Source organism: Roseivirga pacifica, assembly GCF_900111145.1.
Lineage (GTDB): Bacteria > Bacteroidota > Bacteroidia > Cytophagales > Cyclobacteriaceae > Roseivirga > Roseivirga pacifica.
In genome coordinates this window covers 1,909,930-1,967,600 of the sequence record NZ_FOIR01000001.1, presented here as the reverse complement: position 1 = coordinate 1,967,600, position 57,671 = coordinate 1,909,930, and the positions used below count along the sequence as shown (strand labels likewise).

Annotated in this window: 56 protein-coding genes (1 of these 56 running past the window's edge); 36 read left to right on the top strand and 20 right to left on the bottom strand. The window is 41.8% G+C overall.

Features of this window, described 5'->3' with window-relative positions; translation table 11 throughout:
• Window positions 1–57: 57 nt before the first annotated feature.
• The 5 genes from BMW98_RS08980 to BMW98_RS08960 all read right to left on the bottom strand — a co-directional run bounded on the left by BMW98_RS08980 (window position 58) and on the right by BMW98_RS08960 (window position 4,186).
• Window positions 58–666, bottom strand: coding sequence for a phage tail protein (locus tag BMW98_RS08980; protein WP_222843610.1), 609 nt, complete (start codon window positions 664–666; stop codon window positions 58–60).
• A gap of 24 nt (window positions 667–690) precedes the next feature.
• A complete protein-coding gene (locus tag BMW98_RS08975; protein WP_090258158.1) occupies window positions 691–1,296 on the bottom strand; it encodes a phage tail protein in 606 nt (201 codons plus the stop codon).
• Between the two features lie 140 nt (window positions 1,297–1,436).
• Window positions 1,437–2,366, bottom strand: a complete 930-nt coding sequence (locus BMW98_RS08970) for a methionyl-tRNA formyltransferase (protein WP_162844707.1) — start codon at window positions 2,364–2,366, stop codon at window positions 1,437–1,439.
• 2 nt (window positions 2,367–2,368) lie between these two features.
• On the bottom strand, window positions 2,369–3,466 hold the full coding sequence (locus BMW98_RS08965; protein ID WP_139177466.1) for a type 1 periplasmic-binding domain-containing protein: 1,098 nt from the start codon (window positions 3,464–3,466) through the stop codon (window positions 2,369–2,371).
• A gap of 30 nt (window positions 3,467–3,496) precedes the next feature.
• Window positions 3,497–4,186, bottom strand: coding sequence for a Fe2+-dependent dioxygenase (locus BMW98_RS08960; protein ID WP_090258155.1), 690 nt, complete (start codon window positions 4,184–4,186; stop codon window positions 3,497–3,499).
• A 164-nt stretch (window positions 4,187–4,350) separates the two neighbouring features.
• On the opposite strand from BMW98_RS08960, the gene BMW98_RS08955 reads away from it, so the two are divergent.
• Window positions 4,351–6,108: a tetratricopeptide repeat protein gene (locus tag BMW98_RS08955; protein WP_090258154.1), complete on the top strand. Its 1,758-nt coding sequence runs from the start codon at window positions 4,351–4,353 to the stop codon at window positions 6,106–6,108.
• 2 nt (window positions 6,109–6,110) lie between these two features.
• Entirely contained in the window at window positions 6,111–6,701 is a 591-nt protein-coding gene (locus BMW98_RS08950; RefSeq protein ID WP_090258153.1) for a 2OG-Fe(II) oxygenase, read from the top strand.
• A 66-nt stretch (window positions 6,702–6,767) separates the two neighbouring features.
• Here BMW98_RS08950 and BMW98_RS08945 read toward each other — a convergent pair whose 3' ends face one another.
• Window positions 6,768–10,025, bottom strand: coding sequence for a S41 family peptidase (locus BMW98_RS08945; RefSeq protein ID WP_090258152.1), 3,258 nt, complete (start codon window positions 10,023–10,025; stop codon window positions 6,768–6,770).
• A gap of 536 nt (window positions 10,026–10,561) precedes the next feature.
• Between BMW98_RS08945 and BMW98_RS08940 the strand changes: the two genes are divergently transcribed.
• From BMW98_RS08940 to BMW98_RS08925, 4 genes are all read left to right on the top strand, one after another.
• Window positions 10,562–11,062 (top strand): DUF4494 domain-containing protein, encoded by a 501-nt coding sequence (locus BMW98_RS08940; RefSeq protein ID WP_090258151.1) that lies wholly within the window; start codon window positions 10,562–10,564, stop codon window positions 11,060–11,062.
• Window positions 11,049–11,306: a hypothetical protein gene (locus BMW98_RS08935; RefSeq protein ID WP_090258150.1), complete on the top strand. Its 258-nt coding sequence runs from the start codon at window positions 11,049–11,051 to the stop codon at window positions 11,304–11,306. Before BMW98_RS08940 ends, BMW98_RS08935 begins: the two co-directional genes overlap by 14 nt.
• Before the next feature lie 123 nt (window positions 11,307–11,429).
• On the top strand, window positions 11,430–12,857 hold the full coding sequence (locus tag BMW98_RS08930) for an amidohydrolase (RefSeq protein ID WP_090258149.1): 1,428 nt from the start codon (window positions 11,430–11,432) through the stop codon (window positions 12,855–12,857).
• A 238-nt stretch (window positions 12,858–13,095) separates the two neighbouring features.
• Window positions 13,096–14,499: an HTTM domain-containing protein gene (locus tag BMW98_RS08925; RefSeq protein ID WP_090258148.1), complete on the top strand. Its 1,404-nt coding sequence runs from the start codon at window positions 13,096–13,098 to the stop codon at window positions 14,497–14,499.
• A 159-nt stretch (window positions 14,500–14,658) separates the two neighbouring features.
• Here the strand turns inward: BMW98_RS08925 and BMW98_RS08920 are convergent, their stop codons facing one another.
• The 3 genes from BMW98_RS08920 to BMW98_RS08910 all read right to left on the bottom strand — a co-directional run bounded on the left by BMW98_RS08920 (window position 14,659) and on the right by BMW98_RS08910 (window position 18,899).
• Window positions 14,659–15,513, bottom strand: a complete 855-nt coding sequence (locus BMW98_RS08920; protein WP_090258147.1) for a sterol desaturase family protein — start codon at window positions 15,511–15,513, stop codon at window positions 14,659–14,661.
• A 38-nt stretch (window positions 15,514–15,551) separates the two neighbouring features.
• Window positions 15,552–17,738, bottom strand: a complete 2,187-nt coding sequence (locus BMW98_RS08915; protein WP_090258146.1) for a DUF6851 domain-containing protein — start codon at window positions 17,736–17,738, stop codon at window positions 15,552–15,554.
• Window positions 17,739–17,810: 72 nt separating this feature from the next.
• A complete protein-coding gene (locus BMW98_RS08910) occupies window positions 17,811–18,899 on the bottom strand; it encodes an aromatic ring-hydroxylating oxygenase subunit alpha (protein WP_090258145.1) in 1,089 nt (362 codons plus the stop codon).
• A gap of 68 nt (window positions 18,900–18,967) precedes the next feature.
• On the opposite strand from BMW98_RS08910, the gene BMW98_RS08905 reads away from it, so the two are divergent.
• The 10 genes from BMW98_RS08905 to BMW98_RS08860 all read left to right on the top strand — a co-directional run bounded on the left by BMW98_RS08905 (window position 18,968) and on the right by BMW98_RS08860 (window position 28,945).
• Entirely contained in the window at window positions 18,968–20,272 is a 1,305-nt protein-coding gene (locus BMW98_RS08905) for an APC family permease (RefSeq protein ID WP_090258144.1), read from the top strand.
• Window positions 20,269–21,144: a dimethylarginine dimethylaminohydrolase family protein gene (locus BMW98_RS08900; protein WP_090258143.1), complete on the top strand. Its 876-nt coding sequence runs from the start codon at window positions 20,269–20,271 to the stop codon at window positions 21,142–21,144. The genes BMW98_RS08905 and BMW98_RS08900 overlap by 4 nt, the downstream gene beginning before the upstream one ends.
• Before the next feature lie 102 nt (window positions 21,145–21,246).
• Entirely contained in the window at window positions 21,247–22,824 is a 1,578-nt protein-coding gene (locus BMW98_RS08895) for a M1 family metallopeptidase (protein ID WP_090258142.1), read from the top strand.
• A gap of 52 nt (window positions 22,825–22,876) precedes the next feature.
• Complete coding sequence (locus BMW98_RS08890) at window positions 22,877–23,056, top strand: hypothetical protein (RefSeq protein ID WP_090258141.1); 180 nt, start codon at window positions 22,877–22,879, stop codon at window positions 23,054–23,056.
• A 121-nt stretch (window positions 23,057–23,177) separates the two neighbouring features.
• Window positions 23,178–23,492, top strand: a complete 315-nt coding sequence (locus BMW98_RS08885; protein ID WP_090258140.1) for a hypothetical protein — start codon at window positions 23,178–23,180, stop codon at window positions 23,490–23,492.
• A 79-nt stretch (window positions 23,493–23,571) separates the two neighbouring features.
• On the top strand, window positions 23,572–23,793 hold the full coding sequence (locus BMW98_RS08880) for a hypothetical protein (RefSeq protein ID WP_139177464.1): 222 nt from the start codon (window positions 23,572–23,574) through the stop codon (window positions 23,791–23,793).
• Window positions 23,794–23,962: 169 nt separating this feature from the next.
• Window positions 23,963–25,534: a phage tail sheath family protein gene (locus BMW98_RS08875; protein WP_090258138.1), complete on the top strand. Its 1,572-nt coding sequence runs from the start codon at window positions 23,963–23,965 to the stop codon at window positions 25,532–25,534.
• Window positions 25,535–25,746: 212 nt separating this feature from the next.
• Window positions 25,747–26,574 (top strand): hypothetical protein, encoded by an 828-nt coding sequence (locus tag BMW98_RS08870; RefSeq protein ID WP_090258137.1) that lies wholly within the window; start codon window positions 25,747–25,749, stop codon window positions 26,572–26,574.
• Window positions 26,575–26,775: 201 nt separating this feature from the next.
• The gene (locus BMW98_RS08865) at window positions 26,776–27,720 is read left to right on the top strand and encodes a hypothetical protein (protein ID WP_090258136.1); all 945 of its coding nucleotides are present in this window, start codon (window positions 26,776–26,778) and stop codon (window positions 27,718–27,720) included.
• 172 nt (window positions 27,721–27,892) lie between these two features.
• Window positions 27,893–28,945: an endonuclease/exonuclease/phosphatase family protein gene (locus BMW98_RS08860; protein ID WP_090258135.1), complete on the top strand. Its 1,053-nt coding sequence runs from the start codon at window positions 27,893–27,895 to the stop codon at window positions 28,943–28,945.
• 358 nt (window positions 28,946–29,303) lie between these two features.
• Here BMW98_RS08860 and BMW98_RS08855 read toward each other — a convergent pair whose 3' ends face one another.
• Window positions 29,304–29,771, bottom strand: coding sequence for a hypothetical protein (locus BMW98_RS08855; protein WP_090258134.1), 468 nt, complete (start codon window positions 29,769–29,771; stop codon window positions 29,304–29,306).
• A 31-nt stretch (window positions 29,772–29,802) separates the two neighbouring features.
• On the opposite strand from BMW98_RS08855, the gene BMW98_RS08850 reads away from it, so the two are divergent.
• Window positions 29,803–30,456 carry a hypothetical protein gene (locus tag BMW98_RS08850; RefSeq protein ID WP_090258133.1) on the top strand — a complete coding sequence of 218 codons (654 nt, stop codon included), beginning with the start codon at window positions 29,803–29,805 and terminating at the stop codon, window positions 30,454–30,456.
• A 55-nt stretch (window positions 30,457–30,511) separates the two neighbouring features.
• Window positions 30,512–30,931, top strand: a complete 420-nt coding sequence (locus tag BMW98_RS08845; RefSeq protein ID WP_090258132.1) for a BLUF domain-containing protein — start codon at window positions 30,512–30,514, stop codon at window positions 30,929–30,931.
• Window positions 30,932–31,067: 136 nt separating this feature from the next.
• Here BMW98_RS08845 and BMW98_RS08840 read toward each other — a convergent pair whose 3' ends face one another.
• The 3 genes from BMW98_RS08840 to porX are packed head-to-tail and all read right to left on the bottom strand — an operon-like array spanning window position 31,068 to window position 34,280.
• Window positions 31,068–32,294, bottom strand: a complete 1,227-nt coding sequence (locus tag BMW98_RS08840; RefSeq protein WP_090258131.1) for an alanine dehydrogenase — start codon at window positions 32,292–32,294, stop codon at window positions 31,068–31,070.
• On the bottom strand, window positions 32,287–32,721 hold the full coding sequence (tsaE, locus tag BMW98_RS08835; RefSeq protein ID WP_090258130.1) for a tRNA (adenosine(37)-N6)-threonylcarbamoyltransferase complex ATPase subunit type 1 TsaE: 435 nt from the start codon (window positions 32,719–32,721) through the stop codon (window positions 32,287–32,289). The genes BMW98_RS08840 and tsaE overlap by 8 nt, the downstream gene beginning before the upstream one ends.
• Window positions 32,721–34,280, bottom strand: coding sequence for a T9SS response regulator signal transducer PorX (gene porX / locus BMW98_RS08830; RefSeq protein ID WP_090258129.1), 1,560 nt, complete (start codon window positions 34,278–34,280; stop codon window positions 32,721–32,723). Before porX ends, tsaE begins: the two co-directional genes overlap by 1 nt.
• A gap of 50 nt (window positions 34,281–34,330) precedes the next feature.
• Here porX and BMW98_RS08825 point away from each other — a divergent pair, with 50 nt between their 5' ends.
• The 6 genes from BMW98_RS08825 (at window position 34,331) to BMW98_RS08800 (ending at window position 39,985) form a co-directional block, all read left to right on the top strand.
• On the top strand, window positions 34,331–35,560 hold the full coding sequence (locus BMW98_RS08825) for an HD domain-containing protein (protein WP_090258257.1): 1,230 nt from the start codon (window positions 34,331–34,333) through the stop codon (window positions 35,558–35,560).
• Window positions 35,561–35,578: 18 nt separating this feature from the next.
• Complete coding sequence (gene lpxD / locus BMW98_RS08820; protein ID WP_090258128.1) at window positions 35,579–36,601, top strand: UDP-3-O-(3-hydroxymyristoyl)glucosamine N-acyltransferase; 1,023 nt, start codon at window positions 35,579–35,581, stop codon at window positions 36,599–36,601.
• A 25-nt stretch (window positions 36,602–36,626) separates the two neighbouring features.
• Complete coding sequence (locus BMW98_RS08815; RefSeq protein WP_090258127.1) at window positions 36,627–38,015, top strand: bifunctional UDP-3-O-[3-hydroxymyristoyl] N-acetylglucosamine deacetylase/3-hydroxyacyl-ACP dehydratase; 1,389 nt, start codon at window positions 36,627–36,629, stop codon at window positions 38,013–38,015.
• Window positions 38,012–38,794 (top strand): acyl-ACP--UDP-N-acetylglucosamine O-acyltransferase, encoded by a 783-nt coding sequence (gene lpxA / locus BMW98_RS08810; protein WP_090258126.1) that lies wholly within the window; start codon window positions 38,012–38,014, stop codon window positions 38,792–38,794. Before BMW98_RS08815 ends, lpxA begins: the two co-directional genes overlap by 4 nt.
• Window position 38,795: 1 nt before the next feature.
• The gene (locus BMW98_RS08805; protein WP_090258125.1) at window positions 38,796–39,416 is read left to right on the top strand and encodes an ABC transporter ATP-binding protein; all 621 of its coding nucleotides are present in this window, start codon (window positions 38,796–38,798) and stop codon (window positions 39,414–39,416) included.
• A gap of 62 nt (window positions 39,417–39,478) precedes the next feature.
• A complete protein-coding gene (locus BMW98_RS08800) occupies window positions 39,479–39,985 on the top strand; it encodes a hypothetical protein (protein ID WP_139177462.1) in 507 nt (168 codons plus the stop codon).
• Window positions 39,986–40,072: 87 nt separating this feature from the next.
• On the opposite strand, the gene BMW98_RS08795 is transcribed toward BMW98_RS08800, so the two are convergent.
• Window positions 40,073–42,448 carry an endonuclease MutS2 gene (locus BMW98_RS08795; protein ID WP_090258123.1) on the bottom strand — a complete coding sequence of 792 codons (2,376 nt, stop codon included), beginning with the start codon at window positions 42,446–42,448 and terminating at the stop codon, window positions 40,073–40,075.
• A gap of 20 nt (window positions 42,449–42,468) precedes the next feature.
• Window positions 42,469–42,804 carry a DUF4296 domain-containing protein gene (locus BMW98_RS08790; protein WP_090258122.1) on the bottom strand — a complete coding sequence of 112 codons (336 nt, stop codon included), beginning with the start codon at window positions 42,802–42,804 and terminating at the stop codon, window positions 42,469–42,471.
• Window positions 42,805–42,946: 142 nt separating this feature from the next.
• Here BMW98_RS08790 and BMW98_RS08785 point away from each other — a divergent pair, with 142 nt between their 5' ends.
• The 6 genes from BMW98_RS08785 to BMW98_RS08760 all read left to right on the top strand — a co-directional run bounded on the left by BMW98_RS08785 (window position 42,947) and on the right by BMW98_RS08760 (window position 48,531).
• Window positions 42,947–43,825: a DUF58 domain-containing protein gene (locus tag BMW98_RS08785; RefSeq protein ID WP_090258121.1), complete on the top strand. Its 879-nt coding sequence runs from the start codon at window positions 42,947–42,949 to the stop codon at window positions 43,823–43,825.
• The gene (locus BMW98_RS08780) at window positions 43,818–44,711 is read left to right on the top strand and encodes a hypothetical protein (RefSeq protein WP_090258120.1); all 894 of its coding nucleotides are present in this window, start codon (window positions 43,818–43,820) and stop codon (window positions 44,709–44,711) included. The genes BMW98_RS08785 and BMW98_RS08780 overlap by 8 nt, the downstream gene beginning before the upstream one ends.
• Window positions 44,704–45,753, top strand: coding sequence for a vWA domain-containing protein (locus tag BMW98_RS08775; protein ID WP_090258119.1), 1,050 nt, complete (start codon window positions 44,704–44,706; stop codon window positions 45,751–45,753). The genes BMW98_RS08780 and BMW98_RS08775 overlap by 8 nt, the downstream gene beginning before the upstream one ends.
• A gap of 380 nt (window positions 45,754–46,133) precedes the next feature.
• Entirely contained in the window at window positions 46,134–46,637 is a 504-nt protein-coding gene (locus tag BMW98_RS08770) for a TIR domain-containing protein (RefSeq protein WP_090258118.1), read from the top strand.
• A complete protein-coding gene (locus BMW98_RS08765; protein WP_090258117.1) occupies window positions 46,634–47,563 on the top strand; it encodes a macro domain-containing protein in 930 nt (309 codons plus the stop codon). Before BMW98_RS08770 ends, BMW98_RS08765 begins: the two co-directional genes overlap by 4 nt.
• An 86-nt stretch (window positions 47,564–47,649) precedes the next feature.
• A complete protein-coding gene (locus BMW98_RS08760) occupies window positions 47,650–48,531 on the top strand; it encodes a HEPN domain-containing protein (RefSeq protein ID WP_090258116.1) in 882 nt (293 codons plus the stop codon).
• A gap of 165 nt (window positions 48,532–48,696) precedes the next feature.
• On the opposite strand, the gene BMW98_RS08755 is transcribed toward BMW98_RS08760, so the two are convergent.
• From BMW98_RS08755 to BMW98_RS08745, 3 genes are all read right to left on the bottom strand, one after another.
• Window positions 48,697–49,293, bottom strand: coding sequence for a DUF6992 family protein (locus BMW98_RS08755; protein ID WP_090258115.1), 597 nt, complete (start codon window positions 49,291–49,293; stop codon window positions 48,697–48,699).
• Window positions 49,294–49,411: 118 nt separating this feature from the next.
• Window positions 49,412–50,032, bottom strand: a complete 621-nt coding sequence (locus tag BMW98_RS08750; protein ID WP_090258114.1) for a LysE family translocator — start codon at window positions 50,030–50,032, stop codon at window positions 49,412–49,414.
• Complete coding sequence (locus tag BMW98_RS08745; RefSeq protein ID WP_090258113.1) at window positions 50,032–51,588, bottom strand: GH3 family acyl-acid amido synthetase; 1,557 nt, start codon at window positions 51,586–51,588, stop codon at window positions 50,032–50,034. Before BMW98_RS08745 ends, BMW98_RS08750 begins: the two co-directional genes overlap by 1 nt.
• A gap of 114 nt (window positions 51,589–51,702) precedes the next feature.
• Here BMW98_RS08745 and BMW98_RS08740 point away from each other — a divergent pair, with 114 nt between their 5' ends.
• Window positions 51,703–52,380: a YggS family pyridoxal phosphate-dependent enzyme gene (locus BMW98_RS08740; RefSeq protein WP_090258112.1), complete on the top strand. Its 678-nt coding sequence runs from the start codon at window positions 51,703–51,705 to the stop codon at window positions 52,378–52,380.
• Between the two features lie 74 nt (window positions 52,381–52,454).
• Entirely contained in the window at window positions 52,455–52,832 is a 378-nt protein-coding gene (locus BMW98_RS08735; RefSeq protein WP_090258111.1) for a DUF423 domain-containing protein, read from the top strand.
• Window positions 52,833–53,321: 489 nt separating this feature from the next.
• On the opposite strand, the gene BMW98_RS08730 is transcribed toward BMW98_RS08735, so the two are convergent.
• Window positions 53,322–54,722 carry an ATP-dependent DNA helicase gene (locus tag BMW98_RS08730; protein ID WP_090258110.1) on the bottom strand — a complete coding sequence of 467 codons (1,401 nt, stop codon included), beginning with the start codon at window positions 54,720–54,722 and terminating at the stop codon, window positions 53,322–53,324.
• A gap of 93 nt (window positions 54,723–54,815) precedes the next feature.
• Between BMW98_RS08730 and BMW98_RS08725 the strand changes: the two genes are divergently transcribed.
• From BMW98_RS08725 to coaD, 4 genes are all read left to right on the top strand, one after another.
• Window positions 54,816–55,310 (top strand): NUDIX domain-containing protein, encoded by a 495-nt coding sequence (locus BMW98_RS08725; protein WP_090258109.1) that lies wholly within the window; start codon window positions 54,816–54,818, stop codon window positions 55,308–55,310.
• A 75-nt stretch (window positions 55,311–55,385) separates the two neighbouring features.
• A complete protein-coding gene (locus BMW98_RS08720) occupies window positions 55,386–55,964 on the top strand; it encodes a hypothetical protein (RefSeq protein WP_090258108.1) in 579 nt (192 codons plus the stop codon).
• Window positions 55,965–55,967: 3 nt separating this feature from the next.
• Entirely contained in the window at window positions 55,968–56,831 is an 864-nt protein-coding gene (locus tag BMW98_RS08715) for a DUF3822 family protein (RefSeq protein WP_090258107.1), read from the top strand.
• 9 nt (window positions 56,832–56,840) lie between these two features.
• A complete protein-coding gene (coaD, locus tag BMW98_RS08710) occupies window positions 56,841–57,296 on the top strand; it encodes a pantetheine-phosphate adenylyltransferase (RefSeq protein ID WP_090258106.1) in 456 nt (151 codons plus the stop codon).
• On the opposite strand, the gene BMW98_RS08705 is transcribed toward coaD, so the two are convergent.
• Window positions 57,284–57,671 carry the 3' portion of an NUDIX hydrolase gene (locus tag BMW98_RS08705; RefSeq protein ID WP_090258105.1) on the bottom strand. 302 nt of this gene lie beyond the right edge of the window, so only the last 388 of its 690 coding nucleotides appear in the window; its start codon lies off the right edge, out of view; the stop codon is at window positions 57,284–57,286. The two genes, coaD and BMW98_RS08705, sit on opposite strands and share 13 nt — an antisense overlap.

Below are 57,671 nucleotides of genomic sequence, written 5' to 3'. Positions count from 1 at the left end.
TAAAAAGGCCATCAGTAAAAGATGGCCTTTTCTTGTTCTATGTCAAGCTAGATCAGATCAATTCCTCGAAGGGTAGATTCCAAACATACAAATTACCCAATGAATAGTAAGATAAGGTTGCATATTGTTATGAGACTGATTACCTCCTGTATTACCAACTGTTACACCCTGACCAGCAGGAATCGTAGCAACACCTGTACTTAAGGTCACATCGTTTCCTGCACTTCCATACATATTAGAAGGGGTAGCAGCAAAATTTACTTCTGTATTTCCCTTTGCAAGAAACAGTCCATCATCAGGAGTGTCTTCAGTTGCTTCTCCATCCTTTGCAGTTAAAGAAACAGACACCGGCATTTCATGAGTTGTAGCCGCTGAATGAAAATGATTCGGCAAATTCAAGATATTCAAAGTCACATCCTCAATACCACTTCTTGATCCCAGTTTGTGTGTACTTAACCCTGGTCCGGTACCGGCACTTATGGGTATTCTACCCCTTAAATCGGGTAACCCAAAAGTTGTCCTACCATCTCCGCCATAGGTTGTTCCCAAAATTGAAAACAGGGCTGTGTTCTGAGCAATAGCGATTAATTGACCCTCACAAAAAGCCCAAGCTCTCGGAGCAAAATTACCAGCAAACCCTCTTATTTCTCCAATAGTTCCTTCCATAATATTTAAAGTTATATTGAGAAATCAATTTCTAGATGGGAATAATCCGGCCATACAGATAATCCAATAAATTGTAAGGTAAGGCTGCATGTTTGTATGAGACTGACTACCTCCTGTATTTCCAACAGTTACACCCTGACCAGCAGGAATTTGACTGATTCCAGAACCTAGAACTACATTATTACCTACATCTCCATACATTTTAGTAGGAGTAGGAGCAAAGTTAACTTCTGTATTTCCCTTAGCAAGAGACAAACCTGCTGCTGGGGTCTCAGAAGTTGCATCTCCATCTTTAGCCATAACAGTTACTTGTGCTGTTATGGCCTGCGTTTGAGCCACATGATTGTGAGAAGGTATCTGAGTCTGCGTCAAAACCACGTACTCCTGACCAGACCTTTGCCCAAGCGGTCGAGGTGTTAGTCCCGGCCCCGTACCAGCACTAATTGGGGCACGCCCTCTTAAATCGGGTAAGGCAAAAGTGGTACGCCCATCTCCGCCATAAGTCGTTCCCAATAGGGAAAATAATGCTTGATTTTGAGCAATAGAGAGCAATTGCCCATTGCAAAACGCCCAGTTTCTAGGCGCAAAGTTTCCTCCGAAACCTCTTATTTCGGCTAAATATCCTTCCATGATGTTGTGAATGATTTGTTGTGTAAAATTAGATTTGTGTGTTTCATTTTATTGTGTGTGAGTAGTGTGATTTATCGAAATCGTTTTAAGTTAAGAAAAATATTCAAACGATTTCAACTTCCGTAAACTTATGTACTGATTTAAGAAGTAAACCGCTGCCCAGGCAAAAAGCCAAGGTTAAACAACTTGACACCAGACATATACCCCTCTGCAGTGTTAACCACCGTAATTCTTAAGTACTCATTATTTATACAGGCTACAACCACACCATAAACTACATCTGCATGTATTATTTGCCCTGGCCCAGATTCGATTCTTTGTTCTAGGCTAACCGGTGTAACTTCCAAAATTCGCATTTCTACTCCTGCTACAACTGTAAACGCACCACCATATTTCGGATTAGTAGCATTTATAAGATATTCTATTTCAGTTGCAGATTGTTCCCCCCATTTAATGGTCAAATCATCTTCAGTTGGCTTTTGATCAAAAGCTTTGTCTACACTTTTTAAAGTCAGAAACTCATTAGGTTGACTTTTTAGCAAGCTCAAAATCTTTTCAACCATAGAAGGAACCATCTCTCCCAAGCGCCTACTGTGCAAACCGTAGTTTTCCCCGGGGATTACTCGGAGTTCTTCTTTCAACAACACTGGCCCTTCATCTACTTGGTCACTCATTAAGTGTATGGTTACTCCACCAAGTTCTTCACTATTCTTAAGCTGCCAAAAAATAGGATCCGCTCCTTTATACTTGGGCAAAAGCCCGAAATGGAAATTGACAAACCTATTTGGTAGTACGCTAAGAAGAGATTCCGGTATTACCCATGGAAATGTAAGCACCCAAACAGTTTCAACATGATGCTCCTTTATAAACAAGGACAGTTCTTCAACCCAACTACTCCTTTCTAGTTGTAATATTTCCTCATGGGCTACACCTGCAGCATGTATTGAAGAAGCTAAAAGGTTTACGTGCTTTTTTAGCACTCCTACCCCAACCAAAAGGCCATCATCCTTTATTTTTTTTATGGCTGGAATTGAAAGTGTATTTGAATTAGTAAGTAATAGTACCTTCATTCTTAAACGGCCAAATAAGAGTTCATCCATACACTAGCTAGTGCATCTCTAGACTGTACAATATGTTCATTTTCGCTGATTGGCCCATCTATCTGCGCCAACTCCTTTGTCTCAACATTGTTTCCACTCACAACTTTATGACTAAGAATTGTAATTGCACTATTCAATTTAGGGACCTGAGTTGAATCATAACTTACAGAAGAATCTAGCCATTCAAGGTTCTTCTTTAACTCCTCAACGTTTAGTTTACCATTATTTTCTACTAAAACTCTCCCAATTGCTTTGCCGCACTTATCCCCCATTGAGACAAACGTATTCTTCCATAAGGCATCGTTACTTAGTGCATTTTGAGTTGAAATCATTTCAAGCCCTGCCAAGTCATACTTTTCTGGTGCAAACAGAAATGGAAGTGCCACAATTTTAGTTTTACTGTTTAATCCTCTGGCATGAAACTCATCAATAAAAAGAGTAGCTTCTTCTCCACAAAATAGCGGAAACACAAAATCATAAGCTCCTATATCTATACTATCAAAAGCTTCTTTTACTTCAGACAACTTGCCTGGCTGAGGCAGCTGAAGGAGCTTAAGGTCGTGATCAAAATTTTGATCGACCGACATTAAACCTAGTTGAAAGCAGTTTAAAAAAGCATATCCTGAGTCGAACATGGCTCCTAAAACAAGCCCTTTCTTACCCAGGTTTTGAGCTGCATATTGCCCCATGGCAAAGCAGTGCTGCCATAGGTGGGTTGAGTTAACCAATACGTTATCACCATAACCTTTGGTAGGTATTAAGTGCTCTCCAAGGTTATTCATAATGAAAGGGATATTTCGCTTTTCGAACCGATCTACCAAGCCTTCAATAGCTTTTGGAGTTACTAATCCAGCAACAAGGTCAACATCGTGGTACCCAAAAAAATCGTCCAGCGCTTTTTCTATCAACACTGGGCTTCCTTGTCCAACAGTTTCGGTTAATATTTCAGGTTCAAATTCAGTTTCGGCCAGTTCTGCTTTAAGTGCTTTTTTAAGCGCTCTATCAAACTGTTTGCCCATTGGCATAATACCAGAGTTAGGGATCAGTATCCCAATTGTAATTTCTTCCATAATCATTTTAGGTGTGATTTGCTGGTTCTACTAAAGTTCGGCCCACATACGAATTAAGTTGCTGTAAACCTGCTGAAGCACCAGCCTAGTTTCCTTATGCTCCGCTTGCCCCATTTGATCAAGTACTTGGTTGATCTGGTCTATGATTTCACGTTGACCCGGATTGCGAATAGCGCACTGCATCCAAGTAACAACGGCCATCCTTTTACCATTGGTAACCGGCAATACCTGATGCAGCCTAGTTGTTGGATAGATAACAGCCGAGCCAGCAGCAGGCTTAAATAGCTTTATACCCGCCTCTGTAATCACTTCCAATTCGCCTCCTTCATAACTCTCTGGAGGCGAAAGAAAAAGCGTCATCCCCACATCCGTTCTAATCGTAAACTGTGTGCCCATCAATGGACTATCCACATGAGTTCCGTAGTGCATTCCAGGTTCATAAAGACTGACCAAGGGTGGCAGTATTACTTTAGGGAGTATGGCCGACTGAATTCTTTTATTGCGAGAAATGGCCTGAGATACAATTTGCGCAATTTGCTGTGCCTGAAAATTGCTTTCTGCACTTATCTGCTTGTTTTGCTTAACTCCTGCCGCGGCATCCGAAGCCGTTGACTTACCATCTGAAAAACCAGCTTGATTAATGAGATTTAATATGGCAGACAATTCTTGAGCATTTAATAGCTCATCTATCTGCAGATAGTTTCCAGAATTTAATTGCATTGTATGTGTGCGTTGAGATTTCTGTTGTGAGTTTAAGCATTGTTAATCGATTTGAAAAACTTAGCACCAATAATTGCTTAAGAATTATAAATATTGATTATGCTACAATTAAGGCTTGCTGCTTAAAGCTAAAATAAATAGTTTGCCACAAGACTGTTAAAAAAATGGACACTACACACAAAGAATCTCTTGTTGAGAAAGCTAAAGCTTATCAACAAAAAGGCGACCTTGCCAATGCAGAAATATTTTTTAGCGAAGCATTAAGTAATGACCCAAATTCAGTAGAAGCACTTTCCAACCTTGGCATGCTTTACCTAATGAAGGGCAATGCCCAACAAGCAATAGATAGTTGGCAAAAAGCACTTAGCTTAGATCCTGAAAACCTTGAAAGCTTAAGTAATCTTGGCTTTATATGCACACAAATTCAAGACTTTCAGAACGCCCTTATCTATTTAGAAAAAGCAAGTAAAGTAGCTCCTGAAAGAGACGACATAGGTCTTCAAATTGCGCAGATCAAAACACATTTTGGTCAATACGATGAGGCTAAAGGTATATTAAAGCCCTTTTTATATAGTGAACCTCTGAGTCAGAACAGCTACCTTATGATGGCACAGTTAGAGCTTTTGACGAACAATTCAGCCGGGGCCAAATCAACTTTAGAGCAACTCTTAAAAAAAGACCCCAATCTGGTAGAAGCAATGATCAACCTAGCTTCAATTCTAGAAACAGAAGGCAAAGCAGAAGACGCTCATAACTACTTAACACAAGCAGCCCAAAAAGCCCCTTTTCATTTTCAAGCCAACCTAGAATTAGGACGTTTTTTGGGGCAAAATGGACAAGCAGAGGAAGGCTTGACTTATTTAAAAAAGGCCGTTCAAATCCAACCAGGCGACTGGGGAATTCATGTTCACCTTGGAAACACGTATCAAGAAATTGGTGATTTCGATAACACTGTTAATTCATATAAAAAAGCACTAAGCATAAACCCTAATGATTTAGGCACTAGGCAAAACCTTAGCCGCGTCATGTCTCGTTTTGTACCACCATGGCATTTAAAAATGTTGGCTGATCACGAACGAAACGATGCGTTTGAGCAAGCCATTGAAAAAGCTATTAAAGCAGAATCAGTAGCGTTAGACATTGGAACAGGTTCTGGATTATTGGCCATGATGGCTGCCAAGCATGGAGCGCAAAAAGTATATGCCTGTGAACAGTCAAAATATATTGCTGAAGCTGCAAAGGAAAATATAGGCAAAAATGGGTACACTGAAAAAATTCAACTATTTCAAGCAAAATCCACACAACTCACAGCCAACGAGCTTGATTCAAAACCAAATATTATTGTAGCCGAAATATTTGACTCTGGCCTGCTGGGTGAACATGCCGTTCCATCATTCCGCCATGCATTGGAAAGCCTATGTGAGGAAGGAACAAAGGTAATACCTAAGGCTGCTGAGGTAAAAGGTAAACTTTTACATGCCCCAAAGTCAAGCTCAGTAAATCCTATCACTAAAATCTCAGGGTTCGATCTTTCAGGGTTCGACCAGTTTAGAGTGCCAGAAGAATATATCACTCAAAATCTTTCGGAAGTAACCCATGAATTCTGTTCAGATGAATTTAAAATTCTTGATGTAGACTTCGAAAATCTTTGGCCTGCCATGGCACCTAACCAATGCCGTAGGTTTGATATTTCAGTTGAAATAAACTCTTCAGACCCAATTCATGGTGTCGCATTTTGGTTTACGCTTTTTATGGATGATAGCATTACGCTAAGCAGTGCTCCTGGGCGAAAAGACAACCATTGGGGGCAAGCAGTATCCTTCTTTAATCAGCCTATAATTGGAAGTTCGGGCAAAAAACTGAAAGTAACAGTAAATTACACTGATACAAAAATTTGGTTTGAAGACCCGCAACTCGTTTAGTCATGAGCGGTAAACTACCTTTTAATCCACCGCAGCTAAGTCAGTTTATGGATGCTTGTTGGGTAGAAAGCTACTTCACGAAAGATGAAGTAGAACTAATACTTAAGGCCTATGAGAGTAAAGTAAAGTCCGCTGCTCAAGTGGCCGATGAGGGATTAGACATGCCTGATTTAAGAAAATCCACTGTGACTTTTTTAGAACCCGATGACGCTGAATATGCTCCTTTTATTCATAAGCTTGCTCAGTTAGCCATTCAGGTGAATCAGCAACGATATGCCTTTGATTTATCAGGCATATATGAGCCACTGCAAATAGCCCAATACGATTCGGATGACTTCTTTGATTGGCACACAGACTTCAGTAATGGCCAAGCTTCAACAAGAAAACTTAGTTTGAGCGTTCAATTGTCTGAGCCTTCATCATATGAAGGTGGAGATTTACAATTCAAGGTAAATACAAATGAAATAAACGCTCCAAAGAGTCTGGGTACCGTGGTAATTTTCCCTTCATTCATTCAACACAGAGTTACCCCAATTACTTCAGGAATTAGGAAGTCATTGGTTGCATGGATAACAGGCCCTCATTTTAAATAGAAAAGTTAAACAAAAGGGCTACCTATTCGATAGCCCTTTTTATTATGTTCTATGCAAAACAATTCCCTAATTCCCCGTCTCGCTCATTAGTTGCTGAATAGCACGCTCCAGTTGCTCATCTCTTCCTGCATCAATAGTACCTGGCATATTCTTTACTTTAATGTCTGGCTCGGTCTGTAGATTTTCCATCCAACGGCCGTTTTTGTCTTTGGCACTTACTGGCACCACGCCCCATGAGCCTCCACTTGGCAGACCTTCCCAGCCCGCAAAAGAGCAAGTTCCAGGCGTAGGCATTCCCAAGGTTGTGCCAATATCCAAATCGGTGTAACCCTGCGCAAAGCAGTGGCCATCACTGTAGTTCGACTCGTTGAACATGGCCAAGGTAGGCTTTGTCCAGCGAGAGGTTGGCTCTCCCCCTACTACTTTAGCTGCAGTAGCATAAGTAATAAATGGCTCTCCGGTAAAGAACATGGCCAAGTCGGCTACCAAGTCGCCACCACCATTAAAGCGGGTATCTACAATTACAGCGTCTGTTTCGTAGTATTTACCCATCATCTCTTCATAAATGCTTCGGTAGGGGCCATCGCTCATGCCCGGAATGTGCACGTAGCCTAGTTTACCACCCGACTTCTCTTTTACTTCAGCAGCATTTATGCGTACAAAGCGTTCATACAACAAGCCATTTTCAGCACCCATAGAAATTGGCTTAATGGTTACTTGCTGCACCTTGCCCCCATTGGCATCGGTAATTTCTAGCAAAGTGAATTTATTCGCTTTGCGGTTAAGGTAGCTAGCCACATCTCTTTGTGGAGTTATTTGCTCACCATCAATCTTCTGAATGATCATACCGGCTTCTACCTTCAGGTCAGCCTTATCTAGCGGACCACCTTGAATTACTTCATCGATTAATATACCATTACCTTGGTGGTCGAAGTCCATGAAAATTCCAAGTGAAGCAGTAGCATCTGCATTGGAAATACTTGTTCCGTATCGGGCTCCAGCATGCGAAACATTTAGTTCGCCCAACATTTCAGAAAGCATTTCAGCAAACTCATAACCATTACCAATATGTGGTAGGTACTTCTCATATTCTGTCCTCATCAATTCCCAATCTACACCATGGAAAGTTGGCTCGTAGAAGATATTCTTAGTTCTGATCCACACATGATTGAACATGTAATCTCTTTCAGCCACTTCATCAAACTGCATTTCTCCGCTAATCGAAATCCCTTCTCTACCTCCTGAATCAGGCTTTATTTTGGCAATTCTTCCTCCGCTTAGTAAATAAAGGTTTTCCATTTTAGGGTCCCACTGCAAGCTGCCATAGCCACCAAGTTTAATGGCCATTTTGGTTTCTCTTGTTCTTAAGTCGGTAACCCAAAGGTTCTGTCCGCCTTCAAAGCTGGCTAGGTAATAAAGCTTCGATCCGTCTTTAGAAAGTACGGCATCGCCAAGGTTTGATGAATGAATGGTTAAACGCGCCTTACGCTCTCGCATATTCTCCCAGTCGAAGGTTAAATCTTTGCTCTCTTCTTTTTTCTCTTCAGCCTCTTCCTTACCCTTCTTTTTCTTTTTCGATTTTTTATCGTCAGCCGGCTCTTCTGGTTTTTCTTCAGCTTCGGTAGCCTCCTCTATGGCCTGCATCAGCTCATAATCTTCTTCGCTCAATTGGTATTTATCCCAAGCATCTTGGGTAAAGAACATGCTGTAAACATCGCTTTGGGCACGGCCGCTGGTGGCATAGCTCTTCATACCATTGCGGTTGCTAAACCATATCATTTGCTTCCCTTCGTTCACCCACTTTGGTGACGAATCGTAAAAACCACTTTGCGTAAGGTTATGGCGCTGCGTTCCATCTGCAGAAAGCAACAGTACTTCGCTATTGTTCAATAGTTTGCTCCAGTCAACCAACAACCACTTACTATCGGGACTCCATGTAAAATACTTGTCGCCATCACGCATATGAAACAAGTCGTCTTCTGTCATAAGGGCTACTTCATTGCCACTGTCAACATCGCGCACTTTCAAGTTTCTGCGGTCAGCAATATAGGCCATCTTTTTACCGTCAGGAGAAAACTGCGGCATGTAGTTGTCTACCTCGTTGCTTAGTAAAACCTCTTCTTTAATTAAGGTGGCGGCAAAGAAGAAAGGCTCTTGCTTTTCGCGCTCACGTGTAGCTTTAAAAATGCTCCACTTACCATCTCTTTCCGCAGCATACACCACCGATTTTCCGTCAGGAGTAAAGGTTACAAAGCGCTCTGCCTCTGGTGTGTTGGTAATACGCTTGGTAATCGATCCATCAACCGAGGTTACAAATACTTCTCCTCGTGCCACAAATGCTATTTCTTTTCCGTTTGGTGAAATGGCCATTTCGCGCACACCACCGTTAATGGTAATGAAACTGTCAGAATTGTCAATTTCTTGGGTTACTATTTCCACATTCACCTTTTGTGGGGCACCACCTTCTCTCATGGTATAAAGTTCACCATCGTACCCAAAGGCTAATGTGCCATTTGCAGCGCTCAAAAAGCGCACAGGATGTAAATCGAAAGATGTGATCTGCTGATTTTGACTAGGGTTGGCAAAAGTAGTTTTGTGCACATTGAAAGTGCCGCTCTCTTCGCTTAAGTAGTAAAACCCTTGCTCGTCTGCAGTAAAAATTGGCTGGCGGTCCTCACCCTCTCTTTTGACAATCATTTCATGTTGACCTGTCGTTTTGTCGAACTTCCAAATATCTCTAGTAATTGATGATGTGTGGTGCTTTCTCCACTCATTCTCCCCACCTTTTTTATCGTGATAAATCATGGTGTTGCCATCGTTGCTCACTTGCACATACTCTGCAGGAATAGTAAAAATTTGATCAACTCTGCCACCACTCACTGGCACCGAGTACAGCTCAGGCTGCGACCCCGTAGGGTATTGGCGGTGCTCCTTGGTGTCTTGCCTGTGTGTACCGAAAATTACAGCGGCATTATCGTGAGAGAAGCTAAACGGTGACTCGTTGCTTGAATGAAAAGTTAATCGTTTGGCGGCACCACCTTTAGCCGACATTACAAACACATCAAAATTGCCATATCTGTCAGAAGCGAAAGCGATTTGCTCGCCATCCTTACTCCAAACCGGCATATAATCATGCGCCTTATGAAAAGTAAGTTGAGTGGCCCTGCCACCCGAAGTTGGTACAGTATACAAGTCTCCCTTGTACGTAAAGGCAATTTGCTGCCCATTGGGCGAAATCACCTGATAGCGAATCCACTGTGGATTCTCTTGAGCTTTCAACCCAAAAGCTGAAAAAATTAAAAGTAGTATGACCAGTTTTCTCATAGTGTTGTTTGATTTAGCCCATGAATCTAGGAAAAGAAGTCGGAAGATGGAAGAGTTGGGGTTAAGACAGCCAGCCTACACAAGTTATGGAAGGTAAAGAGACGGGTGACGGGAGACGGAAGTCAGAAGTCAGAGAACCTGAAACAGTGGCATCCCTTTAGGGACTGAGGGTGATAATAAATAGAGTCGGGAGACAGAAGACCGAAGTCGGGTGACAGAAGTCGGAGAACCTGAAACAGGGGCATCCCTTTAGGGACTGAGGGTAAAATAAATAGAGTCGGGAGACAGAAGACCGAAGACGGAAGACGGAAGTCTGAGAAACTAAAACTGTGGCATCCCTTCTGGGACCGAGGGTGTCCATCGCTAAACAAGGCTAATCGCTTGGTCATTTCCCTAATCTCCTAATTCACCATTTCCCTAATTCCCTATTCCCAATCCACCAGCTCACAAACCCACTAGGTAAAACAGTTTTAAAGAAAGCCCTTTCATTCTCACAAATCAATTTTAACTTCGCAGTCCGAAAAAGACAATCGATTATGAAAACTTGGTTCACCTGTAAAGTAAAATACCAAAAAGAAGACGAGCACGGACGCGTAAAAAACGTAAACGAGGCTTACTTGACAGACGCCCTTTCATTTACCGAGGCTGAAGCCCGTATTTACGAGGAAATGGGGCAGCGCGTAATGGGTGAATTCCAGGTGGCAAGCATTACAAAAAGTAAAATAATCGATGTTTTTGAATACCCGGGCGGTGACACTTTCTACCAAGTAAAAATCACCTATATGCTTACCGATGGTGACTCTGGTAAGGAAAAGAAAGTAACCAACATGATGATCATTCATGCGCAAAACATTAGCGAAGCATACGACAGAATCCATGAGTCGCTGCACAATATGTTGGTAACATTTACAGTGCCCGAGATCAAAGAATCTCCTATCTTGGAAGTATTCCACCACAGCAGTGAGGAAAAAATTCCTGACAACCTAAAGCCTTTGGCGGAAGTAGAACAAGAAGAATCGGAAGATGAAACAGTTTGATAACGTATCTGCTGCAGCATTCGACTGCCTAAAGCAAAAGCTAAAATCTCAGGGTATTGAATTGAAAGGCGATGCTGGCTACCTTTCGAAAAACGGCATTTCGCTGGACTACAAGTATGATTCAGCTGCGCAAAGCTTAACCATCTCTAACTTAGAAGTTGGTTTCCCTGCCTCTTTGGCTGGCATGAATGCCGATAAGGTGATGGGCATTTTGGAAAAGACTGTTGAGGGGTGTAGAAGGTAATTACCAATCCATTCATTTTTGGAAATAGAAAACTCAGTGAGTTGAATTACTGACGGTTCTGACTATTTCCTCTTTTCATATTATATTCAGAGCGCGTTTAATTGCGTTTTGAAAAACCGAATTATGAAAAGACTACTAACCATCACCCTGCTATGCTGCGGGCTATCACTTTTTGCCCAAAAAAAGGAGAAAGACATCTTAAAAGCTTTAGACGACAAAGCTTCATTTTATAATGACATTGCCCACCAAATCTGGTCGAACCCTGAGTTAGGTTATTTGGAACACAATAGCTCCGAACTACTTCAGCACACCCTAGCCGATGCAGGTTTTAAAGTGCGTGCGGGCGTGGCAGACATCCCTACGGCCTTTGTAGCAGAATGGGGATCTGGCGGCCCGGTAATAGGTATTTTGGCTGAATTTGACGCGCTACCCGGTGTATCACAAAAAGCCGTTGCCCACAAGGAAGCCGTTACTGAGGGCGGTGCAGGCCACGCCTGTGGTCACCACTTGTTTGGTACGGCATCTATGGCTGCGGGTATCGAGGTAAAAAACTGGCTTGAGGCCACTGGAACAGCTGGTACCATCCGTGTTTATGGCACACCAGCGGAAGAAGGTGGTGCTGGTAAAGTATATATGGCTCGTGCCGGATTGCTAGACGATGTAGATGCTGTATTACACTGGCATCCGAGCAGCGGAAATAGTGCGGGCGCTACTTCTACCCTAGCAAACAAATCTGCAAAATTTCGCTTTTACGGGGAGGCTTCACATGCTGCAGCTGCCCCAGAACGCGGTCGTTCTGCACTCGATGGCGTAGAGGCGATGAACTACATGGTGAACTTATTGCGCGAGCATGTTCCGCAAGAAACCAGAATACATTATGTAATTACACGAGGTGGCGAGGCACCAAATGTAGTACCTGCCTTTGCAGAGGTGTTTTACTACGTAAGGAACCCTGATGTAGCCAATGTGAAATCAATTTTCGCCAAAGTGGTAAAAGCAGCTGAAGGTGCGGCCATGGGCACAAATACAGAAATGGATTATGAGGTGATTCATGGGCTTTACAATGTGCTACCAAACGAAACGCTTGCCCGCATAATGCACAAGAACTTGGAAAAAGTGGGTGGTGTAAACTACTCTCCTGAAGAAAGAGACTTTGCTGAAAAGATCATCCAAACCTACCCCAATGTTAAGGTAGACTTGGCGAGTGCTGCTAAAGTTCAGGAGTTTGTGGTACGCGAAAAAGGCACTGGTGGCTCTACCGATGTTGGCGATGTAAGCTGGCTTGTACCAACTGCGGGATTGGGAACAGCGACTTGGGTTCCTGGCACTTCGGCACACACTTGGCAAGCCGTGGCAGCAGGCGGAATGAGCATTGGAGAGAAAGGCATGTTGGTAGCAGCAAAAACGCTTACCCTAACCGCTATCGACATTTTTAACGACCCTGCGGTAACTGGTCGAGCATTAGAAGAACTTATGCGCAGAAGAGGCGATGACTTTGTTTACGAAGCCCTTGTAGGCGACAGAACCCCACCTCTGGACTATAGGAAATAAGTAGGGAACAGAAGTAAAATAGGTTCTCAACACAAAACATTGGCTTAAGTGCGTCACGATATTTCCTAGGGTTAAAATTACGATTGAATAAGATCTGATTCCGGGGAAATATCGGGCGCAACTATCATATTCCAAAAATTTAGTAGAAAACGCCCTTTTAGCCTAATAAACGCAGCAATCTGCTCCTACATTTATCAAACTGAGTTATCTTAGCCCGTAACCAGCCAACCAAAACCACATGAGCAAGATTGAGTTACAGGGAGACTTCCGTGAACTTTGGAGTAAAAACTGGAGAGAAAATCTTTTTGCCCCTGTAGACATTTCTTCCATTATACTTTTTCGAATTGCCTTTGGCGGTATTATGCTATGGGAGGTTACCCGCTACTTTAAGTACAACTGGATTTACCGTTATTGGGTAGAGCCAGCCTTCAATTTTTCTTACGGACCATTTAATTTTCAGCCATTGCCCGAACAGTGGATGTACCTGCTATGGTACGCATTAGGCACATTGGCGGTATTTATCGCCATTGGTTTTTTGTACCGAATAAGTACTGTACTTTTCTTCCTAGGTTTTACCTATACATTTTTACTAGAACAAGGGCGCTACCTCAACCACTTTTACCTAGTTGTTCTGATCAGTTTTATACTGATTTTCATACCGGCCAATCGCTACTTCTCCATAGATGCACTCCTATGGAAGAACAAAAAAAGCCCGCTTATCGAAAGTTGGTGTTTATGGCTGGTTCGATTCCTTATCGGTGTTCCCTACTTCTTTGGAGCCGTTGCCAAAATTAATCCCGACTGGCTACAAGGCTATCCGCTAAAACTTTGGCTAAGTGGCGACACTGACTTCCCCATCATCGGTCAGTTTTTTACCGAATATTGGATGATTCTATTTATGTCATATTCCGGCTTACTCCTAGACCTTTTGGTGGTGCCAGCCCTACTCTTCAAACGAACTCGACTACCAGCTTACTTTATCATTACCCTATTCCACCTAATGAATGCCGAAATGTTCTCCATCGGCATTTTCCCTTGGTTCATGATGCTTGCCACCACCATCTATTTCAACCCTGATTGGCCAAGAAAACTATTAAATAAACTCGGCTCGAAGCCTACACAAATGGGCAGTCAAGCCCTTGCTGCATTCAACCAATTGCAAAACCCTAAATGGCACCGATTTACAACCATTTGCCTGAGCTCATTTGTCGCGCTACAAGCTTTTCTTCCATTGAGGCACTGGCTTATTCCAGGCAATGTACATTGGACGGAAGAAGGCCACCGATATTCGTGGCACATGAAACTCCGCAGTAAAAGTGGAGCCACACAATTCTTTGTTCGCAACAATGCCAATGGCGAACTAATAAGCATAAACTTAGAGGGCTATATAGAACCATGGCAAATAAATGACATGGACGGAAAACCCTACATGATCTGGAATTTTGCGCAGTTTTTAAAAGAAGAATACAAACTAATGGGAGCCGATGTTGGGGTGTTTGTAGAAGCACATGCCTCGCTAAATGGTCGCCAATACCAACGTATAATTGATCGTAATGTAGACCTTACAACGGTCAGTCTCCCGCTCTTTACCTATGCCGATTGGATTATTCCACTAGAAGTTGAATTGGAGCAGCAACGGTAATCGCCTGACTACACAACCTGCAGAAAGCCGGAGTCGGCCTACCTACACAAGTTACGGCAGGTAAAAAAGTCGGAAGCTAATTCGGAGTAACTAAATCATTGGCATCCCTTCAGGGACAGAGGGTGAGAACAAGTCAGGACGGAAGTCAGAAGTCTGTTGCTATATGGAGGAAATTCTATCTGTGGTCACAACATCTTCAGGTGTTCTATAAGGCTGGAAGGGGATTTTTAGCAAATTACCCATTTCATCGTTTTCCTTCGGATCCATATGTGTATCCACTCCATACTTTAAAGCGGTGGTATCTTCTACTTGGGCAAAAGTGCCAAAAATACGGTCCCAGAAAGAAAAGATATTACCATAGTTAGTATCAGTTAACGGCTGCTGATAATGGTGGTGCACCTTATGCATTAGTGGCGTAATAAACACCCATGACAAGGCTCGATCTACCGACTTAGGCATGTTGATGTTAGCGTGCGTAATATGGGCGAAAAGCACCGACATACTCTGGTAGAACATAATTATCCACATTGGTGCACCTACAATAATTACCGCCAAAATGGTAAAACCAATTCTAAAAACAGTTTCGCCAGGGTGGTGTCGCAAACCAGTAGTTACATCAACCGTGGTATCAGTATGATGTACCAAATGGAATTTCCACATCCATTTTACCTTATGCTCTGTCCAGTGAACAAAATAAGCGCCTATTAAATCGAGTAGTAATACTCCTACTACCAACTGCGCCCAAAGCGGTAAATCCACCAAGTAGAGCAAGCCAAACTGTTTATCGGAAACATAGTTTGATGCAGCTAACAAGGCGGCAGCCAAACTAAAACCAATAATCATGGTGGTAAGCGTAAAGAATAGATTGATTCCCGCATGCCTCACTTTTTTATACTGAAATTGAAAAAGTGGCAAAGTGCCTTCCAACACCCAAAACAACACGATGCCGCCAATTAAAATACCGGCACGAAAAGGTGTGGGTATGTCTCCAAAGAAATTTACAATCGATTCCATAATGCTATAATTTACTGAATTGGAGCAAAAGGTAAAATTTATTCTTTCACCCACACTTTAATGGTGCTTTGCCAATCTTTGCCCTGTAGGTTCAGCAGATATATGCCCTGTTTTAAGTTATGCGTAGATATTTCGGCTTGTTGATCTTTTAAAGTAAAGCCCTCACCTAATAGCTCACCAGAAAGCGACATGGTTTTGGCACTTTTTAGCTGCAAACCATTCAGGCTGATGGTGATCGGCTCACCAGACTGTACAGGGTTCGGACCAAATTTCAATTTGGCAAAAACCTCCTCATCAGGTATACTGGTAATTACCGAACCATCGAAATGCGCTTTGGCGTAAGCGAACGCTCTATGGCCAATTTCTATTCCCATTTTTCTACCAGGAACATCATCGGCTGGTGGGTGAATTCCGCCCCATATACGCGACAAACTGGTCTGGTCAGACGCATCGCGGTAGGTTGCCCACTGTAGGGTGACATCCACACTTGGGCCTTCTTCAAAGACTAAAAAACGATTTTTAGGCGCTTCAAACTCACCAACCCCTCCAGGAAAATATTCGCTCCCCGTTAACAGGGTAAGTACTTCTGCTGCAGCACGAGAGTAAGTAGAGTGCCCAGAAACATAGCCTGCAAATGGCGGGGTTACAAAAGTTGGCCGCTGATAAGGCCACCAATTTTCTGCAAGTATCCACCCTACGCCTGCTTCATCGGTTTCGGGGTTTTCAATAAAATCGGGACCTCTCCATGCAAATAGCTTTATTTTATAAGTATCTGTACCCTCATCTTCCAATGGATCACCTGGCATTACAAGTTCCACCAAGCCTTCTTTCAACACCAAGCCATTCTCATGGTAATTGGGCAAATTAGGATCAGAACTCTGCCCCAACTCGGCCATACCACGAATTGCAGATATTGGCCTTATATAATCGTAATACCCCTTTACACTCCAAGCCGAAACGGCCGCATCGTGCATGGTTCCTCCTAAAAGAAAGTACGCCTTAATATCATACTCCAGCTCATCCATTTCTGCCCCTTGGCCTTCAAACTTTCGCTCAAAATCTGGATCATCAAAAACGTGATTCATTATTACGAACCAGTGCCCAGGTGGCGTTTCAGAGTCTGGTCCATCGGCCCAGAATTCAGCTAAAACTCGGGTATAATCTCCCCGCGGCACCATGTTTTCTGGGTACGGTTCTCCAGTAAACGGATTCACGGCCCTACCTGTACTACCGTCTCCCCCATTCACTAAGTTGTACATGTTTGGGTAATCTGCTGGCGTTGCTGGCAATTCATTCAAATTGCCGCTCGCACCTGGAGAAATATCCCACATTACGCCATCGGTCGGATCTAAATGAGATGACCAAATGGCCACCAACTCGTGACCAAATTTGTAGGGATTATTTCCCTCTTCGTCTTTTTCTGCTTGAATATATGGCGGTGGGCCGGGATCTTGAAACACATTCCAAATTGCACCATCGCGTTCGTAAACATTTCTGTGTTCATCCGTCATAGCGAAAGGCCAAACATTGCCCCATTCGGGGCTCAAAAACGGGATAGCTCCTACAATGGGATTTCCTGCCTGATCTACATAAGTATCCAGCCCAAGTGCTTGCCATCGATTTAAATTATCCAGTTCGGGGTTGCCAGGCTCATTCGGGTTTAATGGTGGGTTTACAGAATAGTAGTATTCATTCGCGTAATCGAACTGCTCATTGGAGCCGTCATTCAATCCAAATTCAATGTATTTGTAAGCAATGTAATTGCCCAAAGCAGCTGGGCCAAGGTCAGTATAATTGTCAGAGGTTATATTGATATCATAGCCTAAACTCTCCATCAGTTCGTCAAAAGTCTCCAGCAGTTCTTCACCCCCCGGAGAAAACCTAAAACGATGCAAAAGCAAGCGATAAGCAGCATAACTCATCGTCATTTCTTGCTGCTCCTTTGTGCTCAAATCACTTTCGAAACTTACTCCTGTAAAGGGCACCGACTGACCATTCATTGTCTTTCCCAACATGTAAGTTGATGCTGTTACGTTATAGGCTGCCCAACCATCGTACATGGCAGCCGAAATATGGAACAAATTTCGGGCGTGAACGGTAGGTCGAGCAAAGTCATTCCTTATGGCATGAAGTAGCGCCTCATTCCACTGACGCGCCACCGACTGCGCTTGCAAAAAACTTGGTGCGAACACCAACAAGCATAAGAGTTGAAAAAGTCGTTTCATTTGAATCTACATTTATACTGCACCTTGCAATCTATTAATTCTTTCTAAAAAGTGGTCGCTCAGGTTGGTCTGTTATTCACTTAAAAACTCTGCCAATAGTCTGTGAAAGTGATGCACACCTTTTTCCATTTTTGGAGAGAACCGACCAGTGTTATAAACTCTAGAACTCATGCCTTTAAACACACCCTCTACCACAAACTCATCCTCTCTTTCAACTTTGTCTAGCGCAGCACCTGCACCGGTATCCAGTTTCGATTCATCTAACACATAGGAGATAAAACTCACCTTGGTTCTATTTAAAGAAATGGGCTTCACTACATTGATAGAAAGGCCCCAAGGGTAAAAATTGAACATCATGTTCGGGAAAAGCCAGAAATAATAAGCGCCTATCTGTTCCCCAAAGTCTTCATGATCCTTTGGCAAGTCGAATACGTGCTCACCACTTGCCGCATAGCCAACTTGCAGATTAGCATGGGGATATAATTCCGTTTTGTACTTACCATAATCCAGCACCTGGTTCAAACCATCGTGCACAAAAGGAATATGAAAACCTTCTAAGTAATTATCGCAATAAAGCGCCCAATGTGCATTCACCAAGTAGTCTTTGCTTCGTGAAGTATCCAGTTTAAACTGGTCAAGTGGTAAAAAGCCAACTTTCCGCTCCATGGCATCGAGCACGGGCTGAAAATCTAGTTCATTACCAAGGGCCGTAAACAGCCAAGGCCCCCATTGCTTTAGCGGAAATTGGTGCAAACTATCTTCAGGCCTTGGAAAGTCAGCCGCCTCTTTAAACTGCGGCATATTTTGGAATTCGCCCTTTAAATTGAACCTGCGTCCGTGGTACATGCAGGTAATATTTCTAGCTTTTTTGGGGTGGTGGCAAAGGATGTTACCGCGGTGTGTGCACACATTAGACAAGCAGTTAATAATGCCCCCATCATTGCTCAGCAACATGGGTTCTTGAAGGCCGTACTCCATAAATTCAAATGGATGAACAGTACCCCCTAAATTGCAAAGGCTAACATCGCCAGCAAACTGCCAGCTTTTGGCAAATACGCGCTCAATCAACTGATCGTAAACACTTTGCGAACGATAAAAGCTGGAAGGTAAAGTTTCAGCTTTTTCTATTTCCGGATGAATATTGAATTGAAGTGCTTTCAATTTTTATCTCTATCTTAACTAATAACTTTTTCAAATTAACCATTTCAACCGAATTTCAACCTCATCTTTTGACCAGTTCTAAACCCAAAAAAATTGGCGTATTCACTGCAACCACCCTTGTGGTAGGCAGTATGATAGGCTCTGGCATATTCACAATTCCTTCTTCATTAGCCCCATTTGGTGGAATAAGTCTTTTTGGTTGGCTTTTGGCTGCAGCAGGCGCGTTGGTGTTAGCCAATATACTTAGTAAACTGAGCAAAGTAGACCCAAAAACTGGCGGCTTTTACGCCTACACCCGCGAGGCCTTTGGCGACTTACCAGCCTTTTTGGTTGGCTGGGGATACCTCGTTTCTGTTTGGTGCACCAATGCCGCTATAGCACTGTCTTTTACAGGCTATTTAAGTGTATTCTTTCCTTCAATTGCTGAAAATCAAATACTCATAACCGTTGTTGGGCTTTCGGCCATATGGCTGCTCACTATTATTAACAGTCAAAGTGTTTCGGGGGGTGGCAAGGTGCAAGTGGTTACTACAGTGCTCAAAGTAGCGCCATTAGTCGTGGTCGCCCTTTGTGGCCTCTTCTTCTTCAATGTAGACAACTTCAAGCCTTTTAACATGAGCCAAGAGCATACTGTTAAAGCCATTACCATGTCTTCAGCCTTATGCTTATTTGCTTTTTTAGGGCTAGAAACAGCCACAGTACCTGCCGGAAGTATTAAACGCCCTGAGAAGACAATTCCGAAAGCAACAATGCTAGGCACCGTATTGGTAATTTTTATTTACCTCTTTAGTTCGTTTTCGATTTTTGGGGTGCTGTCTCCTACCGAAGTTGAAAACAGCATCGCCCCATTTAGCGATGCTGCTGCCTTTATGTGGGGTGATGCAGGCCGTTACATTATCGCTGCAGGGGCGTGTATTTCTACCTTCGGGGCTTTAAATGCATGGATATTGATTCAAGGGCAAGTACCAATGGGAATGGCTACCGATGGCCTAATGCCTAAGTTTTTTGCCAAAAAGAACAGGTTCAACGCCCCTACTTTAGGAATCATCTTTTCGAGTGTTTTAGTAACCCTTTTATTCCTTTTGAATCAATCGAAAAACTTTAACAGCCTTTACGCCTTTTTAATTCTGCTCTCTGGCGTTACCGCTCTTTTTTCTTACCTGGCAAGCTCAATTGCCTTTGCCTATTTCGCCTCTAAAGCGAAAAAGAAACTGAAGCTCAACACCAAAACTATTGCCACGGCATTAGTTGGAGCTTTATTTTCCATTTGGCTAATTATTGGCTCCGGACAAGAAGCCGCAGTTTGGGGCATCTGCGGAACGTTGGCTGGCCTTCCTATTTTTCTGCTTAAAAAACGACAAAACAAAAAATGAAAACTGCACACTCTGACTACGGAAAGATTGAAAGGATACTGATCAATACGGCTGCTCACGCCTTTATTTCTCAGAAGAAAATAGATACTGAGTATGCTCGGCTCAACTATTTGGACAGGCCAATAATTGATGGTGCGCTGAGTGAATACCGTGTTTTCGAAAACATTATAGCCAAAGCAGGAGCTGAAGTAATGAAGCTGCCACAAAAAGACAATACTTCTATTGATGCCATTTACTGCCGCGATGCATCATTGGCCACCGACTTTGGCATCATTTTGTGCAACATGGGCAAAACCGATAGAAATGTTGAGCCTGAAAACCAGCGTGCATTTTTTCAATCTCAAGGGGTTGAAATTTTAGGTACAATAGACGCGCCCGGAACAGTAGAGGGTGGCGATATGTGCTGGCTCGATGAAAAAACACTCGCCATTGGCCATACTTATCGCACGAATTATTCGGGCATTGAGCAGATAAAGGCATTTTTGGAACCCAAAGGAATTGAAGTGTTTGTAGTAGAACTCCCCCACTTCCGCGGCCCGTCCGATGTTTTCCACCTCATGTCAATCATTAGCCCAATTGACAAAGACTTAGCGGTGGTTTACTCTCCGCTTATGCCCATTTATTTTAGAGAAGCACTTTTAAAACGAAATTATCGCTTGGTTGAGTGCCCCGAAGAAGAATTTGACTCTATGGGCTGTAATGTTTTAGCCTTGGCCCCAAGTCATTGCCTTATGGTAGAAGGTAACCCCATAACCCAAGAGCGACTAGTTTCGGCTGGCTGCAAAGTTGAAACTTATAATGGCGATAATATTAGCAACTTAGGTTGTGGCGGCCCAACCTGCCTTACCAGGCCATTGGAGCGAATTGTATAACACTACTAAGCCAATAATCAAGGTCTCACTTAAAGTGAGGCCTTGAATTATTTCAATTGCGTCCAACAGCTTGAATGATTAGCTTCCCCAAATTTTCGAGACATGAGATACCTCCTTACAGCGCTTTGCCTTCTTCTTACAACATCAGCTTTTGCGCAAAAGCATTACGATAGGCTGGCTGCCATCGACATTCAACATTACCGCTTTGAGTTAACCCTAACAGACGAGTCGGATAAAATTAACGGAATAGCCACGGTAGATGTACTTTTTAAAAAGGACGTGAGCAGCTTTCAACTCGATTTGAAAAAAGAGAATAACGGCAAAGGCATGAAGGTACTCACCGTAATGAGCGATAACAAAAAGGTGCCTTTTGCGCATGAGGACAAAAAACTCACCCTAAACTATACAGCAAAAGCAGGCGACCGTGCAAAAATCCTTGTGGCCTACGAGGGTGTACCTGAAACAGGCCTTATCATATCTAAAAACAAATATGGCGACCGCACCTTCTTTGGCGATAACTGGCCAGACCGCGGCCATCATTGGCTGCCTGTTGTGGACCATCCATCGGATAAGGCCACGGTTGAATGGATCGTAACGGCTCCATCGCATTATCAGGTAATTGGTAACGGAAGGTTGAAAGAAAGAACAAACATTAATGCGGATATTACGCTAACTCACTGGCAGTCGGAAGTGGTGCTACCCACCAAAGTAATGGTGATTGGTGCAGCACGCTTTGCCATACAAGAGAGCGGAGAGATTTACGATATATCCATCAGCTCTTGGGTTTACCCACAAGACAGAGAAAAGGGCTTTTATGACTATGCACAGGCAGTGCCGGTAATGGATTGGTTTATCAACCATGTTGGGCCTTACCCATACGCAAAGCTGGCCAATGTGCAGTCGAAAACACAGTTTGGCGGCATGGAAAATGCCTCGAACATTTTCTATTCCGAAAAATCTGTAACCGGCAATAGAACTGCCGAAGGACTTATTGCGCACGAAATTGCGCACCAGTGGTTTGGCAACTCTGCCTCTGAAGCCAACTGGCACCACGCTTGGCTAAGCGAAGGCTTTGCCACCTACTTTACCAACCTGTACATGGAGCAGAAATATGGTCGAGAGAACTTTGTGGGGCGGGAAAAAGAACAACGAGAGCAAATCATCGCCTTTAGTAAGCAGCAGCGTGTACCGATCGTAAACCCAGCTATTGAGAATTACATGAACCTACTCAACACCAACTCTTACCAAAAAGGTGGCTGGGTGTTGCATATGCTTAGAAAAAAAGTGGGCGATGAAAACTTCTGGAAAGGCATTCAAACTTATTACGACCAGTACAAGCTTTCAAATGCCTACACCGAAGATCTTAAAAATGTATTCGAAGGCGTATCTGGGCTTTCACTCGATCAGTTTTTCGCACAATGGGTAATGCAGGCAGGTCAGCCCGAACTAAAAGCCGACTGGAAATACAAAGGCAAAAAGCTCACTGTAAACTTTACGCAGAGCCAAGCCGAAGACTTTATCTTCGATTTAGAGGTAGACGTTGTTTATGAAGACGGCAGTACGGAAAGGAAGACTGTTCGCCTAGACCGTAAGTCGCAAGAGTGGACGGTAGACGCAAAAGAAAAACCTGCCAAAATAGTACTCGACCCTGACACCTGGCTACTTTTCGAGCAAAAGTGACAGTAAAACAGATAGTTACAATACTTGGAGCAATGCTTGTGTAGGCACTCACATGCCACACAAGCCCAAAGCCTCACTCGCAAAACGCATCCTTACCTTCCTAAGAGTGCTTATGGTCGCCTATATGGTTGGCATGGCCAATAGTATAAAGCATGAGCGCAATTTTATGGAAGACACTTTTATAAAAACCGAGCTTGTGCAAGAGCAAGAAGATGACGATCCCTTCGAATAGCACTCATCGTTTCACTCTAAGTGAAGCGATGAATAAGCAACAAGCTCAAGCTGTCGATATTTCTAAAGTTGGTTATTGCGGAATTATTTAGGAAGTTCCATATATAAACGAGTTGTAGAGCATGATGGAACAGTCAAGGTCAGAAGGAATATTTGAGGTAATAGACAGTTTCGCAATTAGAAAAAGGAAACAATTCTATCTAATTGGAAGACTAAAAAAGGGACGAGTGCAAGAGAACTGGTTCGTGAATATCCCATTCAATTCCAGTCTATCTATGACGGTAAGAATAACAGGAATAGAGGAAGTTGAGATGGCTTCTGAAAAAGAGTCTCATATACTACTAATTGTAGACTGTGATGACCAAGCAATTGATTTTTACATGGCTCTGAATGTAGGACTTGAATATTTACCGATAACAATAGAAGGTGAAGATTAGCTTTAAAATATCTGACTCAAGAGAATCCCTAATAGAACTACTTAACAAAGTAAAAGGGTTACTAATCAAACATAACAACATGAGTTTTGATGGACTCAGTCCTGCAGAAATTGGAATGGACCTAGGTATAGTTATCGAACAACTTCAGAACGGTGAACGGATAGACAAGGAATACCTGAAAGCCCTGTTTGCACCAACTGCTCCTATTCAAGAGTGCGCTATAGCTAATGATTGGTCAGACGAATACCTCAGACTTTCCAGTGAGTTTGACGACTTAATCGCTCTACAACATCCGCTATGAATTAATGGGGGAAGTTGTAGATCAAGATATTTTCGTGGGGATAGGAAAGTCCACCACAAGTTTTAAATTTAAATTAAGGCGTAGCTATGTGCTAGGCGAGAAATTGATATTTTCTAATTCCCTCCCATCATAGCTGGGCGCTAGCTAAAACATGACAAATTAAACACACATGAATTCAAAAAACATTCAAACGCCCGGAGTCTACATCAATGAAAAAGAGGCCTTTGGTAATGCAGTAGTGCCTGTAGAAACTGCTGTTCCGGCATTTATCGGTTACACTCCGCAGGCAGAATACGAGGGGGAGTCTTACGTATTCAAGCCACAAAAAATAACCAGCTTTACTGATTTTCAGGCAATCTATTGCCTGCCAACCCCTCCTGCGCCAGCGGCACCAGTACAGCAATATAGCCCGCAGTATTATTTGGTAAAGCAAAAATTACAACCAGAAAAAGGCGACTACATCTTATTCAACGGAGCGTTTTATTCCATTGTCCCAGATCCAAACACCATTTATTATTTATACAACAGCATCAGGTTGTTTTATGCCAATGGTGGCGGAGATGCTTACATTGTTTCCACAGGTGCTTACGGTACACCTTCAGGAAAGCCCATAACCCCCGGAGATCAGATTGTTAACCCTAATGTGCAACTGGCTGACCTGACTAAAGGATTAAGATTACTCAAAAATGAAGAAGAACCAACGATGTATATCTGTCCCGAGGCTACGCTTTTATCGTTGGACAACAATTCTACTCTAATGCAGGAAATGCTCTTGCAAAACTCAGAAATGGGAACGGCCATCAGCATATTCGACATTATCGGTGGAAGAGCCCCTGACCCCATTATGTATACTGAAGATATTGCCAACTTTAGGAATAACGTTGGTACTCAGGGCTTGAATTATGGAACGGCTTACTATCCATTTATAGGAACCACCATAATGCAAAGCACAGATATTAATTACACCAACCTTTTTGGGGGAGATTTAAAGCAGTTGGAACCTTTTGTCAACCCTGCAAGTGCCCCGGATAAAACAGCGGCATCCATTCTGGAAAAAGTAGCTAGCGGAGAATTAACGCCTAATCAGGCCAACAATGCCCTAATGAACTGTAGCAAGGTATATAGTTCAATCATGAAACACGTATTGAATGACGCCAACATGCTGCCTGCAAGTGGAGCAATGGCAGGGGTTATTACTACAACCGATAACGGGGAAGGTGTTTGGTCCGCTCCGGCAAACACAGGTATTGTTGAGGCAGTAAGCTTACCAATTAAATTAACCAGTAAACAGCAAGATTCTCTGAATGTAGATGCTATCTCAGGTAAATCCATTAATGCCATTCGCTTTTTCAATGGAATGGGAATTCTCATTTGGGGGGCAAGAACTTTGGACGGCAATAGTTTAGATTGGAGATACCTAAGCGTAAGGAGAACCATGATATTCTTAGAGCAATCTTGCCAGCTGGCGTGCCGCTCTTACGTATTTCAACCAAATAATGCAAATACATGGAGTGCCGTAAAAGCCATGATTGGGAGTTTCCTTAACGATATTTGGAAGCAAGGCGGACTTCAGGGAGCTACTGCGGCCGATGCCTATCAAGTGGAATGTGGTTTGGGTTCTACTATGACAGCAGAGGATATTTTGAATGGAATTATGAAAGTGACAGTAAAAGTGGCTGTAGTTCGTCCGGCAGAATTTATTGTACTGACCTTCGTACAGGAAATGGCAAAATCATCTTAAAACAAGCATCGATTTGAACACTGCAAACAATTAATACAAATCAGACTCATAACGTTGTTGGTCTTCTTGACCAACAACTATTCGTTTTAGCTTATTGGTAAAAAACATTACCTAACTCTAAATAAAACCAACACTAAATCTCTCTAATCTGACAGTAACGCTTTCTTTGATTTAACCATTGTACTCTATCTTCTGAAAAACGGCCTATCAAAATGATAAAAAAAATCCTTCTGTTACTCCTTCTAACTCCTACTCTAACATTTGGACAATTAAAAGCATTTCTAACTAAGAAGGAGCCTAACCTCCAGGCATGGACTAAAGGAACAAATAATACTTCAATTATAGAGCAACTAAAATCTGAGGGTTTATTAGATAATTATCAGGTGTACGATGACTCAACTCCTAATTTTCACTTGATCGATTTCGATGCTGACGGCTTAACTGATGTAATGTTTTATGGATATGCTGGCGGTGAAAGCAAAGACATAATATTTTTCCGCAATGAAGGGAATAGCTACTCCAAAGTCTTGAGTGTAATGGGTGAACTAGTGTTCGTGAGTAATTTCAAAGCATATGAACCACTTTCATTTGCGGTCAATCATTATGGTTGCTGTGCTTCTATTAACGATGTATTTGAATATTATACTCCAACCAACATTGGTGGCAAGTTCAAATTTCAACTGACAAATAAGATTGCACATATTCAAGGGATGGAATTCCCCAATGGTGAGTTTATCGCCCCTGTTACTTTCAAGACCGTCAACCCAGAATACACCTTAAGACTAAAACCATTTATTGACAACACTGAACCTCATCATGCGGACTATGATATGCCCGGCAACACTATTGCGATCTACCCACCAGAGTCCATTGGAACTGCAATTGCAACTCGAACTGACGAAACAGGTAGGGTTTGGTACTTTGCAATTATGCGTAACAACATCAGGCCTATAAAAGAAATACTGTTCAAAGGATATAACAATGATGAACCTTACTACTCCATTGGTTGGATAAGTAGTCGGTTTGTCAAAAAAATGTAATGTAACACATCATGTATAGCCATTGAGCAAATGGAAGCCAATCGTATGATTTTCGGTCTTCTCGACCAACAACTACTCGTTTAGCTTATTCGTAAACCAAAACCATCGAAGGTCAAAAGAACACCCACAGTTTTAGTGTTGGTTATTGCAAAGGTTTTTAGCAGATTTCGTGTACAAACATGCAAGCGCAACAAAACCTAAATGAAGAAGCTACTACTCCTTATCCTACTAATCCCGTTTTTTGTACAAGCCCAAGATTTCAGTGGTGAAATAACCTACGAGATTCGAATTGTACCTAAGTCAGATACCATTGGCATTGATACCTCAGGTTTAAAAGAGTTAATAGCTCGCGAAGATGGAACCACTGTGTCATACATTATAGGGGCCAAACGCTATAAATCAACTTATTATAAAGATGGAAAATATAGCTACTCCTACACTTATGATAATGAGACAAAAAGGATGTATGACGATTATGCCGGCAAGCCCTATATCACATTTCGGGACGCCAGAAAGCCTAACTATGAATACGGTGATTCTGAAATATTAGAAGATGCTACAACCAAAGTTTTGGGGCACGAATCCTATATGGTGATAACCGAATCTGAATATGGACTAACGAAAACCTACTACTCAGAAGACATAAGAGTTGATTACACCGATTTTGAAGGTCATAACGTGGGCAATTGGTACAATAAGCTAAAAGAAGTTGACGGAGCAATTGCGCTTAAAACAACAACAGAGTACGGCTTATACTACGAGATCCGAGAAGCAGTGAAAATTAAGAAGCGAAAGGTAAAAGACAAGGAGTTCGAACTTCCAGATAAACCTATCGCAGCTGCGTTCTCAGCCCTTGATGAAAAATTTGATTTACTGCCTCCAACCCAAGCTCAACTTGATTGTTATCAGGAAAAAACAGTCGCCAATTCAAAATCAGGAGGTAAAAAATACACATCTTATATCACCTTTATTCTTGAAACGGACGGTACAATGAAATACGCTGAACCATTAGAAGAAGACAAGGATGGACTATATAAGATAGCCTTAGACATTGTACTTAATTGTGGGTTTCAGTTTAAAATCGGCAAAATTGATGGAAAACCAGTCAACACTCAAATCCACTTTCCGGTTGAATTCTTAAGGTAAGCCCAATGGAATGAATCATTTGCATATTATGACTTAACTAGGTTTGGAAACTGATTTTTGCAAGGTATAATCCAAACGAACTGTTCTAGGCGGTTTAAATTGCTATCAATCTTTTGATAACTTTAGACTCCTCTCCCATTCAATTTTTACTTACTATTAGTTTATACTGGCCATGGAAAAAGCCATCCTAATACTTTCTTGGGTTTTAATACTTGGTAGCTTTCTACCTTCATTAAGACTTACACATTGGTCTGTCAGGAATTTCGATTTTATTCGAGTTCAAACAATATTCTTACAAATAGCACTGATACTACTTTTTGTATTCTTTATCGATAAACACACACCTTTTAATGCCAGCACTCTTTCAATACTTGTTATTGCCTTGTTATACCAATGCTATATTATTTTCCCTTTTATTCCCAAGAGTGGTAAAACCAAGTATACTGGAAAAACGCCATCAAGTATCTCCGTTCTGAGTATTAATGTATACCAAGACAATACAGAATATGGCAGAACCATTGATTTAATAAAAGCCCACAATCCAGATATTCTATTAACGCTAGAAACTAATCAGGCATGGGACAATGCGCTACAAGAGATTGAGTCTAGTTATAGCAAAAAACTTAAAATCCCGAGAGAGAACACTTATGGGATGCACCTTTATACTAACCTAGAAGTGGATTTTATCAAAGCACACTACTTCGTATCTGACGAAAGACCTGCCATAGAAGCCCACCTTAGAGACTCACAAAATAATCTCTTTATTTTTTGGGGAATTCACCCTCCTCCACCGAGTCCTACAGAAATGGAAACCTCCAAACAAAAAGATGCTGAGCTCATGATTCTAGCTAAAGAAGTGCTTAAATCGGAGCTTCCGACTTTGGTTATTGGCGACTTTAATAATGTTTGCTGGTCAAGGAGTGCTCGGCTATTTTCAAAAGTATCAAAGCTAAAGGATGCGAGAAAAGATAGCGGACTTTACAGCACTTTTCCTGTGAAACCAGCTCTCTTGAGGTTTCCGTTAGACTTGTTGTATTATTCCGAAGGCATTAAAATAGATGCTCTGAATACACTTCCAGATGTGGGCTCTGACCACCTGCCCTTCTTTAGTTGGTTTCATATAAGCTCTGAAGAGACTAAACAACCAAAAGAAGTAACTGATGAACTAGAGGAAACCACAGACACAATTATCAAAGAAGGTATAGAAGAAGTTAATGAAGAATAAGACACTTAAACTCCCTCACCGGCTATGAGCTAGTTTCATTTGACAAACCCACCGTTGAACAAAAGGAGCAATACATCAAAAAAAGAGTGTCTGAATTTTTCAGCGAGGAGCATTTTTTTAGTCCAGCAATTGCGGCAGCGGATGAATTCGATAGTGATTACTCTGAAAAGGAGATTTGGTATAACATTAAGTCTGATTCAACCACAGCCGGATTTTATTGCCTCATTGGAGAAGAAGTAGGCTGTCGGATTGCCTATTCAAAGAAACTAAAGCGAACTGTTAAATATTTTTGCTGCTGTTAGAACGAAAAATATGCTCACACAATGACTTCCCCTATCTGAGTCTATCACTTGGACGATCACACTACTCCAACTAGCTCAATTTCCCTTGGCCCCAATTTGAAAGTATCTCCCGCTGCCTTTCCCATTAGTTGCTGCCCAATTGGCGAACCAGGGGAAATGACAAAGCAATTCACACCTTCCACAGCAACCTGACCTATGGCTGCAGCCAGTAAGTAAAATCCTTGGTTAGTTTGCACCAATGCTCCCATTTCGCAAGTAGAAAGTGCCTTTCCAGCATCGATACCTTTAAGAATTGAGCGCATTTTGGTGGCATTGGCCAGTTGCCCAGCGATCTTCCCCTTTTCTAGGTTGATCATCTCGCGGCTGGTTTCATACTTATCACCCATAGAGCTCTTGGTATCCGATGCTGCCGATTCGCCCAAAGACTTCAATTCAGCTTCTAATTGAGCGATTTGCGCAGCTACTTTTTCATGACAAACAGTAAGTATTTGCTGCTTTAACTGTATGGAAAGTGCTTGTTTCAAAGGAGTTCTTTATTTTCAAAAAAACATTCACATGACTGTAAACGACTTTCAAAAGTACTTGATTTTAAAATATGGTAAACGTCAATCGGGAGTTATTGCCTTAAACGAAGAGCATCAGGTGATTACGGAGCGAGAAGAGCTTTTTAGTCGAAACAGGTTACAGTTCATACTTTCAATTGTTTGGCTATTGCTTGGCTTTTCCAATATAGCAAACCAATGGCATGGAGGCCATTCGGGCTTTATTGTTGGACCCTTTTTCCTAATAATGAGTTTCTGTTATCTAGGATTATTCTATCACAAAAAGAAAAAGCATAGCCTAATTTCAGTACTAAGTCTGACACATCAACAAAACTATAGCCTGACTGAAATGACTGATGAAGTCAACATCAGAAACAGAAATGGACTGTTTAAACTAAAGCCAATAACTGCTGATGAAGTTGATAACGCTCCAAACATGGGTTCTCTCGTAGATAATTGGAGGCTAGCCACTTTAATGCTCTCTACTGCACTAGCCATTATAGCTGGTATTTATGCTTTTGAAAGCGGCAGCCAATGGCTTTATTGGACACTTATGGTGAGTACATTGGTGAGTTATAAACTTCTTTTTAATTACCTCAAATTCATATACCGCAGTAAACTCATCCAAACACTCTACCTATACGGCCTAACTTGCACTACCGAGTAGGCGCATTTTATTAGTGGCAATGTGGTCTCAAATAGATTAATTAACTTGATGGCCTATGTTATTCCAACTCATTTACCGAAGCAAAGCAAAACCAAATTTAACCGACAAAGACTTAGAAGATATTCTGGAAACTGCCAGAAACTTCAATAGTTCTCAGAACATAACAGGCTGTCTGCTCTATCATAAAGGGCTATTTCTACAGCTTTTGGAGGGTGATTTTAATGCCGTGAATCAGCTATACAATGGCATAAGAAAAGACACCCGACATAGCGAGGTAATTACCCTGCACATGCAAGAAGCCCCAGACCGTATTTACAATGATTGGTCTATGGCTTTTAAGGAATTGAAAGAAAACTTGGCTACACTCGAAAAAAATGGAGCCGCATCTTTTAAAGAACTGCCTTCGCAAAACAATACCTCGCCCCTTGCTCAAGAACTATTCAACTTAATGAGCAAAGAAGTAATGAATGATTGATTGGCTTTAAGCTTTCCAGTGAACCTTTAATTCCCTAAAGGGAAAACCATTTATTTCTCCTTTCCGTCTGACTTTCGGTACTGACGGAACCCCACCACCGCAGGTCAAATGAGGAGTTTAAAGTACTTGAATGGCACTACAGTCTAGCGGCCATTAGCAGGCCTAAGTCCTTGTATGGCAAATTGTACTTTTTAGAAATACCCAAGTTGGTGGTAGTGCCACGATAGGCGTAAATACCGCTTCCAAACCACTTGTACTGATATATCGTTTGGTCTATTCCTCCGGCATCAGCTACCTTTAAAAGCACCGGGGTTAAAATATTGCTCAAAGCCGTTGTGGCCGTTCTAGCTGCACGCGAAGCAATGTTCGGTACACAATAATGAATAACATCATAAGCTCTAAATGTAGGCTTGGCGTGAGTGGTAGTTTCCGAGGTAGCAATGCATCCGCCTTGGTCAATTGAAACATCGATGATGACGGAACCAGGCTTCATATTGGCGACCATTTCTTCAGAGACCACGCAACGGGCTCGCCCTTTCTCCGCTCTTAAAGCGCCAATCACCACATCGGCCGAGCGGAGCGATTGCTCCAAAGTAGCAGAGTCAATCACGCTGGTAAAAGCCTGATTACCCAGCTTGTGCTTTATTCTTCTTAGCTTATAAACTTCATTGTCGAAAATGCGCACCTCGGCTCCCAAACCCAAAGCAGCTCGGGCTGCGTATTCGCCTACTGTACCAGCTCCAAGCACAATTACTCGTGTAGGTGGTACACCTGTAATTCCGCCTAAAATAATCCCTTTGCCCCCGTTGGCACTGCTCATATATTCTGCAGCAATAGGAATTACTAGGCTACCAGCCAATTCACTCATAGCGTTCACAATCGGCAAGCCTCCTGCTTTGTCTTCCAGCATTTCGTAGCCCAAAGCGGTTATTTTTCGCTTGTTCAGCTGCTCAAAATATTCGGTGCTCGCATTGCCCAGCTGAATGGCCGAAAAGACATTAGTGCCCGGCTTCATCAACTCTATTTCCTCAAAGGTTGGCGGCTCTACTTTTACAATCAAGTCGGCCTCAAAAGCCTCTTTTTTAGAGTAAACAATCTGCGCTCCATTTTCAGAATATTCGGTATCGTCAAAAAAAGCATATTTACCAGCACCTTGCTCCACTTGTACCTCGTGCCCATTGGCCACTAAAATACCCACGGCCGATGGGGTAAGTCCTACCCTATTTTCCTGATAAGAAACTTCGCTAGGAATGGAAATTTTTAAAGAACGGTTGCCCGACTTTACTTTCATCAGTTTCTCTTGCGGATAAAGGCTGCCCTCTTTGGCAAGCTCAGCAAAACCAGATTTCCCCTTTTCAACCATTGTTTTTCAATTTGATCGAACGCACACCATCTTCAAGTGCTTCTATTTGTACCAGCATGTACTCATCTGGTAGCAAGTTTGCAATTATCGGAGGCCACTCAATAAGGCACAAATTACCGCTAAAAAAGTAATCTTCCGCGCCAATGGCCACGGCCTCCTCGGCATCTTCTAACCTATAAAAGTCGAAGTGATAAACCGTATCGTCTTTGGCCGTTAAATATTCATTTACAATCGAAAAAGTTGGACTGCTCACTTGATCGAGTACTTGCAACTTTTCGCAAAGCGTTTTGATAAGCGTTGTTTTTCCGGCTCCCATTTCGCCAATAAACAGCCATACAGTTACATTTTGGCCAAAATCGATAATGCGCTCAGCTACCTCTGGCAGATCATCCAGGCCCTTCGACTGTAGCGTTAACTCCTTTACCATCAGCCCCTTTTCGAAGTTAGTGAAATAAGCGGAATTATCATTTCCTCCATAGAAATGCCCCCATGCTGAAAAGTATCTTTGTAATACTTTACATAGTGATTAAAATTATTCGGATAAGCGAAAAAGGTATCTTCAGTAGCGAACAAATAGGCAGTAGACACATTCGGCTTTGGCAAGTGTATGTGTTCTGGTCTGGCGACATCGTAAATACCATTTTTGCCTTTATAGCCCAGATTTTTGCCTTGCTTGTAGCGCAAATTCGTGTTCACGTTTTTATCTCCTGCCACCTTAAAAGGTTTCTTAACCCGGTAAGTTCCATGGTCAGTAGTAATTACAACCTTCAGCCCCTTCTCGCTAATCAACTTAAGTAAATCGAGCAGCGGTGAATGCTGAAACCAAGACTGTGTAAGCGAGCGATAGGCAGACTCATCGGCTGCCAATTCCCGAATCATGCTCATGTCGGTACGGGCATGGGAAAGCATATCCACAAAATTGTAAACAACCACATTGAGCTGGTTCTGCAGCAGGTTCGAGAACTGATCGTTCAGTTGCTTGCCCTGAGTAGAATGGATGATCTTATGGTATGAATATTTAATATCAAGCCCATGGCGTTTTAGGTTTCTGCCCAAAAACTCCGCTTCATTGTTATTCTTTCCTTCATCGTCACCATCGCCCACCCACAAATCAGGGTGCTTCTTCGACATTTCTAAAGGCAGTTCGCCAGAAAAAATGGCATTTCGGGCATAAGCCGTGGTGGTAGGCAATATGGAGTAGTAGGTATCTTCACTTTCTACATTAAAGTATGGAGACAAGTCTTCCTCTATCAACTTCCATTGATCGAAACGAAGGTTATCTATTACAATCACGAAAGTCGGTTCGTCTGTAAGGTTTGGAAAAACCGTCTTCTCCAAAAGCTGATGCGAAAGCAAGGGCCTGTCAGCATCGGCATCATTCAGCCAACTTTCGTATTCATCAATAACAAAGCGCGCAAAATTTGCATTGGCTTCCACCTTCTGCATTTCGAGCACTTCACTCATGCTTTTGTTTTCTGTCTTATCAATTTCCAACTCCCAATACACCAGCTTTTTGTAAACATCGGCCCATTCTTCATGGTCCATTTGGTCGTTTACTTTCATGCTTATATTGGCAAACTCCTGCTGATAATTCATGTTGGTTCGCTGGCTCACCAGCCTGCGATTATCTAGCAGTCTTTTTACAGAAATCAGTATTTGGTTCGGGTTTAAGGGCTTTATGAGGTAGTCGGCAATCTTCGCTCCAATGGCTTCTTCCATTATCTGCTCTTCCTCACTTTTAGTGATCATTACCACCGGCAGCGCAGGCTTCATGCTCTTAATGTAGCTAAGCGTTTCCAAGCCCGTCATTCCGGGCATATTCTCGTCTAAAAACACCACATCGTAATGCTGTTTTTCACAGGCATCTATTGCATCGGCACCACTCGTTACTGGGGTTACATCATATCCTTTGTCCGAAAGAAAAAGGATATGAGGTTTCAGTAAGTCAATCTCATCGTCCGCCCACAAAATATTATATCTTTGCATTGCTCTTCTGGTATGACAAGCCCGAATTTATAAGAATTAAAGTAGAAAGTTTGAACAAACGAAAGATTATAAACGACCCGGTTTATGGTTTTATCACGATAAGAAGTGAGCTCATCTTCGATATCATCGACCACCCTTATTTTCAGCGACTAAGAAGGATCAAGCAAATGGGCTTGGCCGAACTGGTTTATCCGGGGGCGCACCATACGCGTTTCCACCATGCCATTGGGGCCATGCACCTAATGTCTGTAACGTTGGAAAACCTTCGCTATAAGGAAGTTGACATTACAGACGAAGAATTTGAAGCCACATTGATCGCCATACTTTTGCACGATATTGGTCACGGACCATTCTCGCATGCATTGGAATTTAGCTTGCTAAAAAACGTGCATCACGAGCATCTTTCGCGCATCATCATTTCCCGACTTAATCAGCAATTCGAAGGGAAACTTTCTTTGGCGCTAGAAATTTTCAATGGCAACTACCACAAAAAATTTCTACATCAGCTAGTATCAAGTCAGCTAGACATAGACCGACTCGATTACCTAAAGCGCGATAGCTTCTTCTCTGGTGTTTCGGAAGGAACAATTGGTGCCGACCGCATTATTAAAATGTTGGCCGTGCACGATGGCGAATTAGTAGTGGAAGAAAAAGGCATATACAGTATTGAGAACTTTTTGAGTGCAAGAAGACTAATGTACTGGCAAGTTTACTTGCACAAGGCCGGTGTTGGTGCCGAAAAAATGCTCATTTCCATTATCAACAGAGCTAAAAAACTAACTAAAAAAGGCAACAGCCTTACCATGTCGGACTCACTGCGCATGTTCTTTGAAGAAGAAATAGGCATTGAGCAGTTTGCAGAAAATCCGAATGTACTGGAAGAGTTTGTACAGTTGGATGACTACGACATTTGGGGTGCAATTAAAATTTGGGCAAAACACGAGGACTTTATTCTATCTAAGCTGTGCCAAATGCTTTTGGCCCGAAAGCTTTTCAGAATAAAAATAAGTAATGAACCGATTACCAAAGAGCAGAAAAAAGCCCTTTTGGAGAAAATTGCGGCACATTACGACATTACCGAGAAGGAAGCCAAAAACTTTTTCTCATCTGGCCAGCTTACTAATAATGCCTACCAGTCTACCGATAAGGAAATTATGATCCTTTCTAAAGACGGCAAGGTGCGCGATGTTGCCAAGGCGGCAGACTTGCCAAATATTAAAGCCATGACCAAAGTGGTACGTAAATATTATCACTGCTGGCCAAAAGACATATCTTTGTAATCGTTTAAGAAATTATCAATGGAAATATCTATCGCACAAGTAGCCGAAATACTTCAAGGCACTGTCGAAGGAAACGGAGAAGCTAAGGTAAACCGATTAGAAAAAATCGAAGAAGCTACGGAAGGTAGCATTGCCTTTTTGGCCAACCCAAAATACACCAACTACATTTACGATACGCAAGCCAGCGGAGTAATTGTAAGCAAAGAGTTCACTCCTGAAAAAGAGATAAAATCTACTCTAATTCGAGTAGAAGACCCATATTCTAGCTTTGCCAAGCTACTGGAAGCCTACCAACAAATGACAGCCATTAAAAAGGTAGGAACTGAGCAACCGTCCTTCCAAAGCGAATCGGCCACAGTAGGTGAAGAAGTTTACCTAGGCGCATTCTCTTACTTAGGCGAAAATGTTTCTATTGGCGACCGAACTAAAATCTACCCAAATGCTGTTATTGGCGACAACGTGACCATTGGCAACGACACTGTTATTTACCCTGGGGTAAAAATTTATGCCAACTGTAAAGTAGGCAACAATTGCGTGCTACATGCAGGCGTGGTAGTTGGTAGCGATGGCTTCGGTTTCGCTCCGCAAGAAGATGGCACTTATAAAACAATACCTCAAACCGGTAATGTGATTATTGAAGACCATGTAGATATAGGGGCAAATACCACTATCGATTGTGCTACAATGGGTTCAACCATTATTCGTTCGGGTGTTAAGCTTGACAACTTGGTGCAAATAGCTCACAATGTAGAAGTGGGTAAAAACACAGTAATCGCTTCTCAGGCGGGACTTTCGGGTAGCGCCAAAATTGGCGAAAACTGCCAAATCGGAGGTCAGGCCGGCATTACCGGGCACCTACAAATGGCTAATAAAACGATTATTGGGCCACAAGCAGGTGTACCAAAAACCATTAAAGAAGAGGGCAAAGTTTGGTTTGGCAGCCCTATTCAAGAACACAAAGAGTTTTTACGAACCAGCATTATTCTAAGAAACCTTCCTCAGTTAATGGAAAGGGTCAAACAACTGGAAAAAAAGTTATAAATTTGCGGAATTTTCAATCCCATAAATGGAAACTAAACAACATACCATAAAAGAACCTGTTACCGTATCGGGCGTAGGCTTGCACACCGGTGTAGTAGCAAACATGACATTCAACCCTGCCCCACCAAACCACGGCATTAAGTTTCAGAGGGTAGACCTTGAAACACAACCAATTGTTGATGCTGATGTAGACTACGTTGTGGACCTTTCGAGAGGAACCACCATAGAGCATAACGGTGCTAGGGTAAATACTGTAGAACATACTTTGGCCGCACTTGTGGGGCTAGAAATAGATAACGTACTCATTCAGCTCGATGGTCCAGAACCACCAATTATGGATGGTAGCTCTGCAATGTTTATTGAAGCGTTGGAGCGCGTTGGTACCGAAGAGCAAAATGCCCTGAGAAACTTCTTTGAGGTAACAGAAAGCCTTTTTTATCGCGATAACGACCGTGATGTAGAAATAGCTGCCCTTCCACTAGACGATTATCGCGTTACCGTAATGGTAGACTACAATTCGCCTGTTTTAGGTAGTCAGCATGCTACATTAACCAACATCAAGGATTTTAAGAAAGACATCGCTTCGAGTCGTACTTTCTGCTTCCTGCACGAGTTGGAAATGCTGCACAAAAACAACCTGATTAAAGGTGGCGACTTGAATAATGCCATAGTGGTTGTGGACCGCGTAGTAAAAGACGAAGAGCTTGATAACTTGGCGGCCTTATTCAATAAACCTAAGGTTGAAGTAAAGAAGGAAGGCATTCTTAATAATGTAGAACTTCGCCACAGAAACGAGCCTGCGCGCCACAAGCTACTCGATGTAGTTGGCGACTTGGCTTTGGCCGGAAGACCAATTAAAGCGCAAATTTTAGCAGCAAGACCTGGCCACGCTGCCAATGTAGCCTTCGCTAAAAAGCTTAAAAAGGCCATGAAGGACTCGCGCACTGCCGCACCTTATTACGACCCAACGGTAGAACCGGTAATGGACATTAACAAAATCACGCAGATTTTGCCGCACCGTTACCCATTCTTACTAATCGATAAAATCATTCATTTGGATGACCACATGGTTGCTGGCATTAAAAACGTAACCATGAACGAGCCATTTTTCACTGGCCACTTCCCAGGCAACCCGGTAATGCCAGGTGTGCTTCAGGTAGAAGCTATGGCACAAATTGGTGGTATTTTGGTATTGAATACTGTACCAGACCCAGAAAACTACACGCCATACTTCCTCGGAATTGACAAGTGTAAATTCAGAAGAATGGTAATTCCGGGAGACACCATTAAATTTAAATGCGAACTTACCGCGCCAATAAAACGCGGAATTGCCCAAATGAATGGGTACGCCTATGTAGGAAACACCTTAGTGTGTGAAGCAGCAATGACAGCAAGAATTGTAAAAAACTCATGAACCAACCTTTAGCTTACATACATCCTGAAGCAAAAATTGCACGCAATGTGGTAATTGAACCTTTCGTAACAATCAGTAAAAACGTTGTGATTGAAGAAGGTACTTGGATTGGCTCCAACGTAACCATTATGGAAGGCGCCCGCATTGGCAAAAATGTAAAAGTTTATCCTGGGGCTGTTATTTCTGCCGTTCCGCAAGACCTTAAGTTTGGTGGCGAAGACACTACGCTGGAAATTGGTGACAACACCGTTATTCGCGAGTGTGTAACCCTAAACAGAGGAACCGAGGCAACCAACAAAACCATCATTGGTAAAAACTGCCTCATTATGGCTTACACGCACGTTGCCCACGACTGTATAGTTGGCGACAACTGTATTTTAGTAAATGCAGTGCAGTTGGCAGGCCATGTAACCATTGAAGAATGGGCCATTGTTGGCGGTGCTGCTGCCGTACACCAATTCGTAAACATTGGTTCGCACGCTATGGTATCGGGCGGTTCTTTGGTAAGAAAAGATGTTCCTCCATACACCAAGGCTGGTCGCGAGCCATTGAGCTATGCAGGAATTAACTCAGTTGGGCTTCGCAGAAGAGGCTTTACCAACGAAAAGATTGCGGAGATACAAGAGATTTATCGCTACGTATTCCTCAAAGGTTTGAACAATACAAAAGCCATAGACCTGATTGAAGTTGAAATGACGCCTTCTAAAGAAAGAGACGAAATTCTTAACTTCTTCAGAAAGTCTGACAGAGGAATAATGAAAGGCTATACTGCCAAATAATATGAAGATTGAAGCCAGCGGACTTGGGAAGAAATTCATTAGAGAATGGATTTTCAGAAAGCTGGATGCTTCTTTTGAAACAGGAATTCCCACTGCCATTACCGGACCTAATGGCAGTGGAAAATCCACACTCATCCAACTACTTAGCGGATTTAAACTACCTACGGAGGGCGAAGTAACATTCTCCAAAAACGGTAAGGCTATTACAGTAGAAGAGATTTTCTCTTACATGGATATTGCTACGCCATACATGGAGTTAATAGAAGAATTCACGCTAAAAGAATTTCTCGATTTTCACTTCAAGTTCAAACAACTTAAGGCCGGATTTTCGCTGCAAACCTTTCTTGAAAAGGTATACTTGGCAGACAATCAAAACAAACAGATAAAGCATTTCTCCTCGGGGATGAAGCAACGCCTAAAACTTGGGCTCGCCTTCTTCTCTACCAGCGACATCTGCTTTTTGGACGAGCCTACATCTAACCTTGATCAAAAGGGAACAGATTGGTACCTGGAAAATGTGCAAGCATGTATTGATAGTAAGGTTTTGATTATTTGTTCTAACCAACCACATGAGTACGACTTTTGCCCGAACAAACTTTATATACCCGACTTTAAACAATAACATCTCCGTTTTTTAGTAATAGTCATAGCGAAGTACTATAATTGACCATTAAACTAATTACAATGAACCGACTTAAAACCTTACTTCTTTCCCTTCTCGCTATTTTTTCATTCGCTTTGGTATCATGCGGTGGCGGTAGTGGCGGAGGAGATGATACTCCGGAGCCAACTGCCGAGGAACAAAGAATTTTAGACCTTGCTGGCTCATCTGGTTCTACTTGGACAGCCACTTCAATTACTTTTGAAGGCTCACCAGCACAAGGTTTTGACGATTTCAGCCTAACCCTAAGAGGTACACTTGCGGGCTCGAAATCTTACACAACTGTAGACGGTGACCCGGTTTTTAATGCAAGCGGAACTTGGGCATTGAGCAGCACAAACATTAACCAAATTACGATTGATGGTAATTCGGACAATGTATTCACAATTAGCAACTTTAATGCAGATGCAAGCCCTGCCACATTAACCTTAACTGTAAACTTTACAGCAAGCGGTGGTGGCTCTGCAAATGGTGTAGACGGTGTTGAAGGAACAGACGGCACTTACGTTTTCAACCTACAAGCCCAGTAAGAAATTACAACACTTAAAAAAGGCGTTCAGAAATTCTGAACGCCTTTTTTATTACTCTTGAGGTCATAAACTTAACAGGTGCAATTATCATTTATGCATTGTCACTAATGTGATTCCGGCTCCTCCTCTATCCACATGCTCATCTTTCATAGTGGCCACTTCTTTAAAAGTACTTAAATGGTTACGGGCTATTTGCCTTAAAACGCCATGCCCCTTGCCATGTAAAATTTGAAGTTCGGGAATACCCAAAAGAATGGCCTCGTCCATCCATCTATCCAGAATTGGGATAACCTCCTCGGCACGCTTGCCTCTCAGGTCAAGCTTAGCATCAAAGTCAGCCATTTTGCTGGAGTAATCCATGCCGCTCTTACCAGTTTCTTGCCCCTGCTTTTTGTAAGCCTTTTTATTCACCTTCTCTAAACGCGAAAGCTTAACAAAAGACGTTAATGCGCCTATCTGCAGCTCAGCATCTTTACCCTTAATACCTACTACGTTACCCACAGTATCTTGGCCTTTCACACGTGCATAATCGCCAACTTCAATTTTATCATCGGCTGTCTTTTTCCAGGTTTCTTCAGGCGCCACTTCGTTCTCCTTACGAAGTTTCTCCAGCCTATCGCGCTGCGCTTTTACAGCTTCCTTCTCTGCTCTTTGCTCTTTTATCTCCCGAATTACGCGCTCAACCTCTTTGTTCGCATCCTTTAACACTTGCGCAGCTTGTTGCTTAGCCTCGTTGAGGATACGCTTTTCTTTGCGTTCCATATGCGCTTTAAGCTGCTCATATTGTTCGGTAAGCTCAGTAAGTTCAACCTCTCTCTTGGCTAAAGACTGCTGGGTTTCTTCAACCTCTTGCTTCTGCTGATCGAGCTGCGCCAACATACGATCGTACGAAACCAACTTTTTACCTACACGCTTTTTAGCCCTGTCTATCGTATGCTTTGGCAAGCCAATTTTCTGGGCTATTTCTATGGCAAAAGAACTTCCGGGTTTACCAATTTCCAATTGATACATTGGCTGAAGGTTCTTGATATCGTAGCGCATAGCACCGTTGGTCAAGCCTTCTTCCTTTTCGGCAAATTCCTTAAGATTGCCGTAGTGCGTAGTAATAACTCCTAGTGCTTTCGATTCCTTCAGTTCCGCCAAAATGGCTTCAGCAATAGCGCCACCATATTGTGGTTCGGTACCTGTTCCAAATTCATCTATTAAGAACAAACCCCGTTTATTCACGTGGGCGAGCAGCTTCTTCATGTTCACCAAGTGGGAACTATAGGTACTCAGGTCATTTTCAATAGACTGCTCATCGCCAATATCAATAAACAGATCATTGAATATGGCGAACTCAGAAGATTCATCAACAGGAACCAAAAGACCGCACTGGAACATGTATTGCACCAAGCCAACGGTTTTTAGGCATACCGATTTACCACCGGCATTCGGGCCAGAAATCAGTAATATTCTATCGTTAGCAGAAAGCTCAATATTGAGCGGAACAGTTTCCTTGCCCAGTTCTTTGTTATTTAAGTAAAGTAGTGGGTGGAAAGCTTTGTGCCATTTCATGGACTTTTGCTCTGACCAATGCGGCTTGTAGGCTGCAAGTTTAGTCGCCAATCGTGCCTTGGCCCGAACAAAGTCTATAAGCCCAAGGAACTGCATTATTCCTTCCAGATTCTCCAGCTCCATCCTCACATAATCGGTCAATTCAGTAAGAATTCTGATCACTTCGCGCTTTTCAGAATACTCCAACTCCTTTACCTCATTATTGATCTCCAGCACCTCGGTTGGTTCTAAATAAACCGTTTGCCCGGTATTCGATTCCCCATGAATAAAGCCTTTGATTCTGCGTTTGTGCTCAGCCAAAACCGGAATTACCATACGACCATCGCGAATGGTTACCGATACATCGTCTGGCGTGTATTCTTCCTTTTTGGCGTGGTTCAAAATTTTATCAAGCACGCGTCTAAGCCTCTGGCGCTCTTGATGAATACCCTTTCTTATTTCGGAAAGGCGGTCGCTTGCATTGTCCTTGAGCTTTCCACGCTCATCAAAAACACGGTCGAGAGACCATAAAAGATCCTCGTTGAACAACACAGGGTGTGTGAGTTCTGCCAAGTTGGGGTAAGCATCGCGCTTTTCGCTAAAAAAGTCCAAACACTTATTCAATGTTTTTAAAGACAGTATAACATCGAAAAACTCTTCCTCTGAAAGGAAGTTATTCGAGATTCTGATCTTCGGGAAATATTTGGAGATATCGATGTAGTTGGAATTCGGGAACAACTCACCACTTTGAATGATTTGTACAAACTCAGCGGTTTGGTCTAACCAACGATCGATGTGATTTTTACTATTCGAAAACCTGATTTTCTTAACAAACTGCTGGCCTAAGCTGCTTTCGCAAGCTTCTTCCAGTTGAATTCTGATCTTATGAAAACCTAGTTTCTCTTCTAAATTAAGGGGATAAAGCATGTAATCTTTAAACGGTCGGCTTAATATTTTTGCTGTCTAACTTTCAAACTATCAATTACAATTTCGGCAATGCGTTCGAATTTCGCAGGGTGCGTCATGTAGTATTCGTAGCTCTTCATATAAGCAATGGAATCTACATCTAGTTCCTGAAAAAGCTCAGCTTCTAAAATTCCATAAAGCGTTTCGGCCGAATCGAGCGGCAATGTAAGGTTTACCACTTGCCCTTCAAGGATTCTCACCTCAATTAGGGTTTCAACCATTTTTTCTTCGCTAAGAATATCTGCGGGTATTTCTTCCTCTTTTTCGCATGAAAAAAGCAAGAATGCAACCGCCAATAAAAAAACCTTTTTTACCACTGTTCGTGCACTTTATTTTCGAATCTGATAGTATTGTGACGCAAAACTAAGGGTTTATATTTTGCGTTCTTCAGCATTAACCAAAATTAAGAAGCTTAAGGCTGTCGGAAGTTTAAATATATCCTATTTTTAGCCCTTTATTATGGAACACATCATTTCCAAGCTTCGGAAGTACGAAATTCAGATCAGAAAGGCCATCAACTCGCATATGCAGGGTGATTTCCATTCTATTTTTAAAGGCTCAGGCCTTGAGTTTGATGGCGTACGCGAATATCACTACGGGGATGATACGCGCTCTATCGACTGGAATGTTTCGGCCAAAGGTCATGGTACCTTTGTAAAAACCTTTAAAGAAGAAAAAGAGCAGACCGTTTTCTTTCTGCTCGACATAAGTGCTTCGCAAGAAATTGGTACTCCGGGCGCACAAAAAGTTGATATTGGAAAAGAAATTACCGGGGTACTCACGCTTTCGGCTATTAAAGAGCAAAACCGCGTGGGCTTGCTTACATTTTCTGACCAAAAGGAGAAATTTGTAAAATCGGGCAAGGGCGTAAAACATGGTTACGCGATTATCAATGAGCTTTACAAGCACAAGCCAAAATCTACCAAAACCGATATAAATACAGGAATTAAGAAGGCTTTGGAAATCATTACCCGTAAAAGCGTAGTGATTTTAATCTCCGATTTTATTGACAATGGCTACGAGCAAAGCTTGAGGCTTCTGGCTAAAAAACACGATTTGGTTGTTATTCACCTTAAAGATGACCGCGAGACACAATTGCCAAACTTGGGCATTGTGCCGGTTTACGATAAGGAAAGTCAGAAAACCGTTTGGGTGAATACCTCATCGGCAGGTTTTAGAAAGAAGTTGGAAAAGACCTATTCTGTAAACAAGGGTGAATTGGAAAAATTCTGCCGTAAAAACCAAATCAACTATCTGGAAATCAACACCAAAGACAGATACGTTCCACAATTAATCAAACTCTTCAAAATCCGCAATAAAACATTCAAGAGTGAATAGCAGAACCTTAACCATTGCGTTGATATTGAGCGTATTGTGCCGTATTTCTTTCGCCCAAGAGGTGAAACCATATGGCTATTTTTTGAAAGACAGCGTTAAGATCGGTGAGATTGTTCCTTACTCTTTGAGCTACAAAGACAAAAAGAACAGAGCAATCATCTTCCCCGATTCGCTTTACAACTTCGCCCCTTTCGAGCTATTTGATAAAGCCTATTTCGATACAGAATCCGATTCGATAAACAGTATTGATAGCGCGGTTTATTACTTGGCTACTTTCGAAATAGATACAATTCAGAGTCTTTCTGTACCGGTTTTCTTCTTTACTGGAAAAGACAGCCTGGAGATTTTTAGTAACAAGGATTCTATTGTGCTCAACCAAGTGGTTACGCAAATGCCCGACTCAGTTAATCTGGAAGAAACAAATGCTTTTCAGCCTGTTTCGTTGCAGTTCAACTACCCCTATTGGCTGATTGGCCTGACCATTTTAGGCATAATTACACTCGTTGTAATGCTTATTTGGGGCAAAGAAATTTACAAACGCATTAGGCTTTACCGCATGAAGAAGAAGCTGGAAAACTTTAAGCAGGCCTTTGACGAAAAAGTGGAAGCGCTCAATGCCAATACGAATAAGCATGAAATTGAGCAGGTAATAAAGTACTGGAAACAGTATATGGAGGGACTTGAGAACATTCCTTTCACCAAGCTAACCACAAAAGAGATTCTGAAAATTCAGGAAAATAGCGCTTTGGAAGAAACGCTAAAGTCGATTGATAGAAGTATTTACAGCAAAGTAGAAGTAACCGCTTTGCAAGACGATTTTGACTTTTTGAAAGACTATTCGATTGACCGATATAACCACGTAACGGAACAGATACGCAATGCTTGACGAAACGATATACAAATGGTACTCACCAGAATGGTTCACCCCATCGGCTTTTAAGTCGTTTGATTGGGCGAATGCATTTGTGCTGTACCTAATACCGCTTGTGTTGCTACTTTTTGCCTTAAAATGGTTGGTAGGCACTAAGCTAAAACAGAAGTTACCGGTAGCACTACCTAAGCAAGAAATTGAAAAGCACTGGACAAGCTACCTGCGCTTTATACCCAATTTATTGATTGCGCTTTCGCTCATATTCATTTTGGTATCCCTGGCAAGGCCACAACGCACCAATGAAGAAGTAGAGCAATGGTCTGAAGGGATAGATATTGCTTTGGTGATAGATATTTCGGAGTCAATGCAGATCGAGGACTTTAAGCCGAACCGCCTAGAGTCTGCCAAGCGTACTGCTCGTGACTTTATTGCTGGTAGGCAGCAAGACCGTATCGGCTTAGTAATCTTTTCGGGTGACGCTTACAGTTTATCGCCATTAACCACCGATTACGAGCTGCTTTACAAGTTTATTGACGAAGAAATAGACTTTAACAAAATTGAGAATCGCGGCACAGCCATTGGTAGTGCCATAGCAGTGGGCACCAACCGCATGCGTGAATCTGAAGCCGCTTCTAAAGTGATGATCCTACTTTCTGACGGTGATAACACTGCGGGAAACATAGACCCAATTACTGCTGCCGAACTTGCCGCAGCATACGATATTAAAATCTACACCATTGGTATTGGTAAAGAAGGAAAAGTGCCTTTTGGCAAAGACTTCTTCGGCCGACCGAACTATGTAGAAAACACCCTTGACGAAACTACACTTAGAGAAATTGCAAAGATTGGGAATGGCCAGTTTTACCGCGTTTCGGATAACGAGGCGTTAAGAAATGTGTTCGACCTGATTGATGAATATGAAAAGGCTGAGATTAAAGAAACACGTTATAAGAACACCACGGACTTCTACCCTATTTATTTAAAATGGGCACTGGTTTTCTTTATTCTATTCCTCTTTTCAAAGAGTACGTTTATCAGCAATATTTTAGAGGATTAATGCGATTCAAAACCCCCAAGGTTTGTATACAAGAAAAACCTTGGAGGTTTAGGCTTATGAAACCCAAAGCCTACGAAGTAAAATATGGTAACCAATAGTAGTCTGACCACTGCCCATAACTCCATCACCTCCTCACTTCACAACTTTAACACCTCTCACCCAATATTCCTCCTTGCAAATAAGCCAGCAAATCTCTTTCTTGAAATTAGAAAAACACACACGAACGCGACCTTCCCTGTGATTTTCTTAAATACTTAAAAGGTGCGTATAGCCATAGAATAGCAATGGCTATCGGGAAGTTTTTAATAAACATATCATTTATATCCGCCACTACAGTGGCGCATAGCTAACGTTGGGCTTAATACGAAAAAACAAAACTGATGGCATATAGAAATAAAACATATGTAGCGTTTGATGCAGACAGCGACATAAGATATTATCGTCTTATGACAGCATGGAAACAGAGTGACTATAGTGACTTTAATTTCTATAATGCTCATGACGTAATAAACATTTGGCAAAACAGTTCAGAAGAAACCATTAAAAGAAACCTTCGGGAAAGAATGAAGAACTCAAAAATGTTTATTCTTCTTGTCGGTGAGAAAACCAAATTTCTTTACAAGTATGTTCGATGGGAAATCGACCAAGCCATTAAGCTTAACTTACCAATCATAGTTGTCAATTTGAATGGTAAGCGTTCCATGGACAATGATAAGTGTCCTGCTATATTAAGAGATAAACTTGCTCTTCATGTCAGTTTCAACCCGAAAATCATTCAGCTTGCTTTAGAAAGATGGAGTGAACTTCACATTACCTATGCCAGAGAAGGTAAGAGCGAATCATTCTATTATAAAGACAACATATACCAAGAGCTAGGCCTATGAGTTGGTTTGATAATATTGGCTATGGCCTTTGGTTATTTTGGGAAAGACTTGATTTAAAAAGATTCGGGCAAAGCATTCTTTCTGTTTTTGGTGCAATATGGCTGACCGTAGAAATATTAGACTTCTTCGGGAAATCAAGTTGGTCTACCAATATCAAGTCAATGTGGTGGATAATCTTGATTGTTGCTGTCATTCTTATCATTTATAGAAATTGGCCCAAATTCACTTTCTCCTATAAAGTCCAAAGCAGGGATGTATCCATTTCTATCAGAATTGGAGATATTTTCAAGACAAAAGGTGCTCTAATCGTACCTATCAACAATCGACTTGATTGTGATAATAATGGTATAGTCAAAAAATCGAGTAGTATTTTGAAGCATTTCATTAATAACGCTTATCAAAAGACCCCTGCTCACCTAAACACAGACATTTGCCAACAGATTGAAGACAACGAAGAATGGTATCAAAAATACCTAGTCAATAACAATCCAGACGAGTATAAGCTTGGGACTGTAGTTCCAATATTCCGAGATGAAAAGCAATACTATCTTCTTTGCAGTTCAACCCTCAATCCTCATGGACGTTCGAAAACTACAGTTGATAATCTCAGAGCTTCTCTAAACGAACTATGGGCATATTTAACTCATAGTGGTAGCAAGGATAATCTAGTAATACCTATTGTGGGGACAGGTCGTGGAAGGATTCCCTTGAAGCGAGAAGAAGTGATTAAAGAGATTGTCTTATCCTTCTTGGTTTCACTAAGCCAAGAAAGTTATTGCGAACAATTGACTATCGTAATTCACCCAAGTGACTTAAAACAATATAAGATGAAATTAGATGAGCTCTTAGACTTTATCAGATTACATTGTAACAATACAGGGTATTTAAAAGGGAATGAATTACCAACAGGAACAGCAATAGAATAAAAGTACTAAGCACAACAAAACCTATAAACAATGCCCTTCGGGACACTGCGCATAGCCAAAACGTTGTCTACAACTTAGATCACATTATGAAATTTGTTATACTTATTCACTTATTGAATTGGGAACATCACGAGAATGAATATATATTAGAAGAGGGTATAAGCTTTATCAATCCTAACACCCATCCTGTAGGAAAGTTGTATAAAAAAATATGTGGGCGTGATAATATAGATGAAGGAGAACCATATACTTTTAATACTGGGTTAATCTTATATGATGAGACAGGTTCTGACCATTCTTTTTTGCCTTCATCTTCTCATTATTCCTTGTCAACGACCTTTATTAATCTTCTTACAATTATTTACAAAGGCACTTTAGGTCATTGCAGAATTATAATGTCAAAAGATGATTTTAAGACTTCTCACCTTACTTATACACTATACGATAGTTTAACTGAGTTTACAGACGAACTTACAGTTTATCATTCAAAATTTGACGGAAATAGTATAGAAGTATTGGAAAAGGTATGGCAAAATTTAAAATCAACATATACTTCAGGTGTACAGAAATCTAGAATAGAAAATATGTTGAACTTTTTCTATTTTTCTTGGTATACTCTCACTTTAGAACTTACTGGGATTTCTTTATCCATCGTTCTTGAAACTTTATTCTCACCACATTCAAATTCAGAATTAACTCATCAAATAGCTTGCAACGTTTCTAATTTGATGGGCAATGAAAAGGAGGGAAAAAAAGAACTATATAAATACGTTAAAAAATATTATTCAATTAGGTCTAAGCTTGTTCATGGAGAAACAATAAAGGAAGTAGAATTAAATCTAATACCACCATTTTTTAAGTTTATTTGTGAAGTAATATTAAAAATCATCAGTGACTATAGCTTAATACATACTTTCAATGATAATAAGAAAAGAAGAGAGTTTATTGAAGACAAACTTTTTGAATAAAAACAAATAAGCAGTAGCTAATAATGCCTATAATTCACTGTGGCAGGATCTCCTTAAACGGAAATCCTTACTTTTATTTTAAAGTTTGATTTCGAACGGAATTCTCACCACGTGAAATTCCACAACGAAATCATAGCCAAACCATCACAAAAGACTTTGGATCCTTCAAAAACGAAAGGTTAGTCCAATGGAGTTAGCTCCAACATGAACGGTTTCTAGAATTTTCTCTAAGTCGCCACCTTTTGAGCTTAAGACTGAGTAAAGCACAATATCGAAAGCCAGCAGAAAACCACCTTGCAGGATCAGAGAGCGACCATAACCGGTTAAGATGTCTTCTTTGTTAGGCCTGGTTTTCGCCATCTCCTTCATTAAAAATCCACCAGTAATATAGGCCACATCTAGGCCAGCATTCAGAAGCAGTATTTTGCCCATTTTGTGATATTCTGAAACAGTAGAGGCCATATCTAGGCTCGCAGGGTCTGTTATTAATGAATGTCTCAGCCCGGGTATCGCCAAGCCCAGGTTCACTACATTCCAAAAGATATTCATTCTGTAAAAGTGCGCCTGTTCTTTCGATGAAGGATTATTCAGTAAAACAGCATTCGTACCGATATTGCCGAGTGCCCAACTCCCCAGTACAATCATACCCGTTTTATTAACATGAAGACGTTCGGTATTAAATTCAGTCAACCCGACTCCCTGAGCATAAGCATCAAAAGCAAACAGGATTAACAAGGCTAGCATTAGGTATTGGCGCTTCATAGTTCTATGGTTTTGTCTGTTAACAGATAATGAAGCAAAGGGTTTGAACATCACCCTTTTAGAGATAGGGAATGGGTTTTAGTTTGTCACCCCTTATGTGAAAATGCTACTTCAGAGCTCAAAGGCCTTCCACCACAAAAGTAAAAAGTCTGATACTGAAAAGGATCAACGCTATCCCCACCACTCTATTCATGATTTTAATAAAGCGGGGAGTAACTATAGTGCTCAACTTAACCGCGAAATGCGATTTGATCAGGTCCACAGTAAACACGGTGGCAACTAACACCACAAAAAAGGTAATCGCCTCATTTGTTGTGTAAGCAAAATCGATGGTCACTTTACTTACTATGCCAATCCAAAAGAAAAGCACAAATGGGTTTACTCCATTTAAAAAGAAGCCTTTAAGTATTTGCTGAAACCACTTGGTACTTTCTTGATGAAGCTGCTTTAAGCCTTGCTTTGGCACGGGTTTAAACAGGTAAAACACCCCGAAAATGAGCATTATGGCTCCACCAACCCCGCCAAGCCACATGTTGAACTTAGGGTTTTCAGTCAATTGAGAAATACCCAGATAAGTAACTACAATATAAAATGCATCGGACAGTGCAATTCCAATGGCCATAAAAAGGCCTGCAAAAAAGCCCTTTTCAATAGCGTTTTGGATAAGTGCAAAAAATACTGGGCCTATGAGAACGCACAGCAGTAGTCCAAAAAGTAATCCGTTTGCTATTACCTCCATTAACCCTGTGTCTGCGCTTGTTCTTGAACAAAAGAAAGCCAGTCTTCCAGTTTTTCACCCTTTAACACACGAGGGAATTTCGTTTGCCCACCTTCCTTTCCGTGGCGCCTTAGCCATGCGTAAAAGGTTTCGTTAGGCAGTACATCCAGGTAAAAACCTTTCAAAGCGTGATCACGCTCAACGCCATAATCGTCATTTACCTTTCTAAGGTTCTCATCAATTGCCAGCCTCAGTTTCTCCGCATCAACTGGGTCGTCAGTACCAACATACCAATGGTGGGCAAAGAGGTTACCTTCTGGAATACCCGCTACGGTAAACTCCTTAATGGCAATGTTGAATTGCTCAGAGGCCATCTCCACGGCACGATTCATATTATCTACCGAAAGGTGTTCACCACAAAGGCTAAGGAAATGCTTGGTTCTACCCGTGATTATAATTTGAGAGTTGAATTTATCGACAAAGCGAATGGTATCGCCAATAAGGTAACGCCACGAGCCAGAGACAGTAGAGATCAACAATGCGTAATCTACACCTTCCTCCACCTGGTCAATCATTACGGTGTCGGGGTTTTCTCTCAACTGGCCGTTTTCATCAAAGTTGCGATCGGTAAATGGAACAAACTCATGGAAAATGCCGCCATTAAGCACCAGACGCATAGAACGTTTGTTCGGTTCATCTTGAAAAGCCAAAAACCCTTCCGATGCCAAGTAAGAGTCTGTGTAATAAATCGGTCGGCCTAGTAGCCTATCGAAAGCCTTTCTGTAAGGCTCGAAAGAAACACCACCGTGTACATACACCTGCAGGTTCGGCCAAATTTCGTGGATGTTATCCACTTTGTGCTTTTCGATTAGGCGCTCAACCAAAATGGTCATCCAAGCGGGCACACCTGCCAACATGCCGATGTTCCACTTATGGGCCGACTCTACGATTTCATCGAGTTTGGTTGCCCAATCTTTATGTTTTTTAATTTTTGGGCTCGGTCTTGAAAAACCCTGCACCCAAACTGGCAACTGACCTGTTGTAATTCCACTTAAGTCGCCATAATAATAGTTGCCGCTAAAATTAAGTGAAGTACTTCCACCCAGCATCAAAAATCCGGACTGAAAGAATACGTCAGGCAAATCGTACTTAGAAAGCGTATATGTATGTCGCGTACCAGTTTTACGGATTTGGCGAATCATATCCTTTGTTACAGGAATGTACTTAGAGGCTGCTCCCGATGTACCGGAGCTCAGTGCAAAAAACTTGGTTTTGCCCGGCCAGCATACATCTGTTTCGCCTTCTCTGATTTTATGCCACCACTCATCGTTGATTTTATCGTAGTCATATACCGGCACATTGGCCTTAAAAGCATTGAAAAAATCGTGAGAACCGAAGCTTCTAAACTGTTCTAGTACTTCGTGAAAATTGTAGTTTCGACCAAACTGCGTGTTTCTTGCGCTTATAAGTAATTTTGATAATTCTTTTTTCTGAAGATCGTAAGGAGATGTGTAATCCTGCTCCAATGTTTCTCTCAGCTTTATCCCCTTCTTTAAAATAGATCCAATTATTGGCATGCTTCTTCCAAAATTAAATTTCAACCAAACGACCAAAACATGAAATTCCGCTAACTTTGGCCATTCAACATTGCTACCAAAGATAATAGAATTCTAAACTCACCCGAACGCTAAATGAGCATTGCAGAAAATATCACATTATTCAACAAGCAGCTGGAAGGTACGAGCGCTCGCCTGATCGCTGTGAGTAAGACTAAGCCAAACGAAGATTTGTTACAGGCATACGAAAGCGGACAACGCGCTTTTGGCGAAAACAAAGTGCAAGAATTGGTGGCCAAGGCCGAGGCCTTGCCTAAAGACATAGAATGGCACATGATTGGCCATTTGCAGCGTAATAAGGTTAAATATATTGCACCTTTTGTAAGCCTAATTCATGGTGTTGATTCCGAAAGATTGCTTAAAGAAATTGATAAACAAGCAGCTAAAAACGAGCGAATTATAAACTGCCTTTTGCAAGTTCATATTGCCGAAGAAGACACCAAGTTTGGGTTCGATGAAGCCGAATTGATGGCATTTCTGAACAGCGAAGTCTTCGACCAATTGAGCCACATAAAAGTTATTGGTCTAATGGGAATGGCCACCAATACGGACAACATGGAACAGGTTAGAAAGGAATTTTCAAGCCTGAAAAAATTAAGTGAAAGAATTAAAAATGAGATAGAAAAATCTAACCTCGAAATGAAAGAACTTTCAATGGGTATGACCAGCGATTATAAAATTGCTTGTGAAGAAGGCAGTACGATGATTCGGGTAGGAAGCGCTATTTTTGGCGCTAGAAACTACCCTGTTTAAGCAATTAGATTGTAGAAACGGAAATAGTTTCAGGATTTTTCACAAAAAACCCACCCTCTAAAACTGATAAAAAAATGACAGCAAAAACAGTATTGATAATTGCAGGAGTGCTTGGCGCATTAAGCGTTGCCATCGGTGCTTTTGGTGCACACGGGTTGGCTGCAACCCTTACCGCCAACGGACGAACAGAAACTTTTGAAACGGCCGTTAAGTACCAGTTTTACCATACGCTAGCAATTTTCCTTTTGGGCATTTTAATGATAAATATGCCGCACACCATGTTTACTTATGCCGCTTACTCCTTCGTAGTAGGTATCATAATTTTTAGCGGGTCACTTTACACATTGAGCCTTACTAATGTTACTTGGCTAGGTGCTATTACACCAATTGGTGGCTTGGCATTTATTCTTGGTTGGGTGTTTTTAATAATGGGTATTTCTAAAAGCCTTTAGTTTTGTACCTAAAGGCACAAATTAGCATGGCCGAGTGTTTTCGCGCTACCTGTCTTTAGTCCCCAACGGGACAAAACCGAAGTTATAATCTCATCATCGTTTGCAACTAGGATGTTCGAACGGTCCATTTGTGCTCGACACTTGGATTGAGGTTAAGATAGCTTTGACAAACTTTTGGCTAGAGAGACTGATGCTGTCTAGGATTGCTGGTATGTCCATTGATTCAGTTTGTCAAAGTTTGAGCTCGTTATTCATCGGAAGTCGCTTTGGTGCGGACACCAAAGCTGGCAAAAACGCTTAACTACCTCACCTTTTTTTGCACCGAGGATGTGAGAAAAGTCGATTTGTAATCGACAGTTAGCGGCTGATTCCTGATCAACTAATACACTGATAACTAGCCATGGTGCAAGGCTGTTGGGGATGCTGAAATGAATTCAGCATGACGGAGTGATTGACTTTTCTCCTAACCATGAAGCACGGCTCAATTTGTTAAAAAAAACGTTGATGAAAATTGACCAGATATAGTTCTTCTGTTGCACGCGTAACAGCCGTATATAGCCAGCGCAAATACTCACGGTCTACCATATCATCGGTAAGGTAGCCCTGGTCCACAAACACAGCAGGCCACTGCCCACCCTGCGACTTATGGCAGGTTAAAGCATAGGCGAACTTAACCTGCAAGGCATTTAAATAAGGGTCGTTTTTAATGGCTTTTGCACGCTCTACCTTTGTGGCTACATCGGCATAATCTTCCGATACTCGCTCATAAAGCTCTCGGTATTTTTTATCGTTCAGCGATGCCTCTTCAGTGTAAAGCGTATCCAGTATCACTTTTGCCTCAAAGGGCTCCTGGTCGGGGTAATCTAGCAAGCGAAGCCTCAGTTCTACAAAGCGTAAATCGTAGAGTTCTTCAAAGCGAATGATTTTAAGTACTTCCACAAAATCACCATTCGCTAAAAAACCAGCCGGAGTATTTTCTGGCAAAAAGCGATAGTTATTCCTCACAATCATCAGCAAGTCACCCGCCTCTAATTCATCCTCTCGGTACTGAATGACCCTCCGGATATATTGGTTGTATTGCACGGCATTCTTGTTGCTTCTGCAAATAATGGCGGTGTTTTCCGTTCCATACTTATCGTATGCATAGCGCAGCCCATCTTCCAAACGCTCGCCTGTCATTTTAAAAATATCCTTAAAGCGACTCGTGGCAAATTTTGGAGCAAAAGCTTCCTTACTGAGTTCATTCCTCAAGTTGGTGGCATTAAAAAGAATTCCAGAAGATTCTTCTTGGCGCATCACTTCAGTCAGCTCCCAATAGTTGATATCCGACTTATATTTCGCCTTTAAGTAGTTCTGCTCCAAAGCCGGGCTTTCTACAGTTCCTACTGGTGGTAACTGCGCCACATCACCAATCAGCATCAGTCGGTTGCCTTCTTGCGAAAACACATAATCCATCAATTCTTCAAGCAATCCGTTCTTTCCATACTCGGATTGGTCGGCAATCATAGAGGCTTCATCCACAATGAACAGCGTATTTTTGTGGTAGTTCTTTTGCCTTTTAAATTGAAGTCCACCACCTGGTTCGGCCGTTTGCTGAAAAATCTTTTTATGAATAGTGAAAGCCGTTCGCTTAGCGTAGCCCGACATTACCTTTGCAGCACGCCCAGTAGGCGCCATTAACACATAGCGATAATTGAAAAACGGCAACATTTTAACCACTGCACTAACCACTGTGGTTTTTCCTGTACCCGCATAGCCCCGCAGAATCAACACTGGATTATGCTGTTTTTGGTCTAACAGAAACTCATCGAACAACTGAAAAAGGCCACGCTGACCTTTCGTTGGTTCGAATGGAAACTTACTGAGTAATATTTCGGACGGCTTAGCCAATACTGTTGACGGATTTTAACGGTGACTTTCTGCTAAACAAGATAGGTATTGCTACCTTGAGGCAAATATATTGATAGCTGTAGAAAGCACCATATGAACACAACCGAAAGCAGTATTGAACAAGTGTATGGCGAAAAGCTCCGCGTGCGGGTTTGTGGCATTTGCATTAAAAACAATCAAATTTTGCTCGTAAAACATAGGTCGCTAGGCCAAACGGGCACGCTTTACGCACCACCTGGCGGTGGTATGGAATATGGCGAGTCGGCAAAAGAAGCTTTGGAAAGAGAATTTTTGGAAGAAACTCATTTGGAAATTACAGTGAAAGACTTTCTTTTTGTGCATGAATACCTCGATCCGCCTCTACATGGAATCGAACTGTTTTTTCTGGTAGAGCCTGTTGGAGGAAAACTCATGCTGGGTAACGACCCAGAGATGGATAAGGATAGTCAGTTAATTACGGAAGTGGGATATTTTTCGTTGGCGGAACTCCGTTCAAACAATCTTAAAAGCCTCCATTACGTTTTACAGAATATTAATGACCTGAATACGCTCATTAATCAAAAAGGCTATTTCAAATTTCATGAATAATCCATAAAATAGCGGTTCGAATAGTTATGGATTACCTAGATTATTAGTTAATATTGCAAAAGTCAACCTTAAAAAATGAACCTAACTAAAATACTAACCTTAGTTCTCTTTATTGGAGCCTTAGCTGTAGGCTACCTACTTTTTGATAGCATTAACACTACTATTGAAGAAGCAAAGAAGACAGAAAGAATTGAAAATGCTGTTAAAGCTCGTCTTGAGCTTATCAGAAGTGTACAAGAGGCCTATCAAAGTACTTACGGTGACTATGCCGATACTTGGGAAAAGCTTATTGCTTATGCTGATACTGGTAGCATTTACTTGATTCAAAGAAGAGAAGAAATCAAAATGTTGGCGTACGGTGCTGAAGAGTCTACCTTCTTTTACGATACACTTGATGTGGTTTCAGTAAAAGACTCTCTTTTCAAGCAGCCATTCGACTTGAAGAAACTTCCTGAGTTGCCTCACGCACCTGGTAAGTACTTCTCACTTTACGTAAAAGATTCAATCCGTTCTGGTGTTAATGTAGACTACATTGAAGTTGTAGATACTTACCCTTACGACAGAACAAGAACTGATGATGCTGAAATTGACAGCAGAAGACCTCTTCGCTTCGGTTCTAGAACAGACATTACAACAGCAGGTAACTGGCAATAAGCTGTGGCAACGGCCAATACCGAGCAAATAATATCAATTAAAGACGAAAGACTGGATATTGATCTAATCGATCAGTATCGTCTTTCGTTTTTCATTTCTGCGCGTGCGTGTCAAATCACTGTGTTTGATGTAAAAAAGAAGAAGCTTCTACTTTTTGAGCATAGAGAGTTCGACTCGAGCCTTAGCGTAACCGCAAATCTGGAAATGATCCACAAGGATCATATTCTTATTGCAGCAGGTTTTTGGAAGGAAATACAGGTATTTGTGAGAAACGATAAGTTTTCACTAATACCCAATCCGGTTTTCGATAAGTCGCTACTTTACGAATATGTAAGACTGAATGCCGAAACGGATCCGGAAAAGCATGCTTACCACTTTAAAATGCTAGACGATTTTAACTTGTCTATCGCTTTTGGCTATTCAGCCAATATCAAAAAGTGGTTTCAGAATAAATACCCTAATGTTTCTACCTTCTTTAGCCATCAGGCAGTGGCTTATTTAAAAGGCATAAACAATCAGCTTAAGGAAAAGGCGAGCGCAAGCTTATACCTAAACCTTAACCACCACGAAGCACTTATTGCGGGCTTCAACCTTCAAAAAGTGGCCATTTACAATCAGTTTGGTTTTAAGGATGCCAAACACTTAGTAAAAATTGTACTGCTCACTATTCAGCAGTTCAGCCAAGAAGGACAAAGCACTCCTATTTTGCTAACAGGAGTAAAAGAGAAAGTAGACCTTTACTTACCGGTTTTCAAAAAGTACTTTAAGCACATAGAGTTGGGCAAACGACCAGACAATGTGGTGATGCACCCCATCTTTAACGAGCTTGAGCCGTATGAATACTTTGAGGTATTCTCGAATCTATAATTTACACCTATGAAACGTATTGCCCTGTTCCCCGGCTCTTTTGATCCATTTACCAAAGGCCACGAAGACATTGTTTTGAGGGGGCTCAAATTATTCGATGAGATCATCATTGCCATTGGCTACAATAGCCAAAAGCAAAACCGCTATTTCGAAATTGAGTACATGGAGCAAAAGATCATCGAAACCTTTGCGCACCAGCCCAACGTTTCGGTAATCGTATATAGTGAGCTTACCGCTGAGCTTGCCACTAAATACAATGCCAAGTACATTTTAAGGGGACTGAGAAATACTACCGACTTTGAGTACGAAAACAGTATTTCACAAGTAAATAGAGATTTGAACGAAGAACTGGAAACGGTATTTCTAATTACATCGCCAGAGTTAGCAGCGGTGAACTCCTCGATTGTTCGCGAAGTGCACCGCTACGGAGGCCATGTACAAAAATACTTGCCTTATATGCTCTGAGAAGACAGCTGTTTCTTCTTTCGGAACTTCTTATAAACGTGCTTAATAGACTCAAAGGTATTGTACATAGCTACATCTACCTCCTTTTTGGTCATCCACTTTACTTCGGTAATACCTTCTTCAAATTGTGGCGCCATTTTCGAGTCGTCTAAGCATTCCATCTGAAACCAAACGGTTTTTTTCAGTATGCTTTTCTCTCCCTTTGTATAGGTGTGCCAAGTGGTGCAAACTTTGTCTTTCAACCTTACCTTCACATTGCACTCCTCTTCCACTTCGCGTTTGGCCCCCATTTCTACCGACTCCTTGCCTTCTATCTTCCCTTTAGGTAAATCCCATTTACCCAAACGGTGAATCATCAACAGTTTTCCATCACCA

Excerpts from the sequence above, each read along its gene's own strand:
- BMW98_RS08740 (WP_090258112.1), top strand. The coding sequence starts at position 51,703 with ATGAGCATTGCAGAAAATATCACATTATTCAACAAGCAGCTGGAAGGT.
- BMW98_RS08800 (WP_139177462.1), top strand. The coding sequence starts at position 39,479 with ATGAACCGACTTAAAACCTTACTTCTTTCCCTTCTCGCTATTTTTTCA.
- tsaE (WP_090258130.1), bottom strand. The coding sequence starts at position 32,721 with ATGGTAAAGGAGTTAACGCTACAGTCGAAGGGCCTGGATGATCTGCCA.
- BMW98_RS08860 (WP_090258135.1), top strand. The coding sequence starts at position 27,893 with ATGGAAAAAGCCATCCTAATACTTTCTTGGGTTTTAATACTTGGTAGC.
- BMW98_RS08845 (WP_090258132.1), top strand. The coding sequence starts at position 30,512 with ATGTTATTCCAACTCATTTACCGAAGCAAAGCAAAACCAAATTTAACC.
- BMW98_RS08885 (WP_090258140.1), top strand. The coding sequence starts at position 23,178 with ATGATGGAACAGTCAAGGTCAGAAGGAATATTTGAGGTAATAGACAGT.
- BMW98_RS08880 (WP_139177464.1), top strand. The coding sequence starts at position 23,572 with ATGAGTTTTGATGGACTCAGTCCTGCAGAAATTGGAATGGACCTAGGT.
- BMW98_RS08955 (WP_090258154.1), top strand. The coding sequence starts at position 4,351 with ATGGACACTACACACAAAGAATCTCTTGTTGAGAAAGCTAAAGCTTAT.
- BMW98_RS08805 (WP_090258125.1), top strand. The coding sequence starts at position 38,796 with ATGAAGATTGAAGCCAGCGGACTTGGGAAGAAATTCATTAGAGAATGG.
- BMW98_RS08765 (WP_090258117.1), top strand. The coding sequence starts at position 46,634 with ATGAGTTGGTTTGATAATATTGGCTATGGCCTTTGGTTATTTTGGGAA.
- BMW98_RS08945 (WP_090258152.1), bottom strand. The coding sequence starts at position 10,025 with ATGAGAAAACTGGTCATACTACTTTTAATTTTTTCAGCTTTTGGGTTG.
- BMW98_RS08775 (WP_090258119.1), top strand. The coding sequence starts at position 44,704 with ATGCTTGACGAAACGATATACAAATGGTACTCACCAGAATGGTTCACC.
- BMW98_RS08795 (WP_090258123.1), bottom strand. The coding sequence starts at position 42,448 with ATGCTTTATCCCCTTAATTTAGAAGAGAAACTAGGTTTTCATAAGATC.
- BMW98_RS08935 (WP_090258150.1), top strand. The coding sequence starts at position 11,049 with ATGAAACAGTTTGATAACGTATCTGCTGCAGCATTCGACTGCCTAAAG.
- BMW98_RS08735 (WP_090258111.1), top strand. The coding sequence starts at position 52,455 with ATGACAGCAAAAACAGTATTGATAATTGCAGGAGTGCTTGGCGCATTA.
- BMW98_RS08720 (WP_090258108.1), top strand. The coding sequence starts at position 55,386 with ATGAACCTAACTAAAATACTAACCTTAGTTCTCTTTATTGGAGCCTTA.
- BMW98_RS08750 (WP_090258114.1), bottom strand. The coding sequence starts at position 50,032 with ATGGAGGTAATAGCAAACGGATTACTTTTTGGACTACTGCTGTGCGTT.
- BMW98_RS08920 (WP_090258147.1), bottom strand. The coding sequence starts at position 15,513 with ATGGAATCGATTGTAAATTTCTTTGGAGACATACCCACACCTTTTCGT.
- BMW98_RS08770 (WP_090258118.1), top strand. The coding sequence starts at position 46,134 with ATGGCATATAGAAATAAAACATATGTAGCGTTTGATGCAGACAGCGAC.
- BMW98_RS08890 (WP_090258141.1), top strand. The coding sequence starts at position 22,877 with ATGCCACACAAGCCCAAAGCCTCACTCGCAAAACGCATCCTTACCTTC.
- lpxA (WP_090258126.1), top strand. The coding sequence starts at position 38,012 with ATGAACCAACCTTTAGCTTACATACATCCTGAAGCAAAAATTGCACGC.
- BMW98_RS08815 (WP_090258127.1), top strand. The coding sequence starts at position 36,627 with ATGGAAACTAAACAACATACCATAAAAGAACCTGTTACCGTATCGGGC.
- BMW98_RS08960 (WP_090258155.1), bottom strand. The coding sequence starts at position 4,186 with ATGCAATTAAATTCTGGAAACTATCTGCAGATAGATGAGCTATTAAAT.
- BMW98_RS08895 (WP_090258142.1), top strand. The coding sequence starts at position 21,247 with ATGAGATACCTCCTTACAGCGCTTTGCCTTCTTCTTACAACATCAGCT.
- BMW98_RS08755 (WP_090258115.1), bottom strand. The coding sequence starts at position 49,293 with ATGAAGCGCCAATACCTAATGCTAGCCTTGTTAATCCTGTTTGCTTTT.
- BMW98_RS08870 (WP_090258137.1), top strand. The coding sequence starts at position 25,747 with ATGATAAAAAAAATCCTTCTGTTACTCCTTCTAACTCCTACTCTAACA.
- BMW98_RS08850 (WP_090258133.1), top strand. The coding sequence starts at position 29,803 with ATGACTGTAAACGACTTTCAAAAGTACTTGATTTTAAAATATGGTAAA.
- BMW98_RS08760 (WP_090258116.1), top strand. The coding sequence starts at position 47,650 with ATGAAATTTGTTATACTTATTCACTTATTGAATTGGGAACATCACGAG.
- BMW98_RS08965 (WP_139177466.1), bottom strand. The coding sequence starts at position 3,466 with ATGGAAGAAATTACAATTGGGATACTGATCCCTAACTCTGGTATTATG.
- BMW98_RS08975 (WP_090258158.1), bottom strand. The coding sequence starts at position 1,296 with ATGGAAGGATATTTAGCCGAAATAAGAGGTTTCGGAGGAAACTTTGCG.
- BMW98_RS08865 (WP_090258136.1), top strand. The coding sequence starts at position 26,776 with ATGAAGAAGCTACTACTCCTTATCCTACTAATCCCGTTTTTTGTACAA.
- lpxD (WP_090258128.1), top strand. The coding sequence starts at position 35,579 with ATGGAAATATCTATCGCACAAGTAGCCGAAATACTTCAAGGCACTGTC.
- BMW98_RS08745 (WP_090258113.1), bottom strand. The coding sequence starts at position 51,588 with ATGCCAATAATTGGATCTATTTTAAAGAAGGGGATAAAGCTGAGAGAA.
- BMW98_RS08900 (WP_090258143.1), top strand. The coding sequence starts at position 20,269 with ATGAAAACTGCACACTCTGACTACGGAAAGATTGAAAGGATACTGATC.
- BMW98_RS08925 (WP_090258148.1), top strand. The coding sequence starts at position 13,096 with ATGAGCAAGATTGAGTTACAGGGAGACTTCCGTGAACTTTGGAGTAAA.
- BMW98_RS08980 (WP_222843610.1), bottom strand. The coding sequence starts at position 666 with ATGGAAGGAACTATTGGAGAAATAAGAGGGTTTGCTGGTAATTTTGCT.
- coaD (WP_090258106.1), top strand. The coding sequence starts at position 56,841 with ATGAAACGTATTGCCCTGTTCCCCGGCTCTTTTGATCCATTTACCAAA.
- porX (WP_090258129.1), bottom strand. The coding sequence starts at position 34,280 with ATGCAAAGATATAATATTTTGTGGGCGGACGATGAGATTGACTTACTG.
- BMW98_RS08725 (WP_090258109.1), top strand. The coding sequence starts at position 54,816 with ATGAACACAACCGAAAGCAGTATTGAACAAGTGTATGGCGAAAAGCTC.
- BMW98_RS08950 (WP_090258153.1), top strand. The coding sequence starts at position 6,111 with ATGAGCGGTAAACTACCTTTTAATCCACCGCAGCTAAGTCAGTTTATG.
- BMW98_RS08930 (WP_090258149.1), top strand. The coding sequence starts at position 11,430 with ATGAAAAGACTACTAACCATCACCCTGCTATGCTGCGGGCTATCACTT.
- BMW98_RS08785 (WP_090258121.1), top strand. The coding sequence starts at position 42,947 with ATGGAACACATCATTTCCAAGCTTCGGAAGTACGAAATTCAGATCAGA.
- BMW98_RS08940 (WP_090258151.1), top strand. The coding sequence starts at position 10,562 with ATGAAAACTTGGTTCACCTGTAAAGTAAAATACCAAAAAGAAGACGAG.
- BMW98_RS08915 (WP_090258146.1), bottom strand. The coding sequence starts at position 17,738 with ATGAAACGACTTTTTCAACTCTTATGCTTGTTGGTGTTCGCACCAAGT.
- BMW98_RS08875 (WP_090258138.1), top strand. The coding sequence starts at position 23,963 with ATGAATTCAAAAAACATTCAAACGCCCGGAGTCTACATCAATGAAAAA.
- BMW98_RS08840 (WP_090258131.1), bottom strand. The coding sequence starts at position 32,294 with ATGGTTGAAAAGGGGAAATCTGGTTTTGCTGAGCTTGCCAAAGAGGGC.
- BMW98_RS08970 (WP_162844707.1), bottom strand. The coding sequence starts at position 2,366 with ATGAAGGTACTATTACTTACTAATTCAAATACACTTTCAATTCCAGCC.